This is a genomic window from Polaribacter sp. IC073, from assembly GCF_007997075.1.
GTDB lineage: Bacteria > Bacteroidota > Bacteroidia > Flavobacteriales > Flavobacteriaceae > Polaribacter.
Genome location: NZ_VORS01000001.1, coordinates 288,358 through 346,028, shown reverse-complemented (window position 1 = coordinate 346,028; position 57,671 = coordinate 288,358). Strand labels below are relative to the sequence as shown.

The 57,671-nt window shown below is 31.5% G+C and carries 51 protein-coding genes (2 of these 51 only partly in view); 27 read left to right on the top strand and 24 right to left on the bottom strand.

Annotated elements, in window-relative coordinates:
* The 3 genes in view from ES045_RS01460 to glmS are tightly spaced (at most 23 nt apart) and all read left to right on the top strand, a layout consistent with a single transcriptional unit that may run on beyond the window.
* Positions 1-760, top strand: the 3' portion of a protein-coding gene (locus ES045_RS01460) for a glycogen/starch synthase (RefSeq protein ID WP_147111262.1). Its footprint begins 50 nt before the window's first position; 760 of the gene's 810 nt are visible here — the last part of the coding sequence; its start codon lies beyond the left edge, outside the window; its stop codon occupies positions 758-760.
* Between the two features lie 11 nt (positions 761-771).
* Positions 772-2,376 (top strand): DUF4270 family protein, encoded by a 1,605-nt coding sequence (locus ES045_RS01455; RefSeq protein WP_189662995.1) that lies wholly within the window; start codon positions 772-774, stop codon positions 2,374-2,376.
* Positions 2,377-2,399: 23 nt separating this feature from the next.
* Positions 2,400-4,256 (top strand): glutamine--fructose-6-phosphate transaminase (isomerizing), encoded by a 1,857-nt coding sequence (gene glmS, locus ES045_RS01450; RefSeq protein WP_147111257.1) that lies wholly within the window; start codon positions 2,400-2,402, stop codon positions 4,254-4,256.
* A 56-nt stretch (positions 4,257-4,312) separates the two neighbouring features.
* Here glmS and ES045_RS01445 read toward each other — a convergent pair whose 3' ends face one another.
* Together ES045_RS01445 and ES045_RS01440 are read right to left on the bottom strand one after the other, a co-directional pair.
* Positions 4,313-4,918: an FAD-dependent oxidoreductase gene (locus ES045_RS01445; RefSeq protein WP_147111254.1), complete on the bottom strand. Its 606-nt coding sequence runs from the start codon at positions 4,916-4,918 to the stop codon at positions 4,313-4,315.
* Between the two features lies 1 nt (position 4,919).
* Complete coding sequence (locus tag ES045_RS01440; RefSeq protein ID WP_147111251.1) at positions 4,920-5,504, bottom strand: MarC family protein; 585 nt, start codon at positions 5,502-5,504, stop codon at positions 4,920-4,922.
* Positions 5,505-5,588: 84 nt separating this feature from the next.
* Between ES045_RS01440 and ES045_RS01435 the strand changes: the two genes are divergently transcribed.
* Positions 5,589-6,158 carry a DUF3109 family protein gene (locus ES045_RS01435; protein ID WP_147111247.1) on the top strand — a complete coding sequence of 190 codons (570 nt, stop codon included), beginning with the start codon at positions 5,589-5,591 and terminating at the stop codon, positions 6,156-6,158.
* Here ES045_RS01435 and ES045_RS01430 read toward each other — a convergent pair.
* Entirely contained in the window at positions 6,150-8,066 is a 1,917-nt protein-coding gene (locus tag ES045_RS01430) for a tetratricopeptide repeat protein (RefSeq protein WP_147111244.1), read from the bottom strand. The two genes, ES045_RS01435 and ES045_RS01430, sit on opposite strands and share 9 nt — an antisense overlap.
* A gap of 3 nt (positions 8,067-8,069) precedes the next feature.
* Positions 8,070-8,804: a LytR/AlgR family response regulator transcription factor gene (locus ES045_RS01425; RefSeq protein ID WP_147111241.1), complete on the bottom strand. Its 735-nt coding sequence runs from the start codon at positions 8,802-8,804 to the stop codon at positions 8,070-8,072.
* Between the two features lie 285 nt (positions 8,805-9,089).
* Between ES045_RS01425 and ES045_RS01420 the strand changes: the two genes are divergently transcribed.
* From ES045_RS01420 to tsaB, 14 genes are all read left to right on the top strand, one after another.
* Complete coding sequence (locus tag ES045_RS01420) at positions 9,090-9,827, top strand: energy transducer TonB (protein ID WP_147111238.1); 738 nt, start codon at positions 9,090-9,092, stop codon at positions 9,825-9,827.
* 68 nt (positions 9,828-9,895) lie between these two features.
* Positions 9,896-10,642 carry a deoxyribose-phosphate aldolase gene (gene deoC, locus ES045_RS01415; protein WP_147111235.1) on the top strand — a complete coding sequence of 249 codons (747 nt, stop codon included), beginning with the start codon at positions 9,896-9,898 and terminating at the stop codon, positions 10,640-10,642.
* Between the two features lies 1 nt (position 10,643).
* Positions 10,644-11,216, top strand: coding sequence for an acyltransferase (locus ES045_RS01410; protein ID WP_147111232.1), 573 nt, complete (start codon positions 10,644-10,646; stop codon positions 11,214-11,216).
* A 1-nt stretch (position 11,217) separates the two neighbouring features.
* Positions 11,218-13,284 (top strand): gliding motility protein RemB, encoded by a 2,067-nt coding sequence (locus ES045_RS01405; protein WP_147111227.1) that lies wholly within the window; start codon positions 11,218-11,220, stop codon positions 13,282-13,284.
* Positions 13,285-13,489: 205 nt separating this feature from the next.
* Positions 13,490-14,392 (top strand): heme o synthase, encoded by a 903-nt coding sequence (gene cyoE / locus ES045_RS01400; RefSeq protein ID WP_147111223.1) that lies wholly within the window; start codon positions 13,490-13,492, stop codon positions 14,390-14,392.
* A gap of 9 nt (positions 14,393-14,401) precedes the next feature.
* Positions 14,402-14,986, top strand: coding sequence for a heme-copper oxidase subunit III (locus ES045_RS01395; RefSeq protein ID WP_147111220.1), 585 nt, complete (start codon positions 14,402-14,404; stop codon positions 14,984-14,986).
* Positions 14,987-15,043: 57 nt separating this feature from the next.
* Positions 15,044-16,024, top strand: coding sequence for a cytochrome c oxidase subunit 3 (locus ES045_RS01390; RefSeq protein ID WP_147111217.1), 981 nt, complete (start codon positions 15,044-15,046; stop codon positions 16,022-16,024).
* 18 nt (positions 16,025-16,042) lie between these two features.
* Entirely contained in the window at positions 16,043-16,381 is a 339-nt protein-coding gene (locus ES045_RS01385; RefSeq protein WP_147111214.1) for a cytochrome C oxidase subunit IV family protein, read from the top strand.
* 82 nt (positions 16,382-16,463) lie between these two features.
* Positions 16,464-17,114: a hypothetical protein gene (locus ES045_RS01380; protein ID WP_147111211.1), complete on the top strand. Its 651-nt coding sequence runs from the start codon at positions 16,464-16,466 to the stop codon at positions 17,112-17,114.
* A 6-nt stretch (positions 17,115-17,120) separates the two neighbouring features.
* Positions 17,121-17,765, top strand: coding sequence for an SCO family protein (locus ES045_RS01375; protein ID WP_147111208.1), 645 nt, complete (start codon positions 17,121-17,123; stop codon positions 17,763-17,765).
* Positions 17,758-18,297 carry a DUF420 domain-containing protein gene (locus tag ES045_RS01370; protein ID WP_147111205.1) on the top strand — a complete coding sequence of 180 codons (540 nt, stop codon included), beginning with the start codon at positions 17,758-17,760 and terminating at the stop codon, positions 18,295-18,297. Before ES045_RS01375 ends, ES045_RS01370 begins: the two co-directional genes overlap by 8 nt.
* A complete protein-coding gene (locus tag ES045_RS01365) occupies positions 18,290-18,514 on the top strand; it encodes a hypothetical protein (RefSeq protein WP_147111202.1) in 225 nt (74 codons plus the stop codon). The genes ES045_RS01370 and ES045_RS01365 overlap by 8 nt, the downstream gene beginning before the upstream one ends.
* A gap of 221 nt (positions 18,515-18,735) precedes the next feature.
* The gene (locus ES045_RS01360) at positions 18,736-20,064 is read left to right on the top strand and encodes a TolC family protein (RefSeq protein ID WP_147111199.1); all 1,329 of its coding nucleotides are present in this window, start codon (positions 18,736-18,738) and stop codon (positions 20,062-20,064) included.
* Between the two features lie 95 nt (positions 20,065-20,159).
* Positions 20,160-20,846, top strand: a complete 687-nt coding sequence (tsaB, locus tag ES045_RS01355; protein ID WP_147111197.1) for a tRNA (adenosine(37)-N6)-threonylcarbamoyltransferase complex dimerization subunit type 1 TsaB — start codon at positions 20,160-20,162, stop codon at positions 20,844-20,846.
* 3 nt (positions 20,847-20,849) lie between these two features.
* On the opposite strand, the gene ES045_RS01350 is transcribed toward tsaB, so the two are convergent.
* From ES045_RS01350 to ES045_RS01315, 8 genes are all read right to left on the bottom strand, one after another.
* Entirely contained in the window at positions 20,850-21,656 is an 807-nt protein-coding gene (locus ES045_RS01350; protein ID WP_147111194.1) for a mechanosensitive ion channel family protein, read from the bottom strand.
* Positions 21,657-21,916: 260 nt separating this feature from the next.
* Entirely contained in the window at positions 21,917-22,117 is a 201-nt protein-coding gene (locus ES045_RS01345) for a dodecin family protein (RefSeq protein WP_147111189.1), read from the bottom strand.
* A 210-nt stretch (positions 22,118-22,327) separates the two neighbouring features.
* The gene (locus tag ES045_RS01340) at positions 22,328-23,047 is read right to left on the bottom strand and encodes an energy transducer TonB (RefSeq protein ID WP_147111186.1); all 720 of its coding nucleotides are present in this window, start codon (positions 23,045-23,047) and stop codon (positions 22,328-22,330) included.
* Between the two features lie 64 nt (positions 23,048-23,111).
* A complete protein-coding gene (locus ES045_RS01335; RefSeq protein WP_223267151.1) occupies positions 23,112-23,399 on the bottom strand; it encodes a VanZ family protein in 288 nt (95 codons plus the stop codon).
* A 52-nt stretch (positions 23,400-23,451) separates the two neighbouring features.
* Positions 23,452-23,832 carry a glycine cleavage system protein GcvH gene (gene gcvH / locus ES045_RS01330; RefSeq protein WP_147111181.1) on the bottom strand — a complete coding sequence of 127 codons (381 nt, stop codon included), beginning with the start codon at positions 23,830-23,832 and terminating at the stop codon, positions 23,452-23,454.
* A gap of 30 nt (positions 23,833-23,862) precedes the next feature.
* Positions 23,863-30,966 (bottom strand): cell surface protein SprA, encoded by a 7,104-nt coding sequence (gene sprA / locus ES045_RS01325; RefSeq protein ID WP_189663009.1) that lies wholly within the window; start codon positions 30,964-30,966, stop codon positions 23,863-23,865.
* A 13-nt stretch (positions 30,967-30,979) separates the two neighbouring features.
* On the bottom strand, positions 30,980-31,561 hold the full coding sequence (ruvA, locus tag ES045_RS01320; RefSeq protein ID WP_147111175.1) for a Holliday junction branch migration protein RuvA: 582 nt from the start codon (positions 31,559-31,561) through the stop codon (positions 30,980-30,982).
* 33 nt (positions 31,562-31,594) lie between these two features.
* Entirely contained in the window at positions 31,595-33,877 is a 2,283-nt protein-coding gene (locus ES045_RS01315) for an NADP-dependent malic enzyme (protein WP_147111172.1), read from the bottom strand.
* Between the two features lie 299 nt (positions 33,878-34,176).
* On the opposite strand from ES045_RS01315, the gene ES045_RS01310 reads away from it, so the two are divergent.
* Both ES045_RS01310 and ES045_RS01305 read left to right on the top strand, forming a co-directional pair.
* Entirely contained in the window at positions 34,177-36,651 is a 2,475-nt protein-coding gene (locus ES045_RS01310; protein WP_147111169.1) for a DUF5686 and carboxypeptidase regulatory-like domain-containing protein, read from the top strand.
* Positions 36,652-36,661: 10 nt separating this feature from the next.
* A complete protein-coding gene (locus tag ES045_RS01305; RefSeq protein ID WP_147111166.1) occupies positions 36,662-36,904 on the top strand; it encodes a MoaD/ThiS family protein in 243 nt (80 codons plus the stop codon).
* Between the two features lie 158 nt (positions 36,905-37,062).
* Here ES045_RS01305 and ES045_RS01300 read toward each other — a convergent pair whose 3' ends face one another.
* Entirely contained in the window at positions 37,063-37,350 is a 288-nt protein-coding gene (locus ES045_RS01300; RefSeq protein ID WP_147111163.1) for a DUF3817 domain-containing protein, read from the bottom strand.
* 142 nt (positions 37,351-37,492) lie between these two features.
* Here ES045_RS01300 and ES045_RS01295 point away from each other — a divergent pair, with 142 nt between their 5' ends.
* Positions 37,493-37,915, top strand: a complete 423-nt coding sequence (locus ES045_RS01295; protein ID WP_147111160.1) for a molybdenum cofactor biosynthesis protein MoaE — start codon at positions 37,493-37,495, stop codon at positions 37,913-37,915.
* Between the two features lie 62 nt (positions 37,916-37,977).
* Here ES045_RS01295 and ES045_RS01290 read toward each other — a convergent pair whose 3' ends face one another.
* Positions 37,978-39,006 carry a COX15/CtaA family protein gene (locus tag ES045_RS01290; RefSeq protein ID WP_147111157.1) on the bottom strand — a complete coding sequence of 343 codons (1,029 nt, stop codon included), beginning with the start codon at positions 39,004-39,006 and terminating at the stop codon, positions 37,978-37,980.
* Positions 39,007-39,420: 414 nt separating this feature from the next.
* On the opposite strand from ES045_RS01290, the gene ES045_RS01285 reads away from it, so the two are divergent.
* The 6 genes from ES045_RS01285 to ES045_RS01260 all read left to right on the top strand — a co-directional run bounded on the left by ES045_RS01285 (position 39,421) and on the right by ES045_RS01260 (position 47,497).
* Positions 39,421-40,695 (top strand): ribonucleotide-diphosphate reductase subunit beta, encoded by a 1,275-nt coding sequence (locus tag ES045_RS01285; RefSeq protein WP_147111154.1) that lies wholly within the window; start codon positions 39,421-39,423, stop codon positions 40,693-40,695.
* 3 nt (positions 40,696-40,698) lie between these two features.
* Positions 40,699-42,477: a ribonucleoside-diphosphate reductase subunit alpha gene (locus ES045_RS01280; RefSeq protein ID WP_147111153.1), complete on the top strand. Its 1,779-nt coding sequence runs from the start codon at positions 40,699-40,701 to the stop codon at positions 42,475-42,477.
* Between the two features lie 228 nt (positions 42,478-42,705).
* Positions 42,706-43,053, top strand: a complete 348-nt coding sequence (locus ES045_RS01275; RefSeq protein ID WP_147111149.1) for a hypothetical protein — start codon at positions 42,706-42,708, stop codon at positions 43,051-43,053.
* Positions 43,054-43,161: 108 nt separating this feature from the next.
* Entirely contained in the window at positions 43,162-43,365 is a 204-nt protein-coding gene (locus tag ES045_RS01270; protein WP_147111146.1) for a hypothetical protein, read from the top strand.
* A 70-nt stretch (positions 43,366-43,435) separates the two neighbouring features.
* A complete protein-coding gene (locus ES045_RS01265) occupies positions 43,436-44,773 on the top strand; it encodes a deoxyguanosinetriphosphate triphosphohydrolase (protein ID WP_147112098.1) in 1,338 nt (445 codons plus the stop codon).
* 51 nt (positions 44,774-44,824) lie between these two features.
* The gene (locus ES045_RS01260) at positions 44,825-47,497 is read left to right on the top strand and encodes a T9SS type A sorting domain-containing protein (protein ID WP_147111143.1); all 2,673 of its coding nucleotides are present in this window, start codon (positions 44,825-44,827) and stop codon (positions 47,495-47,497) included.
* Positions 47,498-47,735: 238 nt separating this feature from the next.
* Here the strand turns inward: ES045_RS01260 and ES045_RS01255 are convergent, their stop codons facing one another.
* The 10 genes from ES045_RS01255 to ES045_RS01210 all read right to left on the bottom strand — a co-directional run.
* On the bottom strand, positions 47,736-48,371 hold the full coding sequence (locus tag ES045_RS01255; RefSeq protein WP_147111140.1) for a carbonic anhydrase family protein: 636 nt from the start codon (positions 48,369-48,371) through the stop codon (positions 47,736-47,738).
* Between the two features lie 6 nt (positions 48,372-48,377).
* The gene (locus ES045_RS01250) at positions 48,378-50,246 is read right to left on the bottom strand and encodes a SulP family inorganic anion transporter (RefSeq protein WP_147111137.1); all 1,869 of its coding nucleotides are present in this window, start codon (positions 50,244-50,246) and stop codon (positions 48,378-48,380) included.
* Positions 50,247-50,323: 77 nt separating this feature from the next.
* A complete protein-coding gene (locus ES045_RS01245; protein ID WP_147111134.1) occupies positions 50,324-50,617 on the bottom strand; it encodes a hypothetical protein in 294 nt (97 codons plus the stop codon).
* 3 nt (positions 50,618-50,620) lie between these two features.
* Positions 50,621-51,373, bottom strand: a complete 753-nt coding sequence (locus tag ES045_RS01240) for an SH3 domain-containing protein (protein WP_223267150.1) — start codon at positions 51,371-51,373, stop codon at positions 50,621-50,623.
* Between the two features lies 1 nt (position 51,374).
* The gene (locus tag ES045_RS01235) at positions 51,375-53,135 is read right to left on the bottom strand and encodes a BatD family protein (RefSeq protein WP_147111131.1); all 1,761 of its coding nucleotides are present in this window, start codon (positions 53,133-53,135) and stop codon (positions 51,375-51,377) included.
* A gap of 23 nt (positions 53,136-53,158) precedes the next feature.
* Entirely contained in the window at positions 53,159-53,974 is an 816-nt protein-coding gene (locus ES045_RS01230) for a tetratricopeptide repeat protein (protein WP_147111129.1), read from the bottom strand.
* A 1-nt stretch (position 53,975) separates the two neighbouring features.
* Positions 53,976-55,022, bottom strand: coding sequence for a vWA domain-containing protein (locus ES045_RS01225; protein WP_147111126.1), 1,047 nt, complete (start codon positions 55,020-55,022; stop codon positions 53,976-53,978).
* 126 nt (positions 55,023-55,148) lie between these two features.
* On the bottom strand, positions 55,149-56,156 hold the full coding sequence (locus ES045_RS01220) for a vWA domain-containing protein (protein ID WP_147111123.1): 1,008 nt from the start codon (positions 56,154-56,156) through the stop codon (positions 55,149-55,151).
* The gene (locus ES045_RS01215) at positions 56,143-57,060 is read right to left on the bottom strand and encodes a hypothetical protein (RefSeq protein ID WP_147111119.1); all 918 of its coding nucleotides are present in this window, start codon (positions 57,058-57,060) and stop codon (positions 56,143-56,145) included. Before ES045_RS01215 ends, ES045_RS01220 begins: the two co-directional genes overlap by 14 nt.
* 12 nt (positions 57,061-57,072) lie before the next feature.
* Positions 57,073-57,671, bottom strand: partial view of a DUF58 domain-containing protein gene (locus ES045_RS01210; protein WP_100946618.1) — the 3' portion only. It continues 271 nt past the right edge of the window; the window shows 599 of its 870 coding nt (coding positions 272-870); the start codon falls outside the window, past its right edge — the gene reads right to left on this strand; the stop codon is at positions 57,073-57,075.

Below are 57,671 nucleotides of genomic sequence, written 5' to 3'. Positions count from 1 at the left end.
ACCCGAAACAGAACTATCGTTAACAGCATTTAATGCTGCGAAAAATGCACATTCTAAAGGAGTACAGACTAGAATTTTTATGCCAAGATATGGCGTTATAAATGAAAGAAGACATCAGTTACATGAAGTTATTCGCCTCTCTGGAATGAATTTAGTTGTTAATGATATGGACATGCCATTGATAATTAAGGTTGCTTCTATACCAAAAGAAAGAATGCAAGTTTATTTTATAGACAACGAAGAATATTTTAAAAGAAAAGCCGTTTTTACAGATGAAGACGACGAGTTGTTTGAAGATAATGACGAACGTGCAATTTTCTTTGCAAAAGGAGTTGTAGAAACGGTAAAGAAATTAAATTGGGCGCCAGATATTATTCATGTTCATGGTTGGATGGCTTCGTTACTACCTCTTTATTTAAAAGAGTTTTATAAAGAAGAACCGTTGTTTACAGAAAGTAAAATTATAACATCTATTTACAATAATCCTTTCGAAGGAACTTTAGACGAAAGTCTTGCTGATAAAGTAACGTTCGATTTGAAAGATAATAAAAAAATAGCAACAATTAAGGTACCTAATCATACGAATATATTAAAGAGTGCCATCGAAAATTCTGATGCAATTATTCACGGTAGTGAAGATATTCCGGAAGAATTATCTTCTTTTATTGAAGAAAAAGAAATTCCTGTCTTAGGATTTCAAGAAGAGAATTTTAAAGAAAGTTATTTAAATTTTTATGCTGATTTAGTTTCAGCTACTTAATTATTTTTAGTGTGAAAAATATTTTTAGAAAAAGCACCTACTTTGGTGTTTTATTTTTGGTTTTTGCAGGTGTTATCTCTTGCGAAAAAGATTTTACAGATATAGGTAGTGGCGTTGTAAGTAATACAAAGTTCTCTACAAATGATACAATTTTAGAAGTTTTGGTTTCTAATGCTGGTATAGAAAGTATTAGAGCAGATGGTTTAGGCTTAACTGGTGCGCCGTATTTCGGTTTTCAAGGGCAATACTTATTAGGTGCATATATTAGCGATGAATATGAAAACATAGAAGCTTCTATAATCTCTCAAATAAATATTAATACTACTTTAGAGCTAGTTTCTTATGAGAATCCCGACGAGTTAACTTTTGAAACAAGTATAGATACTGCATTTTTAAGGTTGCCATACCATGCAACATTAACATCTAATACAAACAGACCTATATATGAATTAGACTCAGTAATTGGAAACCAACAATTGCCTTTTACGTTGAATATCTATGAGTTAGAAACTTATTTGAATACGTTGAATCCGTCGGATCCAACAAAAACAAATAGATTTCAATCAGATCATGAATATGCAATGAAGTCTAATCCTTTAACGGTATCAGAAAATATGGATTTTTTGCCTACAGCAAATGATACGTTGGTCTATATTAAAAGAAGAAATAGCAATGGCGATCTGCATAAAATAGATACTATTAGATATACTTCAAACACAAGTTCAGACCTTCCTTTACCAATGGCAATTATACCATTAAAAAAGAGCTTTGTAAAAGAGGTGTTCTTAGATAATTACGGAACGGCGAATTTTGATTCTCAAAATAATTTTAATAATTATTTTAGAGGTATTGTGATAGAGGCAAAAGAAAAAACACATGCATCTGGTGAAAAAGGAGGAGCTTTAGTAGCTTTCAACCTTAGAAGTTCTAGTATTGTTGCGTTAAATCCTCTAATTGAGGTTTATTATACGAATACTTTTTTCAAAAAAAATAGTACAGAAATTGATACTGTAATCACAAATACACACACTTTTCAACTGGGCGGTATTACTAATAGTAAATACACTTCGAACAATAAAACGTATGCTGTAAATAACGAAGTTAAATTACAAGGTGCAGCTGGTTCAGAAGCAAAAGTTGAAATCTTAACAGGAACGCAGCTAACAGATTTAAAAAATGAAAATTGGTTGATAAATGATGCTGCATTAACTTTCTATATCAATCAAGATTCAGATACCACAAATACTGCCAATCAATTGTATTTATATAAAAGAGGTGAAGCTTTAAACTCGGCGCCTATTTTAAGTCATATAAAAGATGTATTAAGTGAAGGTTTTTTAACTTTTGGAGGTAGTTTGCAAAAAGAAAATAGCAAGAAAGACCACTACACTTTTAAAATAACAGATTATTTATCTGATATTCTAGGTGGAAACACAAGCTACAACCCACCATTAAGGCTAAAAGTTTACAATACTTCAGATACTCAAATTACAGATACTATTTTTAGAAATTATAACTGGAATCCAAAAGCAGTTTCAATTTTAAATGGTGATAAGTCTTTAAATGGTGCAAGAAGAGCACAACTAAAAATATCATATACTAAGAAAAATAATTAACGAACTAAAAATAAATAATTTTTATGTGTGGAATTACTGGTTATATAGGCTTTAGAGATGCATATCCTATTGTAATAAATGGTCTTAAAAGGTTAGAATACAGGGGGTATGATAGTGCTGGGATAATGATGTATGACGGTAATAATATTCATCTTTCTAAAACGAAAGGAAAAGTTTCTGAACTAGAAATTATTACAAATAAAGAGGAAGCAAGAAAAGTTGGTAAGATAGGAATGGGACACACACGTTGGGCAACACATGGTGTACCAAATGATGTAAATTCTCACCCTCATTCTTCACAATCAGGAGATTTAGTAATTGTACATAACGGAATTATAGAAAACTATGATTCCCTTAGAAAAGAGTTAATAACCAGAGGATATACTTTTAAAAGTGATACAGATACAGAGGTTTTAATTAACTTAATTGAAGAAGTAAAAAAACAAGAAGGTTGTAAGTTAGGTAAAGCAGTACAATTAGCATTAAATAACGTTATTGGGGCGTATGCTATTGCTGTTTTCGATAAAACAAAACCAGACGAAATAATCGTTGCACGTTTAGGAAGCCCTATTGCAATTGGAGTTGGTAAAGATAATTCTGAGTTTTTTGTGGCTTCAGATGCTTCACCTTTTATTGAATATACGAAAGACGCTATTTATTTGGAAGATGAAGAAATGGCCATCATCAAATTACATAAAGGAATTAAAATACGTAAAATAAAAGACGATTCTTTAGTCGTTGCAGATATTCAAAAATTAAAAATTAGTTTAGAGCAGATTGAAAAAGGTGGTTATGACCACTTCATGTTGAAAGAAATTCATGAGCAACCAAAAGCAATTATAGATACCTATCGTGGCCGAATGTTGGCAAATGAAGGTATTATAAGAATGGCTGGTATAGATGACCACATGAATAAGTTCTTAAATGCAGAAAGAATAATAATAGTTGCCTGCGGTACTTCTTGGCATGCTGGTTTGGTAGGAGAATATCTTATTGAAGACAAAGCTAGAATCCCTGTAGAAGTAGAATACGCATCAGAATTTAGATACAGAAACCCAATAATTACTTCAAAAGATGTAGTTATTGCCATTTCACAATCTGGTGAAACGGCAGATACTTTAGCTGCAATAAAATTAGCAAAATCTAAAGGCGCATTTGTTTTTGGTATTTGTAATGTTGTTGGTTCTTCTATTGCTAGAGAAACAGATGCAGGTGCATATACGCATGCAGGTCCAGAAATAGGAGTTGCTTCAACAAAAGCATTTACAACACAAATTACAGTTTTAACCCTAATTGCGTTAAAGTTAGCGTCTAAAAAAGGAGAAATATCTAAACCAGAATTGGGTAGATTTTTGCAAGAAATGCAATTAATTCCTTCTAAAATAGAAGCACTTTTAAAGATCGATGATAAAGTGAAAGAAATTGCAGCTGTTTATAAAGATGCAAAAAATTGTTTGTATTTAGGAAGAGGTTTTAACTTTCCTGTGGCTTTAGAAGGAGCTTTAAAATTAAAAGAAATTTCATATATTCATGCAGAAGGATATCCTGCAGCAGAAATGAAACATGGCCCAATTGCTTTAATTGATGAAAACATGCCAATTTTTGTAATTGCAACTAATAAAGGACACTATGAAAAAGTAGTAAGTAACATTCAAGAAATTAAATCTAGAGCAGGAAAAATCATAGCAATAGTTACAGAAGGCGATACACAGGTAAGAGATATTGCAGACCATGTAATTGAAATTCCAGAAACAGAAGAAGCATTAACTCCTTTGTTAACTACAATTCCGTTTCAACTACTTTCTTATCACATTGCATTGATGTTAGGTAAAAACGTAGATCAACCAAGAAATTTAGCAAAATCGGTTACGGTAGAGTAATTCGTGTTTTGTTTTTGAAATAAAAAAAAATCCAGCTATTTAGCTGGATTTTTTAGTTATATTTTGTCATGAATTTTCACGTGATTTCCGTCATTCCAAAGTGTTAGAATATCTGTAGCAACCGAGGCTCCACTTCCTGCTGCAATTGCAAACTGACTTCTACAACCGGCAATTGTACCGCAACAATACAGCCCTTTTTTTATGAGGTGATCTTCATTTTTAAGTTGAATTCTATCCTTTGCCAGATTCGCTTTTGCATGTGGTTCAATAAAAGTATCTAAACCTTCAATAGTAAAAGGTTTTGAATAGTTTAAAGCAATAACTACAATTTTAGAGGTGTAAGTATTTTTATTTGTAACTACTTTATATCTCCCTTCAAAATCATCAACAGAAAGCACTTTTTCATCTTCTATTTGTGAAACATCAGGATATAATGTTAGTAATTGCTCTTTTCCTTCATTTAAAATACTTGCTCCTAATGTTTTCGGAGAAAGACCTAAGACATTATTAAACAGTGCATTTTGTAAATGAGATGTTCTTTGGTGCATTACAATTCCCACTTTTTTATTAATGGCAAAAGGTTTATTTTTTGCTGAACCTAAAACCAAAGCACATTGTAAACCAGAAACGCCACCACCTATAATTAATGCATCAAAATTCATATTATAAAAATAGTTCTTTAATATTTGTTGCAAATAATTTCACAGAAATAGCCAATAAAATAACCCCAAATACTTTTCTAATAATTTGTATTCCATTGGGTCCTAAAACACGTTCTATTTTAGAAGATGTCTTTAAAACTATATATAAAAAAATAACATTTAAAAGAACTGCAGCTATAATGTTTTCTATAAAAAACTCTGCTCTTAGAGAAAGCAATGTTGTTAAACTTCCTGGGCCTGCAATTAAAGGAAAAGCTAAAGGAAACACAGAAGCTGTCATTGCATTTACATTGCCATCATCTTTATAAAGGGTAATTCCTAAAATCATTTCTAAGGCGATGAAAAATAGAATTAGAGAACCTGCAACGGCAAAGGAATTTACATCAATACCAATTAAGCTCAATAAACTTTGTCCTAAGAAAAGAAAAATAATCATAATTATACCCGCAATTATAGATGCTTTTCCAGATTGAATATGACCAGCTTTCTTGCGTAAATCGATAATAATAGGAATATTTCCAATAATGTCTATTACTGCAAATAAAACCATAAAGGCCGTTACTATTTCTTTAATATTAAAATTCATAATTCTTTATTTATTTTGCAAAATTAGGCAACTTACTTTACCAAAGTGTAAAATTAAAGAAAATAATTACCTTATTTTTGCAAAATGTTTCAACTAGGAAAAACAATAGTTTCAGAAGATATTATAGAAAAAGATTTTGTGTGTAACCTTTCTGCCTGCGGCGGTGCTTGCTGTGTAGATGGTGAAGCTGGTGCGCCTTTAGATAAGGAAGAGACCAAAATTTTAGAAGATATGTATCCAAAAATAAAACCTTTTTTAAGAAAAGAAGGAATCGAGGTAATCGAAAAACAAGGAGCTTGGGTTACAAGTGAGTGGGGAGAGTTAGAAACTCCGCTTATAAATGATGCAGATTGTGCGTATGTAATTTTCGATGAGAAAAAAACAGCACTTTGTGGTATTGAAGAAGCTTATAACTCTGGTGCAATAGATTGGAAAAAGCCAGTTTCTTGTCATTTATACCCGGTAAGAGTTAAAGATTACAGCGAGTTTTCTGCAGTAAATTACCACAAATGGGAAATTTGTGATGATGCGTGTTCTTTAGGAAAAGAACTACAAGTGCCAGTCTATAAGTTTGTAAAACAAGGTTTGGTAAGAAAATTCGGGCAAAATTGGTATGATGAATTAGAAAAAGTTGCGGTAAAGCATTTAGAATAAAGGAAGTGTAATTACAACCTTTGTGCCTAAAGAATTCTCGTTTTCATCTTCTAAATCTTTATAAATGATAGAAAAATCATTTTTTAAATTTTTAGCAAAATTGGTCAACCTGTCTTTGGTTAAGTTTATACCTATAGATTTTCTATTAATAGTTTTTTCTGCCTTTATTTTGGCGGCGGCTTTTCGTCCAATTCCGTTATCTGAAATATCAATTTGAATATAATTAGAAGATGTTTTATTGATAACAATTGTTATTTTTTTATCATCTTTCTTAGATGACAAACCATGCCATAAAGAGTTTTCTAAGAAAGGTTGCAACACTAATGGTGGAATTTTTATTGATGCTAGATTTAAGGAAGCGTCTGTTTTAATGGTAAAGTCTATTTCATTGGAAAAACGAATATTTTCTATACTCATATAAAGCTTCATTGTTTCTATTTCTTCTGACAAGGTAGTTTCTTGTATTGCAGAAGCTTCTAGTATTTTTCGCATCAGTTTAGAAAACTTATTTAAGTAAGCCGTTGCTTTTTTTTGATTATTCTCTATGATGTATAATTTAATAGAATTTAAAGCATTAAACATAAAATGAGGATTCATTTGACTTCTTAAAGCATCTTGTTTTAATGAAAGAATTTTCTTCTCATTTCTTAATCCTTTTTGTTTATCTATAGAAAATACTACAACAGCAACTAAGGCAAAAATACTTAAAGCCATAATCCATATATTTCTATTTCTTGTAATTTGTAATTGAGCAATTTCATTTTTTTTAGCTAAATATCTTATTTGATTTTCACTACGCTCTTTATCGTACTTTGTTATCAATTCACTAACGTAAAGTAGGTTGCGCTCGTTAAGTATTTTAGCATCTTCTAATTTTGCTTTTTTATAATACGTATAGGCTTTTTTGTAATCTTTTAGCTTGTCATATAATAGGGCTAGGTTCTCATGAGCTTTTACAATAATAATTTGCACGTTAAATGTTGTAGCAATATCTAAAGCCGTTGTTAAATTATTTTTTGCTTCTTCAAATCTATTGAGGTGTAATTGAGCCAAACCTAGCGTATTATAGGTGTTAGCAAGATAATATTTATCTTTATTATGAATAGCAATTTGTAAAACGGTGTCTACCGTACTAAAAGCTTGGTTGTATTTTTTCTGCTTTATTAAAACATCTGCAATACTATACCCACAAATTACGCTACCAATTTTTGATTTTATTTGGTTATTATAATTTAAAGAGATGCGATAATTTTTAAGAGCTTCATCTAAATTACCAAGTTCTTCATGTGCATTACCAATATTTTGATGATTTATAGCAAGACCAAGTTTATTGTCTAGATCTCTCTGCATAACTATCGATTTGCTAAACTCATTTAATGCCAGTTTATACTGTTTTAAAGAGATGTAAATATTACCAATGCTATTTTGAGAAATACTAATACTTTTTTTAATACTAATATTAGGGTTCTTAATTCTAATTGCTTTTTCTAACGCTTCTTGATGATAGTTTAAAGCGTTTCTAATATCGTCTTGTCTTCGGTAAACAGAACCCATAGAATTTAATGTCTTTACTTCAGAAATAGTATCTTTTATTTGGATACTTATACGAAGTGCTTTCTTATATTCAATAATAGCATTGTTAAAAATAGAGTGGTCTCTATAGTATCTACCTAGAGCACCATAGCCATAAAGTTGTCCTTCTAGGTAAGAGCTTTCTGTACTCTTTTTAATAAGCAACTTTAATTTAGTCTCATCTTTTCTATGTTCTAAAAAAATAGAATCTATAACTTTTTGAGAAGAAAATTTATACTCAATAAGAGATGTTATTTGTTGATTTACTTCCTTTAATTGTGAAAAAGAAAGAGCACTTAGAAATAAAAAAATAAGTGCACATAATTTTGACTTCATAAATTAAAATTTATCTAAAAATTCTGTTCTCTTTTGACGGGAAACAGGTATTTTATGATTGTTTTCTAACACCACATACCCATCAGTTTTAAAGAATTCTTTTACTTTTTCTAGGTTGATAATGTAAGAGTTGTGTATTCTAAAAAAAACTTCTTCTGGTAGCAAAGTATGTACCTCCTTTAGTTTTTTGGTGACAACAATTTTTTTGTTATTAGTGGTGTGTATAGTAGAATAATTACCATCAGATTCAATAAAAATAATTTCTTTAGGGTCTAAAAAAATTAGTTTACCATCGGTATTAATAGTAATTTTTTTATTGCTTAATTTTTCATTAAAATTAAGCAATACTTTTTCAACTTTATTAGAGTTTAAAGACCTAAAATTATGTTTTTTAATCTTGGCTATCGTCTCCCCTAAATCGTCTGTATCTATGGGTTTTAATAAATAATCTATAGCATCATTTTTTAATGCTTTTATAGCATATTCACTATATGCGGTTGTAATTATAACAGCAAAATCACGAGACGTAAGTTTCTTTAAAAACTGAAAACCATCCATCGTTGGCATTTCGATATCTAAAAAAAGACAATCAATACTATTATCTGCTAAATAAATTAATGCCTTTTCAGGATTGGTAAACGTAGCAATAACATCTATTTGGTCTTTAAAGTTAGATAATTCCCAAGATAAACCTTGTATTGCTTTAGGTTCATCATCAACAATAACAGCCTTTATCATAAAAAAGAGTTTTATCAAAAATACTATAATATTTGTGTAATGTTTCTTTTTATGTAGTTTATACAGTATTTAGAGCCGTTTATACAATACTAAATTTTTAAGTAGCCTGTATTCATTATTTTTGCAAAGCATTTGGGGGAATGCAATTAGAATTAAGAATAGAGTTTTATGCTGATAAACTTTAGAGTTTATTAGTATTAAAAAAAGGCATCACAATTTTGTGGTGCTTTTTTTTTGGCACGTTAGTTGTTTTAACAAAGTATTAACATATAAAACTTTCTGGTTATGAACAATCTAAAAAAAATACCTGCCAAACAATTAGAAAAGTTCTCTAACATTTTTACTCAGTTAGGACTTGTATTGGTGCTCTTTGTTGTTTACATTTCTTTAGAGCATAAAACCGAGGAAAAAACTATAGCAGCTTTAAATGCGAGAGATCTAAATATTATATATATCGAACCCGAGCAGCAAATAATTATTCGGAAAGAAGCAAAGGCACAACCAAAAGTAACTACAAAACCTATGCAAGTTTTTATTCTTGAAGAGATTGTTAAAGGTGATAATGATATTATTGAGACAATTATAGATATGCCTAAAGAAGCTATTCTAGAAGTAAATATTGATGAAGTAACTGAAATTATAGAACCAGAAGAAGCCGTCCCAGAAACAGTGCCTTTTATTAACATTGAAGATGCGCCTGTTTTTAAAGGATGTGAAGGTTTATCTAAAGAAGAGAACAAGCGTTGTTTTGATAAAAAAATGAAGGAATTTGTGCAGCGAAATTTCAATACTAGTTTGGCAAATGAACTAGGTCTCTATTCTGGCATCCATAAAATTCAGACACAGTTTTTAATTGATGATAAAGGTAATGTGGTTGATATTAAAATTAGAGCACCGCACAAGCAGCTAGAAAATGAAGCAGCTAGACTTATTAAAAAACTACCTAAGTTTACACCAGGTAAACAAAGAAATAGACCCGTAAAAGTAAGGTATGTTTTGCCAATAGCTTTTAGAGTAGAGTAAATATTGGAACCCAACCAAATGGTTGGGTTTTTTTATACTCATACGTTAGAATTTGTTACTTTTGCTCTATGAAAATCAATCAATTTTTAGACGCTACTTATTTAAAAACAGCAGAACAAGCAGGTATTTCTGAACAAGAAAATTTGTTAAAAGTTGTGCAATTGGTAGAAGAAGCTATTGTTTATAGTTATAAGTTGATCATGATTCGGTCTAAATATATAGCAACCGTAAAAAGGTTATTGGTGGCTGCAAAGTCTAAGGTTTTAATAGGTACTGTAATCGATTTTCCTAACGGAAACGCATCCATAGAAAAAAAACTAGAAGAAGCACAAAAAGCAATTAATTTAGATGCAGATGAATTAGATTTTGTTATAAACTATAGTGCTTTTAAAGAAGGTAAAATCGATTTAATAAAAAATGAAGTGACCAATTGTGTTTCACTTTGTCTAACAAATAATAAAATCGCAAAATTCATAATAGAAGTTGCTGCATTATCAAATGAAGAAATAATTGTAATTTCACAACTTATAAAACAGGTTGTTTTAGACAATTTCGGAGAAGAAAATGCAAAATATGTATTTGTAAAATCATCTACAGGTTTTTATAAAACAGAAGATAATGTGCCAAATGGTGCTACTTTAGAAAAAATAAAATTAATTTCTAAAAATGCAAAACCATTAAAGATCAAAGCAGCAGGTGGCGTAAGAGATTATGAAATGGCAATGAAAATGATTGCTTTAGGAATCGATAGAATTGGCACGTCATCTTCAAGAGAAATAATTACTAAAGAACAAAACTTAAACCTAGGTTACTAATTTGAAAGATTTTTTTGCACACGAAACAGCTGTTATAGATGCAGATTGTAGTATTGGTAAGGATACTAAAATATGGCACTTTAGTCATATTATGTCGCATTGTATTATTGGCGAAGGTTGTAATATTGGTCAGAATGTAGTGGTTTCTCCCAAAGTTATTTTAGGGAAGAATGTAAAAGTGCAAAATAATGTTTCTATTTATACCGGTGTTGTTTGTGAGGATGATGTTTTTTTAGGACCATCAATGGTTTTTACAAATGTTATCAACCCAAGAAGTGCTATTATAAGACAAAATGAATACGTACAAACTATTGTAAAAAAAGGAGCAAGCATCGGAGCAAATGCAACCATTGTGTGCGGTAATAATATTGGTGAATATGCTTTTGTTGGCGCAGGAGCAGTAGTTACAAAAGAAATTTTACCTTTTGCTTTGGTTGTTGGTAATCCTTCGAAACAAATTGGTTGGGTTAGTGAATACGGGCATCGTTTAGAGTTTAATAAAAACGGTTTAGCAATTTGTAAAGAGAGCAAACAAGAATATCAATTAGAAAATAATACTGTTATAAAATTATAGAATGATTAAAAAATACCTGTTTCTAGTTTTATTATTTCCATCAATATTTTATGCACAATCAGAAAGATACCCTGTTTATGATGGTTGTAAAGGTTCAGAAATTGCTTCGATTGAAGATTGTTTTTTTTCAATAACAAAAAAACACTTTTTTGCAGAATTTAAAACTCCTGCTATTGTAGAAAATGAACATTATAAAGGGACTGCAAACGTATTATTTGTAGTTACAAAAGAAGGTGATTTTAAAATAATCTATGTAAACACGCCTTATGAAGAAATAAAAGAGGAAGTAGAAAGAGCGTTTAAAGTTTTTCCGAAGATTGTACCAGCAAAATATAATAATAGAGCTGTAGAAATGCAGTTTGAACTTCCTATAAAGTTTCCTGTTGTAAAATATATTGAAGAGAATCAAAATACAGCAACACCTTTAGCTCCAAAAGAAGATTTATTTGTAATTGTAGAGAAAAGTAGAATTGCAGATTCTGTTTTTCTAGAGCATAACAGTCAGTTAAACATTCCATTTACGCATCAGAAATATGTAGATTATGAATTTGCATTACACAAAGCAGAGGGCACGCATACAGCTTCTAAACCTTATGTTTACAGTGAAATTAATAAATACCTAAACTTAACAGAGCAAAAGAAGAAATTTTTAAAACCAGAAGTTAAATCTTGGTTAGGGAACAAAATCTGGAACGAACATTTGTTGCAAGTAAAACAGAAAGACTTTTGGTTTACGTTAGATTTTTTGGTGGATGTGCAAGCAGGAAAAGACAATTCAGATGCTGCTTATACCTATAATAACTCTCGAATTTTGACAGTAAATGGAGGTTTGGGAGATAAATTCTCTTATTCTGCAACAGTCTATGAGAGTCAAGCAAGATTTGCAGATTATGTAAATAGTTATATTTCAAATACATCATTGTTAACAAGACCAAAAAATTCTGAAGGATTGGTTCCTGGAAGAGGGAAAGCCAAAGGATTTAAAGAAGATGGTTGGGATTATCCGGTAGCAGAAGGATATTTGGCATTTCAACCAAATAAATTTATGCAATTTCAGTTCGGAAATGGAAGAAATTTTATTGGAGACGGGTATCGATCTTTCATTCTTTCAGACGTTTCTGCACCAACAACATACCTAAAAATGAAGGTAGATTTTTGGAAACTGCAATACACTAATATTTGGATGTGGAATACAGAACCATCGATATCTTCGGTTTCTAACCCAAATGAACACGCAAGAAAATACATTGCTGCACATTATTTGAGTTTAAATTTGACTAAAAAATTAAATATAGGTTTCTTTGAAACGGCTATTTCTACTGGAGAAAATGGTTTTGATGCTGGATTTTTAAATCCGGTTATTTTTTACAGATCTGTAGAATTTAATAGAGGAGAAGATTCTGGAAACGCTATTATCGGCTTAACAGGAAAGTATAAGTTAAACAATAATATTTCTTTATACTCTCAATTAATTGTTGATGAATTTTCTATTGGAAATCTAAATGAACTTGGCAAATGGCAAAATAAATTTGCATATCAATTAGGAGCTAAATATTTTAATGCCTTTAATGTAAATGATTTATTTCTTCAATTAGAATACAATTATGCCAGACCTTATACATTTGCGCACAAGTCGCCAATTTTAAATTACGGAAACTATAGTCAACCAATGGGACATTTATGGGGTGCAAATTTTTACGAAGCAATTGCAATTGCGCGTTATAAAAAAGACAGATGGTCTTTTAGTGGAAAACTTACCTTAGGTAAAAAAGGTTTCGATTATGAAGACGAGACCGTAAGTTATGGGGGTAACATTTATCAATCTTATGAAGACAGATTTGGCGATACAGGCAATGAATTAGCACAAGGAAATACTGCAAATTTGTTTATTGCAGATTTTCAAGGGAGCTATTTACTAAATCCGGCAAATAATTTAAATCTTTTTGCAGGATTTACCTATCGAAAATTTTCTCCCAAAATAGCTACTGCAGCTTTACCGGAAGGAAATACGGTTTGGTTTTCTGCAGGAATTAGGGCAGATTTATTTAATTGGTACCTAGATTTCTAATTTTTTTTACTTCTTTGTTATTTATATCTAAATAATGTCTATATTTGTAGTGTGATGCTTCTAAAGCATCACACTTTTTCTTTTTCATAGCAATTTTCCCACTCAATTTATTGAGTGGGTTTTTTTATTTATTTAACATCAAAAGCTGTAAAAACTATGGTAAATTCATATTTATCAAATATCTTTGCAAGCTAATTGTGGTGATATGAATACAGCAGTTATTTCAGACAATAAAATATCTATGAAAACTATTATTTCAGACTTTAAACAACTAACCAAAGTTGGTTTGTCTTTAAGTGTTGTCTTTTCTTCTATAGCTGGTTATCTTTTGGCAGTGGAAACTGTTGATTACTTTATACTCTTTCTCTTAGGCCTTGGAGGTTTTTTTATGGTTGGTGCTTCTAATGCATTTAATCAAATTATAGAAAAGGACACCGATGCTATTATGAAGCGTACGCAGAATAGACCTTTACCAACGGGTAGAATGTCTGTAAATGTAGCTCTAACAATTGCAATTGTATTTACCATTCTAGGAATTTCGATACTCTATAGTATCAATCCTAAATCTGCATTGTTTGGTGCAATTTCAATATTTTTATACACATGTGTTTACACGCCATTAAAAGCCGTAACGCCTTTAACTGTTTTTGTAGGTGCAATTCCTGGTGCCATACCTTTTATGTTAGGTTGGGTTGCTGCAACAAATAATTTTGGTATCGAAGCAGGTTTCTTATTCATGATTCAGTTTTTCTGGCAATTCCCGCACTTTTGGGCAATTGGTTGGTTGCAATTTGAAGAATATAAAAAGGCAGGTTTTAACATGTTACCAATGGGCGCTAAAGATAGAGGAGCTATAAAACAGATTATTTTTTATACGCTAATTATGATTTTAGTATCAATAGCACCTGTTTTAAGAGTTTCAGGATCCTTTTATATTTATCCTATAACTGCGGTAATTATAGCTTTATTAGGAATTGTAATGTTGTATTACGGAGTGAAGCTTTATAAAAGCGAAGAAAATATAGACGCAAGAAAATTAATGTTGTCTAGTGTTTTGTACATAACAGTTGTGCAAATTATATATGTAGTAGATAAATTTTTACATTAAAAAAGGAAGATGGAAGAACAAACGTTACAACAAGAATTAACCGTTGCTAAAAGAAAATCTGCAAAACCTATGTTATGGGTTTCTATGATTAGTATGGTCATGTTTTTTGCAGGTTTAACAAGTGCGTATGTAATTAGTATGAAAAGAGATGACTGGGTAACTTTCGATTTACCAGACGCCTTTTACATAGGTACATTCTTAATTATAGCAAGTAGTATTACACTAATGTTGTCTCAACGCTTTTTAAAACAAGATAAAAGACAATTATCACTAATATTAGTAGTAGCAACCTTATTACTAGGAATTGGTTTTATTTGGCAACAATACGAAGGCTTTAATGAACTTAAAAGCCTTGGTTTATATTTTACAGGAAAAGGTAGTACAGTATCAACATCTTTTATAATTGGTATTACTTTAATGCATGTTTTACACCTATTGGCTGGGATCATTGTGCTTTTAGTTGTTATTTATAATCATTTTAAATATAAGTATAAACCAAATGATTTGCTGGGGTTTGAACTCGGTGCAATCTTTTGGCATTTTGTAGATATACTATGGATCTATCTATTTTTCTTTTTCTATTTTATTAGGTGATGAAAAATGATTATTTTTGCAGTACTATTTTTAACATATAATTAATAGATAACATTTATGGAAGCAAATATTGCTGTACCAACTGAGAAAAAAGAAACCTGGGATGGTGGAAACGCTAGACCTTTTGGGGCTAGCTATGGTAAAATGATGATGTGGTTTTTCATCGTATCAGATGCATTAACTTTTACGGGATTTTTAGCAGCCTATGGTTTAACGCGTTTCAAGTTTATTGATTCTTGGCCAATTGCCGATGAAGTTTTTACGCACGTTCCTTTTGTACACGGAGAATTTCCTATGATTTACGTTGCTATAATGACGTTTATCTTAATATTTTCATCTGTAACAATGGTTTTAGCGGTAGACGCTGGGCATCAAATGAAAAAGAATAAAGTAGCTTGGTATATGTTTGCTACTATTATTGGAGGTATTATTTTTGTGGGCTCACAAGCTTGGGAATGGAATACTTTTATTAAAGGTTCTTACGGAGCTGTAAAAACTACAGAAGGTAAAGTGTTGCAGTTTGTAAAAGATGGTAAACAGATTGCCTTGGCAGACTTTGTTACCGGGCCTAAAACAGACGCAATAGAAGAGCATTCTAGAAAAAACGGATTGTGGTTTCAAAGTGGAGAACCAGTTGCTACTTATTCTGTAGCACAAGTTATAAATGCTTACAACGCTAATCCTCAAATTCAGGTGAGAACAGAATTAATGGATTTAGAAAGAAAGCAAAAAACAATTCTCTCTAGAGAAGAAGGTTCAATTCAATTAGCCAAAACTAAAATGGTTGTTGAAGGAGCAAATCTAAAAGCAAACGAGTATGGAAATACAGTTTTTGCAGATTTCTTTTTCTTCATTACAGGTTTTCATGGTTTTCACGTATTGTCTGGAATTATAATTAATATTATCATTTTCTTTAATGTAATCTTAGGAACTTATGAAAAAAGAGGACATTATGAAATGGTAGAAAAGGTTGGTTTATATTGGCACTTTGTAGATTTAGTTTGGGTATTTGTATTTACCTTTTTCTACTTAGTATAATAAATAAAATAGATAGAGATGGCACACGCACACGAATCAAACACAAAAAGAATCTGGATAGTTTTTGGTATTCTTTCTGTTATAACACTAGTAGAAGTTTATTTAGGTATTATTAAACCAGAAGCTTTACACCTACACGGACCAGGAACAAGTTGGTTAAATTGGATTTTTATCATCCTAACCTTAGCGAAAGCTTACGGTATTGCATGGGTTTTTATGCACTTAGAAGGTGAAAAAAAATGGTTTAGACGTTCTATTGTTTGGACGGCAGTCTTTTTAATATCTTATTTAATAACTTTGTTATTAATTGAAGGAGGCTATTTATACGATACACTATCACCACTAGTAAAATGGTAATACAAAATATTAAAAAGGTGGTTTTAACCACCTTTTTTTATACACCAAAAATTAATTGAATAACACGTTTTAAGAGTCACATATGAAGTTTTTTACGAAGAAAAGAGTGGTACTGTTTTTGTTATTTATTTTTCCGCTAATCTGTTTTCTATTACTTTCTACTGGAAAGAATAATTTCACAAAACTACCTGTCATTACAACAAACGTTACTGATGTTTCTGAAATAGACGAAACCAATCAGTTTAAACTTGTAGACCATGTTTCTGTAATTTGTTTTTTAGGCAATGATGTAGATAAAAATAAAGCAGGCTTATTTAACTTAAATGAAAAGATTTATAAAGAATTTACGAAGAATAAAAAGTTTCAGATCATAGCTGTTTTCCCACAAGGAAAAGAAAGTGATGCCCAAAAGCTAAAAAAGGAATTGGGTGCATTTACAGATATGAAGAATTGGCATTTCTTATCCGCTTCTAAAAAAAATATAGAAAGTTTTTATGCAAGTTTTTCTGTTGATGAACCACTTACAGATTTGTCTTCTACAAAAGCATTTTTAGTTGATAAAGGCTTAAGTCTAAGAGGTAGAATTGGCGAAGAAGAAAATATCTTTGGTTACGATATGAATTCTGTTGCAGAGTTAAAAAACAAGCTGAAAGATGATATTAAAGTAGTCTATTATGAATATTATGCTGCTTTTAAAGAAAGAAACGAAAACAACGCAAAGAGAAAAATATAAAATAGCATGAACAAGAAGTATTCTTACATAGGTATTGCATTTATTATTTTATTATTTGGTATTTATACAGTACCAAAGGTTGTAGATCGTTTTAAAGATAACGATTTGGTGAAGTTTGATAAAGTACCAGATTTCGAATTTATCGATCAAGAGGGAGAAACAATTACAAACAAAACGTATGAAGATAAAGTGTATGTTGTAGAATTTTTCTTTTCTACTTGCCCTACTATTTGTCCTATTATGAATGAAAAAATGTTAAGCATTCAAGATGAATTTTTTGGAAATCCTAATTTCGGAATTGCTTCAATCTCCATTACTCCAGAAATAGATACTCCTAAAACCTTAAAGGAATATGCTAAAACTAATGGCATTATACATAAAAATTGGCACTTACTAACAGGTAAAAGTGATGCTATTGTTTATGAACTCTCTAACAAAGGGTTTAAATTATATGTTGGTAAAGGGGAAGATGAACACGGTGGTTTTGAGCACTCTGGTTTGTTTGCTTTAATAGATAAAGACGGTTATATTAGGTCTAGAAGAGATGAATATGGCAATCCAATTATGTATTACAGAGCTATAAAAGAACAAATTTTTGACGATCAAATAAAGGAATTAAAAGAAGATATTAAAATATTGTTGAATGAATAATTTAGCTCAAGAAAAAAAATATAAAAAAATAATTACAGCCTTATCAATCATTATTCCTTTGGCTGTAGCTGCTTTATTTGGTGTAAACCTTAGAAGTTTGGGCTTTGATGTTGCACCGTTAAAATTTCTGCCACCAATTTATGCCTCTATAAATGGTCTAACTGCAGTTTTATTGATTGCGGCAGTCATCGCTATAAAAAAAGGAAATAAAAAGTTACACGAGCAATTTAATACAGCAGCAATTGCATGCTCTCTATTGTTTCTGTTGATGTATATTGCTTACCACATGACCTCAGATTCTACTTCGTTTGGCGGAGAAGGAATTATAAAATATGTGTATTATTTTATTTTAATTACACACATTATTCTGTCTGTTGTTGTTATTCCTTTTGTTTTGATAACCTATATGAAAGCAAAACTAGGAAAGTTCCCAGAGCACAAAAAAATTGCAAAGAAAACATTTCCTTTGTGGCTTTATGTTGCTATTACTGGTGTTATAGTCTATCTAATGATATCTCCTTATTATGTTTAAATATAAAACGATTGCCTCTTTTTTATTAGTATTGGTTCTTACCTCTAAAACTACTTATGCACAATGCGCCATGTGTAAAGCCGTACTAGAAAACGGAAATGGTTCCATGGCAGAAGGTATTAATAACGGAATTACCTATTTAATGGTTTTTCCATACGTTTTAGTTGCTATTTTAATCTTTTCTATCTATCGTTATAATAAGAAGGCAGATATTTAACAGGTAAATAAGTGTAATTAGCTGTAACATATTTTACTTTTAGTCGTCTTACTAGCACTAACAAAAGATAAAGTTGTTCAATTTATAATTGCATGCCTTCAGTTTTGGCGCAAAACTAAAATCGAATGTATTTTAAGTAATTGATTTTTAACTATTTATACTTTACTCTTTTTTGGTACAACTATTGAAAAATCAGTTATAACAATAAAAAATTAAAGATTTTGAAAACCAAACTTATCCTATTTATAGCATTATGTACTTCAATTGCTACTTTTTCACAAAAAAAATGGACGTTAAAAGAAGCTGTAGCTCAGGCATTAGCGAAAAATATTTCTATTCAACAAAATAAATTAAGTGTAGAAATCGCTAAAAAAAATGTTAAAATTGCTAAAGGGAATTTCTTACCAAACTTAAATGGTAATACTGGTGGTAATTTAAATTTTGGTTCTGGTTTCGATCCTGTTTCGAATAATAGAATTTCTACAAGTATTTTTGGGGGTTCTGTTGGTTTAAGTTCTGGCTATACAGTATTTAATGGCTATAGAAATACAAATACATACAAACAAGCGCAACTAGGTGTAGAAACAAGTTTGTATGATTTAAAACAAATAGAAAATGATATTTCTTTAAGAGTTGTAAATAATTATTTAAATGTATTATTTGCTAAAGAAAATTTAGAAGTAGCAAAAGTACAAGCAGCAATTAGTAAAAAACAAATTGAAGCTGCAAATGCTAGGTTCGAGGCTGGTGTTATTGCCAAAGGAGAATTATTAAACTTTAAATCTACGGCGGCAAACGATTTGCAAAATGTTGTTTTTCAAGAAAACGCATTGGATTTAGCGCTGCTAAATATTGCTCAATTATTACAAGAACCCGCAGAAAATTTTGATGTTGCTCCGATAGAGGTAGAAATTCCTTCTGCGAATATGTTGTATAGTAACTCTTCTGCTGTCTTTGAAAAGTCTTTAAATTATATGCCAGAAATTGCAAGAGCTAAATTAGATATCGAAAATGCTGATTTTAATATAGCAATTTCAAAAAGTAGTTTTATGCCTACAATTAATGCAACAGCGGGTCTATCTACAAACTATGGTTTTAATTTAAACTTACCAGACGGAGTTTCAAACACCGCTTTATTTACACAATTAGATAACAACCTTGGTTACGGTATAGGTTTCAATGTAAGCATTCCTATCTTTAACAGATTTCAAACAAAGAATAGAGTAGCGCAGTCTTTAATCAATAAAGAAATATCTGAAACCAGATTAGAAAGTCAGAAATTAATATTAAAACAAACCATAGAACAAGCTTTTCTAGACGTAAAATCTGGATTGAAAGCGTTTGAAGCTGCAAAAATCTCTTTAGAAGCACAAAAAGAAGCATTTAAAAATGCACAAGAAAGATACAATTATGGGGCAATGACGTTGTTCGATTTCGATTTGGTAAGAACACGTTTGGTAAATGCAGAGGGGGCTATGATTCGTTCTAAATACGATTATGTTTTTAAAACGAAAGTGTTACAATTCTATTCCGGAGAATTGGTTTTTTAATTAAAAAGTAAAAATTACAACACAACCTCACACGTTTTTATAACCTGTGGGGTTTTTGTTTTTTTGAAATACTATCTTTGTAAAAAACATAGAAATTGGCAATTATCCTAAACATAGAAACTTCAACAAAAAACTGTTCTGTAAATCTTGCAAATAATGGTGAAATCATCGCAATTAAAGAATTAAATAATGGTAATTATTCGCATGCAGAAGTTTTACATTCTTTTATAGATATTATTTTAACAGAAGGAAACATATCTAAAGAAGAAATAGATGCTATAGCAGTAAGTAAAGGCCCTGGTTCTTATACGGGTTTAAGGATTGGTGTTTCTGCCGCAAAAGGACTTTCATTTGCCCTAGATAAGCCGTTAATTTCTATTGATACTTTAACCTCCTTATCGCATGCCATTTCTGTAGCAAAAGGTAGTATTGTTCCTATGTTAGATGCTAGAAGAATGGAGGTTTATGCAGCTGTTTTTGATGAAAATCATCAACAAATAAGAGACATAAAAGCAGAAATTATTGATGAAACTTCTTTTTCTGAAGCCTTATGCAATGGAAAAGTTTATTTTTTAGGTGATGGATCTCAGAAATGTAAAGAAGTAATTACGCATGCAAATGCAGTTTTTATTGATGATAAATTTCCTTCTTCAAAAGAAATGGCAGCATTATCTAATATTAAGTACAAAAAAAACGACATCGAAGATGTCGCTTATTTCGAGCCTTTTTATTTAAAAGACTTCGTGGTTATTCCAGAAAAGAAAAAGAAACCTACGTTTTAACTCTTATTCGTTTTTATTGATATTTACTCTGTGCGGATACGGAATATCAATTCCAGCCGCATCAAGTGCTTCTTTGGTTTGTTCTAAAACATCAAACTTAACCGTCCAATAATCTTCTTTTTTTACCCAACCACGTGTAAAGAAATTAAGAGAACTATCTGCTAATTCAGATAAGTTTACGGCGGTAGCAGGTTCTTTTAAAACCAATGGATGTGCATTAATCACACCAAAAATAATTTCCTTGGTTTTCTTAATGTCAGCATCATAACCAACACCAAAGGTAAAGTCCACACGACGGGTATCTTCTGTGCTATAATTAACAATATTTCCGTTGGAAAGAGCTCCATTAGGAATAATAATTTCTTTATTATCTGTTGTATTTAGTTTGGTCGTAAAAATTTCAATTTCTTTTACGGTACCACTTACACCTTGTGCTTCTATAAAATCGCCTATTTTAATAGGTTTAAAAAGCATTAAAAGTATACCACCAGCAAAATTACCTAAAGAACCCTGAAGTGCTAAACCAATGGCTAAACCAGCTGCAGCTAAAATTGCAGCAAAAGAAGCGGTTTCAACTCCTAATTTTGCAATTACAGTTATGAATAATAATATTTTTAAAACCCAACTTATTAAATTTCCTAGAAACTTTTGAAGTGTAACATCTACACCTCTTTTCTTTAGAATTTTTCTAGTTGTGCTTACAACTACTCTAACAATTATTAAACCAATAATTAACATGGCTAAAGCCATTAAAACTCTTGGAGTGTATTCTATTAATATTTTTTGTAATGTGATAATATATTCTTCCATATAATTAATTTTTAAAGAACCGCAAAGTTAATAAGATTGATATAATTGGAGGTATAGATTAATGATAAAAAAATAGCGCTTTTTTGTTAAAATCAGTCGTAAATTACTGTAAAATTAGATGTGTACTAAAAAATAAATTTTGTGTGTTTCTTCTCATAAAAAATATTAATACGCATTCTTATGCACCATGAGATACTTTTTACAAAAAAAATAAAAATTTAGAGAGTTTAACAGGTAGTATTATAAATATTTAGGATAAATTAAGATACTTCAAAAGTTATTTTAAGATTTACTCTAAATTCTGTTATTTCGTCTTCATTTACAACCGCACTTTGTGATTGTACAAATACAGATTTTATATTCCTAACAGTTTTAGAAGTTTGTCTCACTGCTTTTTTTGTTGCTTCTTCCCAACTTTTTTCTGAGCTTGCTAAAACCTCAATTACTTTCATTATTGCCATGTTGTTAACTATTTTAATTTTTTGATATGTAAATAAAATAAAGATACTAATTCATTGGTGTTTTTATGTTTGAAAGTAGTTAAAATGTCTTTCTTATATGGTATTTAAACTTTTAGAATAAATAGTAATTATAGACTCAGCCTTAGTTTTATGAAAAAAAAAACGCTTAGAAGTTATTCTAAGCGTTTTGTATCTTTTAGTTACATATTATTATTCTACTAATAAAGTAAAAGGAATATTAAAACTTACACCTACTGGTTTCCCTCTTTGTTTTCCTGGTTTCATCTTAGGTAATAATTTCATTACCTTAATAACTTCTTGCTCAATTTTGGGGTGTGGCCCTCTAGCTTGAACATTTACAATGTTACCTTGTCTATCAATTTTAAAACCAATAAAAACTCTTTTTCTACCTGGAGAAAGACCTAATTCATTAGGTAATTCTGCATCAAATTTTCTAGAGAAGTGTTTTTGTACCATTTTACTGAAACAATCTTTTAATTCTTTCTTATTTCCTTTACAACCAGGAAATACCGGAGAATCTTCAATAATCATAAAGTTTACATCCTCTATAACTTCTTCAGCTTCTGCAATTTCTACAATTTCTTCAACTTCAATAGCTTCCGTTTCATCTGTTTCTGTAGACTCTATTACAGTCTCTACAACTTCTTTTTCATCTTCCACAACTTCAATCTTTTCTGGAGTTGGTGGTGGTGGTGTTTTTGGTTTTACAGGCTCTACTCTTTCAGTAATAGGAATATCTTCATCCATCATTGCATTCATATTTGCAACACCTAGAGAGCTTGTTGTTTTATCATAAGTTTTCTTTTCAATTGCAGCATACGTTACAAATAAGGCTAATACAAGACCAATTTGCATAAATATTTTACTGTAATTTTCTAAGTTCGATTTCGGATTCTTCTTTATTTCCATGGAATAAGAGTTTTTATAGTTCGCTAATTTAACTAAATTATTGTGTTAATTACAAGTCTTTTTATTATTTAAGCAGATTTTTTTTAAAAACCTGATTATAAACCAACAAACCGATCAAAACACCAAGAGAGTTCGCAATAACATCAAAGTAATCTCCTGTTCTATAATTTGTTAATGTATGTTGTAAAATTTCAATAATTATGCCAAACACAACACAAGCAAATACAATTAAGTATTTTTTGTTTTCTTTGTAGACTGCAAATAACCAAGAAAGGGATAATGTGAAATATGCTAAACAATGCTGCCATTTGTCTAAATGACTTATTGAAATATCATATTTAGGCACTCTCATAAGGCTTAAATACAGAATACTAATAGTTATAACTATGGCAATTATTAAAAGTTTACCCTTGAACAAGGTTTTTATATGCTTCAGCATCTAATAAATCATCTATTTGTGAGCTGTCAGAAATTTGGATTTTAATCATCCATCCTTTATTATAAGGATCTGAGTTTACCAATTCTGGGTCATCTTCTAAAGTGTCATTAAATTCGATAACTTCACCGGTTAAAGGCATAAATAAATCTGAAACCGTTTTTACTGCTTCAACAGAGCCAAAAACGTCTCCTTCTTCTACAGTATCATCTAAAGTATCTACATCTACATAAACGATGTCTCCTAATTCTCCTTGTGCAAAATCTGTAATACCTACAGTTGCAGTGTTGCCTTCTATCTTAAGCCACTCGTGGTCTTTTGTGTATTTTAAGTCTGATGGAATGTTCATTTTTTAATATATGTTATGATTGTTAATTATTTAATTTCCTCCTAAATTGTAAATAATATTAAATCCACCATTTATTGCTTGTCGCGGGAACGTGGTAGAAATAGCATATTTAGATGTTTGATGATTGTAATAAAACGATGCCGTCAAATTATTGCTCAATCTATAATCGGCTGTAAATTTAATAGAAAATAATCTTTGACCACCACTAATTTGATTATTATCTTCATCAACACTTCTAATTTGTGTTAAATTATCTCTTAAAGATACATCTGCTCTTAAATTTACATCTCCTTTTAAGGTTGTTTTCTTTCCTGTAAAGCGTGTATTCATTTTAACGTCTTTAAATATGTACCCTAAACCAAAAATATATTCAGTTCCTTTAATGTCTGTTAAGGTACTGTTGTTAAAATTCATGGTAAGTGTTCTATCACTTTTAATTTCACCTCTTAAAGAAAAAGAATTTCTCATTTTCATATCTACCTTTATTAACGGAGAAAATTCATCCACTAAAGTAGCAGCAGAAACTAACAATTCTGGTTCATAGTTTCCTGCAGAGTTTGTTGCTGAAAATGCATTTGCTCTATCATATTGCAAATTGTTTGTAAAACTAGATACTGTATAAGAAGATTTATACCCATGAGAAACTACAAAGTTGCTAAAGTTCTCTTTAAAGAAATCTAGTTTCATTAAACCGGTATAACGCAACGTCCAATTGGGTATCGGAATATTTTTAAATAAACTTGTATTTACTTTGTCTGGGTTTGCACCAGAATATGCTGCCATAAATGCAGGTAATAAAACTTGCTGACTATTTTCACCATAACCAGCTACTGGCGCACCGTTTTCTGTAGCTAATCTATTTGCAATTACACTTCTATACCCTCTCATCGTTTCAAACAAAGCATTGCCATTTGAAAAAGCGGTAGCAATCATAGAAAAACTTGTACTAAAGTTTCCTGTTTCAAAAGCAGGTGCACTAAAATCTAAAGCTCCTGTAGCAGAACCATTATCTACAACATCTAATTGTTGCGATAGATCTCTAGTCTTAATTTTATTTCCTCTTACATCAATATTTAAATCTTTAAATGGCTTTACCGTAAAAGTATAATCTAACTTGTTATAACGTGTTCTGCTATACGTTTTGTTGTAATATTCGCTATTATCTGGGTCTCTTGGGCCAACCAACCAACCGTTTTGCAATGCTTTATTTCTAATATCTACTTGACTACCAAAAGCAAATGAAGTTGGCGCGCCACCTAAAAAGCCAACATCTTCTGTGTAACCAGGTAAAAATTGTCCATTATTTTCAGAATAACTTATTTTTCCTTGTTTTACAGAGGTTACCACATCATAAATACCTTTTAAAAGCTGCTTCCCTAAAGGAAGATTTTTCTTTCTACTGACTCCTCTAGGAGCACGAGGCAAAGCATTTATAGGAGCTCCTTTTTTACTTTTTCTTAGCGCTTTACTCATTAAAAGTTTCTCGAACCCTAAACCTTTGTAGAATTTTTCGAATGTAAATGTGGTATTTATATTATGAGTATTTGCATTTTGAATAACATTACCAACTAAATCTACATACGCAACATCTGCACCACCAACATCTATGGTACTTTGTGCGGCAGCTTGCCAATCGAAATCTGCGGTGTATGCATAATCTGCTTTTATCCAACTTAAAAAAGGAATTTTATCTATTGGTAATTGATACGTACCGTTTAGCTTTTGATGGTAATGATTTGCTCTTCCTGTGTTAAAGAAATCATCATAAATCTGAATATCATCATTCGCACCAAACGTATCATAAATGTAACTATTGGTTGCATTAAAATTAAACTGAAGTGATTTTGTTAAATCGAAACCAACAGTATAGTCCCAATCGAATAAAAACCTACGTTGCTTTAATTCTGGTTGATCAGACAAACCTTCCACCAAGTTTCTAGATTGTTGTTCTGTAAAGTTTCTATTAATTCTAGAGTTTACTGCTACCGTAGAAGGAATTGGATTAAAGTTAAAGTCTTTAATCAGTTTTAAATACTTGCTATTTAAAAAAGCGATGTTTTTAAAAGGTTCTATCGGTTTCGCTTGAAAGTTATAATTGTAAGTGGCACCTGCAGTAACACTTTCATTTATATATTTTTTGATGTTATAATCTCTATGAAATTCTTTGTTATGTGCATAAGAAACAGAGACATTTTCAACATTATAAAACTGAGGTTTTTTTGTTGAATTAGGATTTCTATTTTTCTTTACATTTATAAAACTGATGCTTGTTCTTTTGGTATAATCTCTAGAAAATTCACTATTAGGATTTTGTTCTAAAGCGTCTTCTAAAGTAATATCTTGGTACTGAGGATCAAATTTTGGGTCGATAAACCTCTCACCAATACTATAACTCATTGGCAATTGAATTCCCCATTTTTCTGGAGTCAAGACTTTCCCTAAGTTGATAGATGTGGCAACATCATATTGTTTGGTTTCGTCTAAACTACGTTGGTTTACCCTGTCTTGTACATTACCAAAACCAATTGTAGACATGCTTCCTGCTAAAGAAACATTGGCAACATCAGCAAAATTTGCATCTGCATTAACAACTGCAGCCCAACCACCTTTATTATCAAACCCAGCAGAACGCAATTCATTAAACCAAACTTCTGCACTTTTTGCAGTTAAAGAGGTGTTTTTAAGACCTAACATAATCGTTCTTAATTGTGCTAAAGTAGGATTTCCTTTTACGCTAATTTTATAAGGTAAGTTGGCGTCTTGTTCTTGAGATTCATAAATTTCACCAACAGGAAAGTTGGCACTATTTCTTTCTAATTTAATTTTACCAAAGGTTTCTAAGAAAGCATCTAAATTATTTGCTTCTGGCCAAATATCTAATGCAGAAGTTCCGTTTTTTGTAACAGCAAGTGGAATTTCAAGCTGATAAAAATTTTCGTTTAAATCTGTTCCTAATCGAATAACTGCAGACATGTCGCCATCATTTACAAAAGATTCTGTTTGCGTTTCCTCTAAATGCATAAACATTTTTAGTTGCTTAAAACGTCTTAAATCTATGCTAATATTTTTGTAGATAGCTCTTGTTTCATCTGGTTTTAATCGAGTAACTTTTAACGTTACAGATTGTTCATTTTGCAATTGTACAGTAGTACTTCCTTGCAAACGTTCTCGCTCAATTCCTGGAGGCTGAATATAAGTTCCTTCATTTTGCTCTATACTTACAACACCAACCTCAAAATCATTTAATTCATCTTGTGTTAATTCTCTGTCTGGGGTTGTTGCAGGATCTAACGTTCTAACATAACGTCTCCAATCTCCACGAACCAAATCTAATTCACCAAAACGAACCACAATTGGCATTTTAAAATTGGTTAAGAACATTCTTATAAAACGGATACTGTTAAAGTCGGAAATTCCATTTACAGGCGTTCCACTTCTTACAGGAACTCTAAATTGATACCATTTTGTTTGCTGCGTATTTCCGTTTTCTAAAGTTATAGACGTTGTTTTTTCATCAACAACATAACCAACACCTTTTCTTAGATTCGCTTTGTTCATCGAGATTTTATACTCATAATAACTTTCTACAGTATTCATGGTTTGGTCTCTATTGATGTCTTCTGTATCTGGGTATGTGGTAGATGAAGTAGGATACGCTTCTGTAGATTGATTTAACGTTGGCGAGTTTCCTTGCGTATTATTAAAGTTTTTATATCTTGTTATTAAGGATGCATTGATGGCGTCTAAATTAGAGCCTCTAAAAAACTGAAAATTGTCTCCAGCAGGATCATTAAGAGCTGCAAATTGTCCAATTCCAGGAAGGTTTTTTTCTTCAGCATCATTTAAACCATCAAAACCAATATCTTGATTTGTTCTAGCACCATCTTGTTCATTAAACGCATATATTATTGATGGATTTCTAGGAACATCTCCCCAAACAGTACTATTTACATTGCTTCCATCAACTTTTAACCCATCTTCTGGCAAACCGTTTTCGTACATTTTACGGTTGTCTTTTAAAATATCTTCAGAAATATTCCCTAGATTGATGTATAAATCTCCTACTTGATTTGCAGGGTTATTCGGATTAACACCTGTTGGTAAACCTTCTTCTTCTGTTATCGAATAATTTTGATAAGGATCCATAATCCAAAACTGCATGTACTCAACATTTGCTTGGTCAAAATTATTCGTAGTTAATGCACGCATAATTCCACCCCACCTTGTTTCTGGATTCGACAATGTTACTTTATCACCTTGAATTGTTGCAGACGGGTCATAGTTATAAGAACCTCTTTCTTGTGGGAAATAAGCTAAATCTAAGGTTCTAACTAAAGAGTTTTGTGTAATGTCTAATTGCACATTCGGAAACAATTCTCTATAATTAATTTGTCTTGTTTCTGCTCTAGAAAGTTCATCTGCATCTATACTTGCAGGCGTGTCACCAACACCATAAAATATCTGATCTACACTATACCAAGCTAACTTCCCTCTTTTGTAATTGTAAGATAAATCATCTCTTTCTCCGTTTAAATTAGGAAAATATTTTGGGGTACTTGCTTCATACCAATCTAAAGAAGATAATAAACTAATGGGTATTTGAGACGCTTCAAAATCATCTATGTAAGAAGTTGCAGCACCCGCAACATCTATACCACTTGGCGTTCCGGGAATTAAATACGCCATGTCTCCTCTTACAGATAAATTAGAAGGTGCATCGGTATCAACAAAAGGCAATTTATTTGCCAATTTGGTAAAATAAGGAACTTCTGTAGAATAGTTAAAATTAAAACCTAACATGGTATTATCTATCGGTTCTGCACCAAAATTTACTTTAGGTGTTAAAGGTCTTTCTTCAATATTTAAATAGGTAGCACCAATGATAAAATCATCTGAAAATTTGTGTTCAACATCAACACCAAAAAAGGTTTTTCTTTGTTGATTAAAGACAGCGTTATTTTCCGTAGAAACGCTAATAGGTACACCAGAGGCTTGCAAGCCAGGATCTATAATTTGTACTCTTCCTAATTGATAATCTACAACATAATCTACCCCTTCTACCAACTGTCTTCCGCCAGCAGAAACTTTTACAGAACCTCTAGGTACGTTAAAAGCTCCAATAGGAATTCCGCCAGAATTTTCTGATTTAAAATATCCTTTTAAGAAATACTTGTCTTTATTCTGAAAATTATTCTTAATGTTGGTTTTTGTATTTAAATACAGTTCTTTAAACAAAAAATTAGCATCGGCAGGGTTTGTTAATTCATCTTCTAAATCGTTTCCAAAAGGTTCTGGTTCGGGGAAAAATATGAATCCGTTTTCTGAGTTTACCGTAATTCCTTCTACATAATCGAAAAAACCATCGGGTTCTCTAGACTGACTTTGGTCTAACTGATCTAAATTTAAAACTTGTAACAAAGGGATGTTAGAAATACCGGCAGTTTCTGCATTTTGTAAAACGTTCGAAGGGATTCCGGTTTTGTCATCTCTATATTGAATTTCGAACCTAAAACCATCTTGTGTTAATGGGAAAGCACCTAAAGCATACACGTTTTTCATCATTAAACGCCAGGTAGGAAAAGATTCTTCACCACCATTTCCGTCGGGTCTTTTGGTTTGTAAAATTTCTGAACGTAATAATTTTACAGCTAGGTTATTAGGTGCTTGAATTCCGTCATTAGAGAACTCTCCAACTTTAAATGAGTTTTTAGTACTTCCGTTTACGTTACCAGCAACGGTATACTCATAAGCTACAGCTAAAACTTCACCATCATTTAATCTTCTATTTAAGGAGATAAAACCTAATTGCGGATTTAAGCGATATTCATTTTGATCTAATTTTCTTGCATTTTCTAAAACAGAATAATTGGTTCCGTTTTGCATGTTGTAAGGTTGTAAAGAACTGTCTACTGTAGAAACATCTCTAATACCACCAGCAGGAATAATTTCTGTTCCAATTCTATTAGCGCCATTAAAAGGTAAATTGTTTCCAGCAACTTGTGCTTGTGTAATGGCAGGGTTTAAAACCACGCCATTTTCGTCAACCAAAACATTTACTTTAGATTCACCAATATCTGCAAAGGCAACAATACTTCTATAATCTTCTGTACTTGCATTTCTATTCGTAATCCAAACTTCTACTCTTGTAATATTTATCGGACTATTTATTAACGGATAATTCTTTAACGAATTTGCATAATTATCTATGAAGTATTGCGATAAGAAAAAGTGTCTATCATTATCGTAATCTGTTGTTCTCAACTCAAAAGGCTGTATAGAAGCACCACCTTCTGCAACGACGGTTTTGCTCTCAGAGTTTTGTTGAGAGAAAACAGCGGTAATGTTTGTGTTTCCGAATTTTAAATCTGTTTTTACTCCAAACAAACTTTGTGCGCCATTAATTAAAGAGTTTTTAATTGGCATTGAAATATTACCCGCTTCTAAACCTTGTATAATATCGTCTTCGGTGGGTGTAAAATCAATTTTCACTAAATTTTGAAAATCAAAAGAAGCTTGTGTGTCATAATTTGCAGTAAATTCTAAACGTTCCCCAACCTTTGCACGAATACTCGCGTTTATTTGTTGATCAAAATCAAAAGTAAGACTACTCCTGTTTTCTTCAGAAATCTGCGGATTGTCTGTATTCTGATAAATGAAACCAAGTTTAAGGTTTAAGTTTCCGGTAGGTGTTACTTTTACTTCGGTTCCGCCAAAAATGGTTTCAAAAAACTTATTGTTTACGTAATAAGTTGGTAATAAGTCTTTTTGAGCATCTTTAGAACCTTTTTTCTTACTGTTTGTTGCGCTTACTTTGTCTTTAAAGTATTGCAACATATCTCTTTTTAAACGGTATTGTTGATATTCTCTTGGTGATAAATAAATAGGAGTTCGTGTGTAGTAATTCCCAATTTTTTCAACAATAACATATTTGTTTAAGACCTTATCAAAAATAATTTCTTTTTGTGCTAAATCATCTAAATACAAACCTCCTTTTTGAGTGCTTTTAAAGTCGTACCGAAGGTTTACATCTTCTTTTTTGTTGTTTGTCGAATCTTTTTCTGTATTATTTTGGGCGTAGGTAGTTAAGCTTACTCCGAAAGTAATTACTAAAAATAGAAAAGTGCTTTTAAAGATTGTACTCAATTGATTATAAACTTTTTAAGGCTAATTTTATAATTTTCTCTACAGAAGCATCTGCATGTTCTTTTACAATAATAGACACCAATTTCTCTGATTGTTTTCTTTGAAAACCTAAAACTTCTAAAGCAGATAACGCTTCATCTTTGTTTGTATTGCTTGCGCTCATAGAAACTTCATCTATATCAAAGGTCTTTAAGATCTTGTCTTTTAAGTCTACAATTACTCTTTGTGCTGTTTTTACACCAATTCCTTTTACAGATTGTATTACCGCAACATTTTCTGATGCAATTGCTTGCTGAATTTCTTCGGAAGTCATAGAAGACAACATGGTTCTTGCAATACTTGGCCCAACACCAGAAACAGAAATTAAGAACTTAAAAATAGCTCTTTCTGTTTTATTGATAAAACCAAAAAGTGTATGCGCATCTTCCCGTATAGAAAGATGCGTATACAAAATTACATTCTCATCTGCAGGTAATGCAGAAAACGTATTTAAAGAAATATGAAGCAAATACCCAACGCCATTGCAATCTACAACAACTTCTGTTGGATTTTTCTCTACTAATCTTCCTCTAATTTGTGTGATCATAAAACTTTATTCTGGCTTCTAATGTAATACTTTTTATTTGTTGTTTCTTTTTTCTTTTTGCTGAGCGTCTACAACTGCCAAAGCAGCCATGTTTACCATTTCGTCTACACTTGCACCTAATTGTATTATATGTACAGGTTTGTTAAAACCTAAGATTACAGGTCCAATAGATTCTACCCCCTCTACTTGTTTTAATAACTTGTAGGTAATGTTTGCAGATTCTAAATTAGGAAAGATTAAAACATTCACTTTTTTTCCATTCAATTTAGAAAAAGGAAACTCTTTTGCTAATAATTCTGGATTTAAAGCAAAATCTGCTTGTATTTCTCCATCGATTACCGTGTCTGGAAAGTGACGGTGAATGTAAGAAACAGCTTCTCTAATTTTTTTAGAAGTATCTGAGTTAGAAGAACCAAAGTTAGAGAAAGATAACATTGCAATATTTGGTTTCATACCAAACATACTTACAAACTTACCTGTCATTTGTGCAATTTTTGCCAATTCTTTAGCCGTAGGATTCTCATTAATAGTAGTATCTGCTAAAAATAAAGGACCTTGTTTTGTTAACATTAAATTACAAGCCGCAATTCTAGAAACATCTTTGTCTCTTTCAATTAACTCTATCATTGGTTTCACAACAGATGGGTAAGGTCTAGAATACCCTGTAATTAAGGCATCTGCTTCCCCTTCATTTACCATCATTGCAGCAAAATAATTACGCTCTCGCATTAATTTTTTTGCTTCAGAAAAAGTTCTTCCTTTTCTCTGGCGCGTTTTCCAATATGCTTCACCAAAACGATTTCTCCTTTCGTCTTCTTCGTCTGTTTTAGGATCTATAATGGTTACTTCATCTGTAAAACCAATTTCTTCTTTTAGCTCAAGAATAACTTCTTTTCTACCTAATAAAATTACGATACCTAATTTATCTTCATGCACTCTTTGTGCAGCCTTTAAAACATCTAAATGATCTGCTTCTGCAAAAACAACACGTTTTGGGTTGCTTTTTGCTCTGTTGTGTAAAAGTCTAATTTCTTTACTACCAGTACCAGAACGCTCCATTAGTTCTTCTCTGTATTTATCCCAATCTTCAATTGGCTCTAGCGCAACACCAGAATCCATTGCCGCTTTTGCAATTGCTGGCGGAATTTCATAAATTAATCTTGGGTCAAATGGTTTCGGAATAATATATTCTCTTCCGTATGCCAAATTAACTTCGTCATAAACAATGTTTACTTGTTCTGGTACCGATTTTTTTGCCAAATCTGCCAAGGCATGTACGGCAGCCATTTTCATTTCTTCGTTAATTTTAGTAGCTCTAACATCTAAAGCACCTCTAAAAATAAACGGAAAACCAAGTACGTTATTTACTTGATTCGGATGGTCTGATCTTCCGGTAGCCATAATCAAATCTTTTCTTGTTGCTACGGCAATATCATATTCTATTTCTGGATCTGGATTTGCCATAGCAAAAACAATTGGGTCTTTTGCCATTGTTAATAACATTGCTGGTGTAACCACGTTTCCTTTAGATAAACCTATAAAAATATCTGCATTTTGCATTGCTTCATCTAAGGTTTGTAAATCTCTGTCTGTTGCAAATTCGGCTTTTTGAGAGGTAAGATCGCTTCTATCGCTTCTAATAACTCCTTTACTGTCGCACATAACAACATTTTCTCTTGTTACACCTAACCTTAAGTATAAACGTGTACAAGAAATTGCTGCAGCACCCGCACCATTCACAACAATTTTTACTTTGCTAATGTCTTTTTCTGTAATATCGATGGCGTTTTTTAAAGCTGCAGCAGAAATAATTGCAGTTCCGTGTTGGTCATCGTGCATTACAGGAATGTCTAATTCTTCCTTTAAACGTCTTTCAATTTCAAAAGCTTCTGGCGCTTTTATATCTTCTAAGTTTATTCCACCAAAAGTTGGCGCAATTGCTTTTACGGTTTGTATAAAAAGTTCTACATCTGTAGCGTCTACTTCAATATCAAAAACATCAATATCTGCAAAGATTTTAAATAATAAACCTTTTCCTTCCATTACTGGTTTTGAAGCCTCAGGACCAATATCTCCCAAACCTAAAACAGCAGTTCCGTTAGAAATTACAGCTACTAAATTTCCTTTGGCAGTATATTTATAAACGTTGTTTCTGTCTTTTGCAATTTCTAAACAAGGTTCTGCTACTCCCGGAGAATATGCCAACGCTAAATCGTGTTGTGTTGCATATTTCTTAGTAGGAACAACCGCAATTTTTCCTGGTTTTGGTTTTGCATGATATAGTAAAGCTTCGTGTCTTTTTCTAGATTCGCTCATATAATATTTGTTTGCTTGTTTAAGTTACAAATATAGGGTTTTCAATGAAAGAGAAAACGAAGAGAAGTAAACTTTTATAAATTGAGTTTTTCCTATAGTACTAAGGATTAACGCGTACTTTTACATTGATTTTTCTTAATTTTATTTTTGATGATTTATCCGGATTTTTATTGCCAGACAACTATTATCGTTTTTATGTAGTCTTAATAATCAAGAACAAATTATAGTTGGTTTAACAAAAATTAAAGATTTTCTTGTAACAGAAACTTTAAGTTTGCGACTATCAACAAAACAGCTTTATGAAAAAAATTACATTTATTTTTTTATTATGTAGTGCATTTGCTATGAATGCGCAGATAAAAGGAAATGTTACAGATAAAAATGGAGAGCCACTTTCTTTTGTAAGTGTCTATTTAAATAAAACTGTTACTGGAACTACCACAAATGATAATGGAGATTACATCTTAAATCTGAAGAAACCAGGAAAATATACCTTGGTTTTTCAATTTATAGGCTTTACTACGCTAAAAAAGGAGGTAAATGTTGCTTCTTTTCCTTTGAAGCTGAATGTTGTTTTAGAGGAAGAAAATGTACAATTGCAAGAAATTGTTATTTCAACAAAAGACAATCCTGCAAACAGAATTATTAGAAATGTAATTAAAGATAAGGATAAGAATACAGATAAGTACGCAAATTACACAGCGAAGTTTTATTCTAGAGGATTGACCAGAATTAAAGATGCTCCAGAAAAATTCTTCGGACAAAGTACTGGCGATTTTGGTGGAGGTTTAGACACTACAAGAAGCGGAATTATTTATTTATCAGAAACTTTTTCTAATATTTCATTTCAGAAAAAACCAAAAAAATTCAAAGAAAAGATAGTGGCCTCTAAAGTTTCTGGTGAAGATAATGGCGTCAGTTTTAACAGAGCAGAAGACTCTAATATAGATTTGTATGAAAATAGTATTGCCGTGTTTAATGGTTTGATTTCTCCAATATCATCGAATGCTTTTAGTTATTACAACTATAAGTTGGTAGGAACGTTTTATGATAAAAATGAAAAACTAATCAATAAAATACAATTATTACCTAAGCGTAAAAATGATCGTGTTTTTGAAGGTTTTATTTACATTGTAGAAAATGATTGGGCTTTGTATGGTACAGATGTAACTGCAACAGGGGCTCAAGTAAATATACCCGTTGTAAATTCTCTAAAGCTAAAACAAGGGTATAATTATTCCGAAGAAATAAAAGGATGGATTTTAATAAGTCAAACCATAGATTTTGATATTTCTATTTTTGGTTTTAAACCTAGCGGAAAATTTTCCTACACCTATTCAGACTATAATTTTAACCCCACTTTTACAGAAAGTACGTTTACAAATGAGGTCTTGTCTTTTGAAAAGAATGCGACTAAAAAAGACACTTTATTTTGGAATAAATTAAGACCTGTTCCATTAACAAAAGAAGAGGTTACAGATTATAAAATTAAAGATAGTATTAAGGTGCTTAGAAAATCTAAGAAATATTTAGATTCTTTAGACGCGAAGGGAAATAAATTTGGTTTGTTAGATCCAATAATGGGTTATACATTTAGAAATTCTTATGAAGATTGGTCTTTTTCTTACAACGGACCTTTATTAAAAACGGGCTTTAATACTGTGCAAGGTTTTAATACAGGTGCCGGTTTTAGTTATTTTAAGTCTTTAAATGAAACAGGTAAATGGTGGAGTGCAGGTGTAAATGCTACTTATGGTTTTTCTGATAAACGCATTAGACCAACAGTTTATTTCTCTAAAAAATGGAACAATATTTCTAGACCTAGATTGTATGCAACTGTGGGTATTACAACACCACAATTTAATGAAAGAAAACCTATTTTAAAGCTGAATAACACCTTTAGTTCTTTGCTAAATAATTATAATTATCTAAAAATTTATGAGAAACAAGCGGCAGAAATATCGTATTCTCAAGAGTTTAAAAATGGTATTTATGTTTCTGGTTCGTTAGCATATGCGAAAAGAAAACCGTTATTTAATACTACAGATTTTTCTTGGGTTTCTCATGACAAGAATGGCGGTTATACATCTAACAATCCTTTAGATGCCACAGATTTTAGAGTTGGTGCATTTGCAGAGCACAATATTGCAACATTAAATTTGGGAACAAGATTTGTTTTTGGTCAGAAATATTTATCATATCCAGACAGTAAACAAAATATTGGAAATGATAAATACCCAAGTATAGACCTTAGGTATCGTAAAACTTTTGCGGCAACTAATTCCGACTTAAATTCTGATGTGTTTATTACCAATATTAAACAAGACATAAATGCCGGTAATTATGGTAATTTTAGGTATCATATTAGAGGTGGGGTTTTCTTAAAAAAGAAAAATATTGCGTTTATGGACTTTCTTCAGCCAAACGGAAATCAATTAAGATATCCTTTAAAAACAGGTGGAATTAGTAATTTTGGTTTGTTAGATTATTATAAATTTTACAGCAATGATAAATATGTAGAAGCGCATATAGAACATAATTTTAGAGGTGCAATTTTAGGTAAAATTCCGTTATTAAATAAATTAAACTTCCATTTAGTGGCAGGTTCAAAAGCATTGGTTATGGCAGATACAAAACCATATACAGAGTATTCTGTGGGGTTAGATAACTTGGGTTTTGGTAAATGGCGTGTTTTGCGCTTAGATTATGTAATGTCTAATTATAATGGCGTTTCAGAAAACGGATTCTTGTTTAGATTTAGTATATTTAATTAATTAGTTACAGATGAAAATAGAAATTCTTTTTTTTGGTATTACTTCGGATTTAATTGGTGAGACGCAACAAAATGTTGAGTTTGAAAATTCAATTTCTGTCGCCGATTTTAAATCGGTTTTAAAAGAAAAATATCCACAGTTGAAAAACATCAATTCATATGCAATTGCGGTAAATGAAGCTTATGCTGAGGATCAATTGATTTTAAAAGAAAAGGACGTGGTTGCTGTAATTCCGCCAGTTAGTGGAGGGTAATTTTTTTAAAATTTATACAAAAGAAACACGTTGTATAAAACGTGTTTCTTTGTTTTCTGTGTGTCTTTTAATTCCGTTTTTTAAGAATAATAAAAGCGAAAATTTTTATAGTAAAGACTCATTTATTTTTCTCTCTAAATACTTGCTTACGAACAGTTTTAGGCAGATACTTTTTTACCGAAATATTTCTTATCAACATAAAAAGTACCAAAAGGAATAACAGATGCAACTAAAACAATTGCTAGCGTTTTATTGTTCCAATTCATTTCTTTTTTGATAAGAATTGCCAAAACAACATACAACATAAATAAAATTCCGTGAGGCATTCCTAACATTTTTACATAAGAAGCATCCCCTTGAAGATATTTAATTGGTGTTGCTATAAAAAGTAATAATAAATAAGAGATCCCTTCTAAAAAGCTAATAATTCTAAAGATGTTTTTCATTTTTTTTATCTAATTAGTCATTGCGGTTTTACGAAGCAACCTGTTGATTGAAAGAGCGGTTCCTTGGTTAAAATTTCCTAGTAATGACGTTTCATTTTATAAATACAAAAATACAAAATTGTTTCCCTATTTTTGTTGAACAATGCAGAGAACTTCCATAAAAATATCATCAGAGAAATTAGATTTAAATGAGTGCTACAATTTTGTAGAAGATGCTGCTTGTGGCGGAATTTCGGTATTTGTAGGAACTGTTAGAAATGACACGCAAGGAAAAGAAGTAACGCAGTTAGATTTTTCTACTTACAAACCCATGGCGATTAAAGAGATGCAGAAAATTGCAGATTTGGCTTTGGTAAAATTTGATGTTAAAAAAATAGCCATTCACCATGCAGAAGGAATGTTGCAAATAGGTGAAATTCCTGTAATAATTACCGTTTCTTCTAAACACAGAAAAGCCGCTTTTGAAGCGTGTGAATTTGCCATAGATACGTTAAAAGAAACTGTACCAATCTGGAAAAAAGAACACTTTTCAGATGGTAAAGTTTGGGTAAACGCACATCCATAACCTTCGTTGATCGTTTTTAGTATACGATTGTATTTAGCGCAACCGTAAGAAACTAAAAACGGTTACTGTGAATTACGAACTACTTTTCTACTCTGTAACCATAAATAAAATTGTACTCCAAATAATACTGCACCAGCTAATAAATGCGTGGCTTGTGTACCTAAAGGAAATTCTGCATAATACATTAACATGCCCGTAATTGTTTCTAGGAAGATTAAAAAGAGAATCCAGTTTACTAAATTGTAACCTAAGTTTTTAATTTGATTGATGTAGAACATCCCTAAGTTTACCAAGACAATTGCAATGGTAAAAGATCTATGAAAGTAGAATTTAAAACTAGGATTCATTAAGCTGTAATCTTTGTTTTCAAAGCCGAATAATTTTACTTGCTCGTCTATAAATTGCCTTACCTGGGTTCCTAATGCAATTTGTATCAATGAAAAAAGGACTGAAATAATTAATAATTTATTAAAAACGGCATTGTATTTAAATGTTGGTTTCTTATCAGAAACAATAAACTTCAACCATAGTAAAAGAGCAATAATGATTAGGCCAACAACCATGTGAATGGTAATAATTGCAGGTGTTAAATTAGAATCTACTACGGTTTTTCCTAACCAAGCCTCAAAGAGCATTAAAAAGAATGCTGTATAGGCAAGTATAGGAATCCTTTTATCTGTTTTTCTAAGTTTAAAAGCGCCGTAAACTAAAAATAGAAATACAAAACCAGCCAAAACAGAAGCTAACCTATTAATGTATTCCGTCCAAGTATGATACTTATTAAATTTGTTATAATCGTGTTTTGTGTAGCTTGCCCAATTTTTTGTATTAAAGGTTGTTTCCGTTTTTAAATCGTGTTCGGCAACAAATAACACTTCATCTTTAATAATAATAAAACCTTCTTTGTAAACAGTGTTTGGTTTCCAGGTAATTTGTTCTTCAGAAGTTGGCGGAATGTAATAACCAAAACACTTTGGCCAATCGGGACAACCCATTCCAGAGCCTGTCATTCTAACGACAGAACCGGCTAAAAATATTAAATAAACAGAGATAATAGCAATTTGAACTATTTTTGGAAACCTATTTTTCATCAAAAAACCTTTTTACAAAGATACTTCAAAAAAGAGCGCGTCTAAAAGCTTTTAAGCAGTCTTCTGTTATCTGTAAAAATTCTAAATAAAGCAAGTTTTTAGAGATATAAAAATTGTTTTTCAAGTTTATTTCATAACCTAATTTTTATTTTTTTTGAAAGAAATTTTTATAAAAATAAGGTTTTAAGAATGTCAACAGTAGCAGCAACTTAGGTGTTTTTAGGCTTTTAAAATATTGATTATCATTTATTTGAAAAATCGTTCATTTTTTGAGATATTGATGAAATTAGCGCTATTGTTAAAAACTTCAAGGGATTTGTGAATAAGTATAACTTTCTTTTCGGAACAAAAAAGGCAATCTTTGTAGAAGTCGTTTTCAGCGATTAATTAACCCTCAAATAACACCAATTTACTGTGGAAATTACGCATATCATCAAAAGAGACTCTGAAACTACCACTTTCGAGCTAGAAAAAATTACAAAAGCCATTGAAAAGGCAATGCTTTCTGTAAACAATGGTACTATAAAAGACGCAATAGCAATCTCTAATATTGTAAACGGTACTCTATTAGAAAGAAAGTTAAAAGAACCAGATTATACACCCACAGTAGAACAGGTTCAAGATATTGTAGAATATAAATTAATGGACAGTCCTTTTCACGATGTTGCGAAGGCTTACATTTTATATAGAGATGAACAAACTAGAAGTCGAAAAAGCAATATTTTTGAAAAGAGATTAAACTTAAAACCCTATGATTATCCTGCTTTAGGTGAATATGTAGATGCGATTAGACATTCTTATTGGATTCATACAGAATTTAATTACACGAGTGATATACAGGATTTTAAGACGTCTCTTACACCTATAGAGAAAAATGCTATAAAGAATACCATGTTGGCAATTTCTCAAATAGAGGTTGCAGTGAAAACCTTTTGGGGAGATATTTATAAAAAGATGCCAAAGCCAGAAATTGGTTCGGTGGGTGCTACGTTTGCAGAAAGTGAAGTGCGACATCATGATGCATATTCGCATTTATTAGAAATTTTAGGATTAAATAATGAGTTTAAAAACTTAAGAAAAAATCCTGTAATTATGAAACGTGTTAATTATTTAGAAGCAGCCTTAAAAAACGTAAACAGCGAAAACAATAAAGATTTTTCTGAGTCTATTATCTTATTTTCTTTGTTTATAGAGCACGTATCTTTATTTTCTCAGTTTTTGATTATCATGGCTTTCAATAAGCATAAAAATGTTTTAAAAGGAATCTCTAATGTGGTAGAAGCTACTTCTAAAGAAGAGCAAATTCATGGAGACTTTGGTATTGATCTTATTAAAATTATAAAAGAAGAAAATCCAGAATGGTTTGATGAGGCGCATAGTGTATTGGTGCAAGAAACCTGTAAAGAAGCTTTTCTTTCTGAAAGTAAACTAATCGATTGGATTTTCGAAGAAGGAGAATTAGATTTCTTACCTAAAAATGTAATTAAAGAATTTATAAAAAATAGATTTAATAACTCGTTAGCAAGTATTGGTATTACAAAAATATTTGATGTTGATGAGGCGCTATTATCTCAAACAGATTGGTTTGATGATGAAATTATTGGAACCAAACATGGTGATTTCTTCGTGAAAAGATCTATCAATTATAGCAAAAGAACTAAAAGTATAACCAGCGACGACTTATTTTAAATTATGAACCTGAACGACCAAAATATTGCCGAACTTACCGAACACGAACAATTAATTCAAGCTAGAAATAGTGCGAGAGAGAAGATGCTTAAAGATAAAAATGAACCAGAAATTGAATGGCTAACAGATAACAGTCGTAAGTTTTTAGAGTCGGGTTATTTAACAGGAGATACAACACCAGAAGAAAGAATACGTGAAATTGGAGACAATGCAGAACGTATTTTAAAAATGGATGGTTTTTCTGATAAGTTTTATAAATATATGGCAGCGGGTTATTACTCATTATCATCTCCAGTTTGGTCTAACTTTGGTAAAAAAAGAGGCTTGCCTATTAGTTGTTTTGGTTCGCACGTGGCAGATGATATGGGAGATATTTTATTCTCACAATCAGAAGTTGGTATGATGTCTAAGTTAGGTGGAGGTACTTCTGGTTACTTTGGTAAATTACGCCAAAGAGGTGCAGATGTTAAAAATAACGGATCATCATCTGGTTCTGTTCACATTATGCAATTGTTTGAAAAAATGGTGGATGTTGTGAGCCAGGGTTCTGTAAGACGTGGAAGATTCTCTCCATACTTACCAGTAGACCATGAAGATATTAAAGAGTTTTTAGAAATAGGAACAGAAGGAAACCCAATACAAGAATTAACGCATGGTGTTACTGTAAGTGATGAATGGATGCAAGCCATGATTGATGGTGATGTAGAAAAAAGAGGTATTTGGGCAAAAATATTACAAAGAAGAGGAGAAATAGGATACCCGTATATTCTTTTTAGAGACAATGCAAACAACGGTACGGTAGATGTCTACAAAGACAAAAACCACGAAATTTATGCAAGTAACTTGTGTACAGAAATCATGTTACCGTCTAATGAAGATTGGTCTTTTGTTTGTTGTTTGTCATCAATTAACTTGGTGCATTATGACAAATGGAAAGATACAGATGCGGTAGAAACATTGGCATATTTTTTAGATGCAGTAATGCAAGAATTTATCAATAAATTGGAAGTGTATAGAGATTCTCCAGATAGAGATGATCAGTTTACATTCCGTTTTATGGAAAAAGCATATAACTTTGCAAAAGACAACAGAGCTTTAGGTTTAGGAGCTTTAGGTTGGCATTCTTTATTACAATCTAAAATGTTGGCATTTGATAGTCCAGAAGCATATGCGTTAAATAGTGAAATCTTTAAAGTAATTAAAGAAAAATCATACAAAGCATCTGAAGAAATGGCTAAAATGTATGGTGAACCAGCAGTTTTAAAAGGATACGGAAGACGTAATACAACGTTAAATGCAATTGCACCAACCACATCATCTGCCTTTATATTAGGACAAGTATCACAAGGGATTGAGCCAATTTGGTCTAACATTTATGTAAAGGATATTGCGAAGATAAAAACGACCATTAAGAATCCTGTTTTAGAAAAATTATTAGAAGAAAAAGGACATAATACATTAGATGTTTGGAAAAGCATTAGAGACAATGATGGTTCTGTACAACATTTAGATGTTTTAACAGAAGCAGAGAAAGAGGTATTTAAAACCTATTCAGAAATAGATCAAAAAGTAATTGTGTATCAAGCGGCAAATAGACAAAACCATATAGATCAAGGACAATCTATAAATATAATGGTGCACCCAGATATGCCAATTAAAGAAGTAAACGATGTATATATTACGGCATGGAAACTAGGTGTAAAATCGATGTATTACCAACACAGTATGAATGCTGCACAGAAATTTAAACAAAAGAAAGATTGTTTAAATTGTGAAGGATAATTAGTAAATCAAAAATTGATAAAGAGAAGCCGAAAGGCTTCTCTTTTTTTTTTGAAGCTATTTTCCAGCTTTCACTACTCGCTTTTTTTATTCAGAAAAAGAATAAAAAAGAGCTCAAACAAACCGTTCAATCTGGGCTAAACTTTTTTGTTTGCTTTTAACAAGAGAGAAAGGGAAGTGTCTTTTTTGTATCTTCATTTTTTAAAATAAATTAAAAGAAACCTATTAATGACTTTAAAAACAATACTCTTTATAGTTTTAGGAATCGTCTCTTTTAGAGTTTCTTTATTGGTTAAGAAGAATAGAGAAGAATCTAACAAAACAAGAGAGCGAATGTTGGCAAAAGTTGACCAAGCTAAAAACATAGAAAAATTTAAAAACTCATTAGATTCTCAGCATCCTATCTCAACCTCTATTGTTCATTTATTAGAAAATTTTGAGGTACATGATGAGGTTGGAAATAAATTAAACGAAGAGGAGATAAAATCTATAGAAAATAAATTACAATTACCTGTATCATATAAAATATTTTCAAAGTATTTTGGAGACGGTGGTTCTTGGGTTTTTAGTCAATAAATAGATAGTATTCAAAACCATTCTTATCTAAAAGATTATAATGAAAGTTTAAAAGAAAACATTCAATTAGACGAACAAACCATACATGTAGATAGTTTTCTTTGTTTAATGACAGAAGATTCTAATGGAGGCGCTTGGTGTTGGTTAATTTCAGAAGAAAAAAAGGACAATGAATGGGCTTTAGCATATTATATTGATCAAAAACTACATTATAAAGTAGAAAACTTTACAGAATGGTTAAATATTCTAGCAAAAGATGGTTATGAAGTTATTAGAGAATTAGATACAGAAGAAGAACTTGGTTTAGAATAAACGTATTCAAACATAAAAAATAGAAAAGCTTCTCTTTTTTGTTTATTTTCGACAATATTTTATAATTATGATGAACTGGGAACAACTCCTTTCTTTAAAACGCTTTGGCGACACACAAAAACGCGAAAGAATAGCACAAGATGAAACTCGTTTGGGTTTCGATGTAGATTTCGATAGAATTATATTTTCTTCTGCATTTAGAAGCTTACAAGACAAAACACAAGTAATTCCGTTATCTGAAACCGATTTTGTACACACGCGTTTAACGCACAGTTTAGAAGTTTCTGTTGTGGGTAGAACTTTGGGTAGAAGAGTTGGTAAAGTGTTGTTAGAACGCCATCCAAACTTACAAGAATTAGGATACACTTTTAACGATTTTGGTGCCATTGTAGGTACTGCTTCTTTAATGCACGATATTGGGAATCCGCCTTTTGGGCATTCTGGTGAGAAAGCAATTGGCGAGTATTTTAAAACAGGAAATGGTGCAAAATACAAAGAACAACTTACCTCAAAAGAATATCAAGATTTAGTAGATTTTGAAGGAAATGCAAACGGATTCAAGATTTTAACCGAATCTAGAGCGGGTATTTCTGGCGGATTGCGTTTGTCTTACGCAACCTTAGGTGCGTTTTTAAAATATCCAAAAGAAAGTCTTCCTAAGAAACCAACAAACCATGTTGTAGATAAAAAATACGGCTTTTTTCAATCAGAAAAACAAGCGTTTTTAGAGGTTGTAGAAGATTTAGGAATGTTGCAAAAATCTACAGAAGCTATTTCTTTTTACAGGCATCCGTTAGCCTATTTGGTAGAAGCTGCAGATGATATTTGTTACACAATTATCGATTTTGAAGACGGAATTAATTTAGGCTTAATTGATGAAGAATTTGCTTTAGAATACATGATTAAGCTAGTGAAAGATACCATTGATAGTAAAAAATACCATTCACTAAAACACACCAAAGATAGAGTAAGTTATTTAAGAGCTTTGGCTATTGGAGTTTTAATAAATGAAGCTGTTGACATCTTTTTAGCTAATGAAGATGCCATTTTAAACGGAACTTTCGAGAAATCTTTATTAGAGAAGTGTAAGTATGAGGCACAAATTAACGACATATTAAAAATAAGTGTCGCTAAAATCTATAAAAGTACAGAAGTTGTAGAGAAAGAAGTCGCTGGGTATCGAATTATTGCAGACTTGTTAGATGTATTTGTCACTGCGCTCAACAATCTGTTCGATGGCAATCCGTCTAATTTTGACAATTTGGTATTAAATTTATTACCAGAAGAATACAAAACGGAAGCAGTTAATTTATATGACAGAATTATGCAGGTTTGTAGTTATGTTTCTAGAATATCAGATAGTTATGCAATACGAATGCACAAAAAAATAACAGGAAATATCACATAAAATTATTAAAAATCACTAAATTTGGTTACTTTTTTAAAGAAAATATAAAATATGAATAAAAAACTATCTCTTTCTATCTTGGCTGTAGTTGCCATAGTTGCCATTTTTTTGATAAATAATAACAAAGAAACAGCGTTTGAAAAAAAACAAAAAGAATATGCTGCATACTTAGCAAACCATCCATACTCTAAAAGAAAATCTTTAACGAGAAAAGAGTTAAGAGCAATTCCTAAAAAAGACCGTCCGGATTTAGCATTTGAACAAGATTTTTTAAGAACAATGGATCCTACTACCAAAAAACTACATCAAGACAGGCTGATAAAAGCCTTAAGATATGGTAAGAAGGTAAAACGTGAAGCAACGCTTAGTAAAACTGCCGCAACTAATTTTAATTGGGAATCTAGAGGCCCTAAAAAGGTAGCGGGTAGAGTTCGCGCTTTAATGTTCGACCCAAATGATGCAGCGGATAAAAGAGTTTTTGCTGGAGGTGTAAGTGGTGGTATTTGGAAGAATGAAGACATTACAGATGAAAATTCTGCATGGAGTATGGTAAGTCCGGATATGTTAAACTTTGCAATTTCCGCGCTAGATTATGATCCAATTCAGACCAATACATTTTATGTAGGTACTGGTGAAGGTTGGGGAAATGTAGATGCAGTTAACGGTGCTGGAATATGGAAAACAACCGATGGCGGTGTTACTTGGAACAATCTTATTTCTACAATTAATTTTGAATATGTATATGATTTAATCGTTAGAAATGAAGGAGGAACCGAAGGAGTAATTTATGCTGCTATGCGAGATGTTGAAGACATATTATCCGACGGTACAGATTTATTTAGATCTGTAGATGGCGGTATAACTTGGACGGTAGCATCTACAGAAGCAATTAGAGATTTAGAATTAGGATCGGACAATACAATATGGGCAGGAGATGCAAGTGGCTCTATATTCTCATCTTCAAATGGTGTTGTTTTTGCTTCTAAATATACTGCTACATTAAGTTCTTTAGGTAGAGTAGAACTAGCAACTGCTAAATCTAATGCAGATGTTGTTTATGCCTTAATTACCAGTGGGAATAAACTTGGTGAAATTGTTAAAACAACAAATTCTGGAACCACCTGGGAGAATGTAACAGAACCTTCTGACTCTGGTGATTCTACGGTGCCAAATGATGATTTTACGCGTAACCAAGCTTGGTATGATTTGATTATAAATATAAACCCTGCTAATGAAAATGAAATTTATGTAGGTGGTATAAATACGTTTAGAAGTTTAGATGCTGGTTTTTCATGGAATAAAACATCGAGTTGGGAACTTTCTGTAGATGCTTCTGTTAGTTACGTTCATGCAGATATTCATAATATAATATTCAGACCAAATCATAATGAACTTTTGGTAGCATCAGATGGAGGTATTTTTTATGCTCCAGACAATACTAAAATCCAAAATAATAATGGTTTTGTTCCAAGAAATTTAAATTTTAACATCACACAATTTTACTCTGCAGCAATAGATCCTATAAATGTTGATGGCTTTATGGGCGGTGCACAAGATAATGGTACCAATTATATCTATGAACCAGGAGTAAGTAATTCTTTTGAAATATTAGGGGGAGATGGAGGTTTTAGCTTTATAGATCAAACAGCAAATGATGGTGTAGATGGTATTTATTATATTGCTTCTACACAAAACAATGTTTCTTATTTATATGACTATTCAAAGCCAGAAGTAGACTATATAACCTTAATAAATAATAACGAATCTGGCAGTTTTATAAACTCTTCAGATTATGACGATGATAATAATATTTTTTATTCTTATGATGGTCCTAATAATATAACAAGAGCAAAATTAAAACCAGATTACGAAGACCAAGGAAATAGAAGTAATTTTTCAGGAGAAAAAGATGTGGTAAGTAGTTTTCAGTTCTCTGGTGCCGTAGTATCGCATATTAGAGTGTCACCACATAATAAAGAGAATAGACAGGTGTTTTTTGGAACTAATATCGGTAGAGTTTTAAGAATGAATGCAAATACCGATTCTTTTACAAGGTTAAATACTACTGGTGTTGCAGGAAGTATTTCTTGTATTGAGATTGGTGCAACAGATGATGAAGTTTTGCTAACATATTCTAATTATGGTGTAAAAAGTGTTTGGTATACAATTGATGGTGGAACAACTTGGACAGATGTAGAAGGAAACTTACCAGACATTCCTGTTAGATGGTCTTTATTTAATCCTTTAGATAGAAAAGAAGTAATTGTAGCAACCGAAGCGGGTATTTGGAAAACAAGCGATGTTACTGCAGCAAATGTTCTTTGGGAACCTGCAAATTCTGGAATGGGAAATGTTAGAGTAGATATGCTACAATACAGAGCTTCAGATAATTTAGTTTTAGCAGCTACACATGGTAGAGGTTTATTTACAGGTAAATTTACAACGGTTACAGCTTCTGTAGAGGATGTTTTAAGAAATAATAAAGCGTTTACAGTGTTTCCAACAGTTTCTAAAGGTAACTTTACTGTTTTTGCTAAAAGTTCTTTAGGGAAAGCGAAAATGAATATTTTTGATATTTCTGGAAGACAAGTTTACAAAGCAAATTTAGACTTTAGTACGAATGAAAAACAAGTGGTTTCATTAAATGTAAATTCAGGAATTTACATTGTGAATTTGGTAGACGAAAACGGGAAGAAGGATTCTAAAAAGATTATAATAGAATAATTATAAAAGGATAATTTAGTGCTTCTAAAGTTTTGGAAGACGTTAGATCATTACAATAAAAAAGACGCTAATTGTAGCGTCTTTTTTGATGCTTTAAAATTCCTTGAGTAAAATAACGGAAAAGTTACCAATACTAAAAATAGATATTGAAAATTAATATTAAAAAAAATAAGGCAGTAACCTAAAATTACTGCCTTTATAATTATTTCCGAAACTTTATTCAGTAGGTAATAATAACTTACAACATCATTACTTTTCCTCTGCTAATATGGTAAACACCACCCACAATTTTAATTTCTCCGTCTTTTTCCATTTGGTTTAATATAGGACTTTTCTCTCTAATTCTCTGAATGGTTAATTTTACGTTGTTTTCAATTGTTTTATCTACAAACTCTGTGTTAGAAGAATTGTGCTTTCCTTTAACTTCTCCTTCAGATTTTTTAACTGCTGGCTGAATATTATTTAACATCGATGTAATGTTTCCTAATTCTACATGATCGCATGCTGCTTTAATGGCACCACAACTTTCATGACCTAAAACAAAAACCAATTTACTTCCTGCAACCTTGCAAGAGTATTCCATACTTCCTAAGATGTCTGTATTTTCAAAGTTTCCTGCAACTCTAGCGACAAAAATATCACCAATAGTTTGGTCAAAAATTAATTCTACAGGAACTCTAGAATCGATGCATGAAAGTACAATTGCTTTTGGATGTTGACTCTCTGTTGTTTGGGTAATTAAAGCTTTATGATCTATTGTATGAACTTCGTCTCTAACAAAACGAGAATTACCTTCAATAAAATCTTGTAACACAACCATAGGTGTTAGTTTATCTTGAGCATCTTTTGTAATGGCTTTATTTCTGTGTGGCATAGTTTTTTAGTTTTTGAATTCGTCTTTTACATTTTGTTTTATCCATTTTACACAACTATCAAAATTTTTAAAAATGTGCTCTTTAGGGATAAAGTCTGGAATGATATCAATTCTTTCCATCATATATCTTGGTTGTTTTAATAAGTTTACAAACAATACCTCAATGTTTTTCTTCTTTAAATCTAACAGCATGTCTTCCATGGCATAGAGCCCAGATTGATCCATATATTGCATTCTACCCAAACGAAGAATAACCGTTTTTGCAGTTTGAGGTATTTGCAGAGAAAGCGCTTGAAAATCACTTGTAGTACCAAAAAATAAAGGACCTTTTACATGCTTAATAAACACTTCTTCTTTTAAGTTTGTTGGAAAACTAATTTCATCATCCCAAGCTTCTTCTTTTAATGATTTCACATCAGATCTTTCTGCTGTTAAATCGCCAATTTTTTTCATAAACATTAGAGAAGCAATGATCAAACCAATACCAACTGCGTATACTAAATTCCAGAAAGTAGAAAGTAGTAAAACTACCATCATAATTAATACTTCAGAACTTACTTTAATCGGACCAATTTTAATGTCTTTTGGCAAGTAAGGTATTGCTTTCAATCCTTTATAATCCATTACACCAATACCAACAGTAATTAAAATACCTGCTAAAACTCCTGCAGGAATTTTTGAAGCAATTGGGCCTAAACCTAACATAATTACAAGTAACATAACTCCTGCAATCATACCAGAAAGTTTTGTTTTTCCACCAGCATTTATATTTACAACAGTTCTAATAGTTGCACCTGCTCCTGGAAGACCACCAAATAATGCTGCGACACTATTTCCTATTCCTTGACCAACCAACTCTTTATTTGGTTTGTGTTTCGTTTTCGTCATATTATCTGCAACAACACTTGTTAAAAGCGAATCTATTGCTCCCAATAGCGCTAGTGTTAGGGCTGTAAAAATATACGGCGTTAGATTAGCAAGACTAAAACCTGTAAAAATTTCCCATTTCGGAATTGGAATACCACTCGGAATTTCTTGTATTGTTCTATAGTCTAAACCAAAAGCAACAGCAATTCCAGACATTACAATTAAGGCAACAAGAGTACTTGGTACTTTGGTGGTAATCCGTTTAAAACCGTAGATGATAATAATTGTACCTAAGGCGAGTAAAAGTTCTAACCAATTAATATTTTGTAAAGCCCTTGGAAAAGCTTTTATAGCACCTAAAGCACCAGAAGTTTCTTTTGCTGCTAATGTTTGTGATTCTTTTTCTATATCTGCAGCCGTAATTAATTGACCTCTTCTATTGGTTTCTTCAAAATTTTCTAAAACTAAAATACCTTTACCTGCTTCTTCTTTTAAGATATTCTCTAGAATAACTTCTTGTGCTTGTGCTTTAAATGTGTTTACAAATTGAACATCTTCTTTTGGGTAATAACCAACTGAAGGCAATACTTGAGTAAGTAAAATTATCAATCCGATTGCAGTCATAAAACCAGAAACTACGGGGTAAGGAATGTACCGAATGTATTTTCCGAGACCAATAACCCCTAATATAATTTGAAATAATCCTGCCAAAAGAAAAACAGTTAAAATAGCTGGTAGTGCTTTTGTAATATCGCCATCATTTGCAGCAACAATACCTGCAATAACTACCATACTAACGGCAGTCATGGGTGCCGTTGGACCAGAAATCTGAGTGTTTGTTCCACCAAAAAGTGCCGCAAAGAAACTAATAAAAATGGCACCGTATAAACCAGCACTTGGTCCCAAACCAGAAGAAACACCAAAGGCTAACGCCAAGGGTAATGCAACAATACCCGCAGTAATACCACCAAAAGCGTCACCCTTTATGTTTGAAAATAATTTTTTCATAAATAAATAATTTTACCCATCATTGTCTAAAAGATAGGTTTAAAGTTAAAGTTAAAATTTGAAATTCTTGATAATATTTACACTAATTCTGGAGGAGGAGAACTGTTTTCCTGAGAAATATCTGTGTATTTTTTTAAATAAAAATCGAGTAAGTCCTTCTTGTCTAGAGTGTTAAAAAGGGATAAACATGTTTTAGTTTCAGAGAATTTCATATCAAAATTTTTAGAAACTTCTTTTTGATTATTTTCTTCTTCACTTATATTATAAAGAATAGAGATGTCGAAATTATCTTGTACAACAGAAAGTATTGTGGGAGTCACAATAAAAAGTGTAAAAATAAAAGTTAAGACAATAGCTACTCTAATCTTCATTAATTATAATTCTTTAATTTCTTCGGCGATTATCCATCCTAATTTTCCGTCCGCTAATTTAATCTTTTTCCAATTATCTACGACATCTAACACAATTACTTTTGCGCCTTCATGCAACGTAAAAATTTCTTCAGAATTTAGAGTGGGGGCGTCTCTAACCTCCGTTTTTTCAGCAAAAACAATAGCTTCTTTGTTTTCTTTTGTTTGATGATACTGATTATAAGTGATAAAAATAGTGAAAATAAAAAGAATAAAACTGATGCTACTCGTAGTAAAGTAGGTTCTTTTTCTTATTGGAGTATGCGCAAAGTAGAAAAATAGAAATAAAATAGCTGCAATAAAAGAAAATACAACAGTAACAATTGCCCATTCATTATAAGACAATTTTTGAAGATAATTTTTATCAAAACGCTGAAAAATAGTTTTAGGAACTTCTTCTATATTGTCTAAAGCCAAACGTTTTGCAAACACTAAATTGTTTTTTACATCGGCATGTAAAGGGTTTAATTTTAAGGCTTTTTCGTAATAGAAAAGAGTAGGACCTACTTTATTTAGCTTATAATATGCGTTTCCTAAGTTTAAGTATAACTCAGAAGAAACGGCATCTAGAGCTTCAATTTCTTTATATTTTTCAATCGATTTTTCGAACGCACCATTTTTGTATAACTCATTTGCAGCAGTAAATAAACGATCTACGTTCTGAGCCGTAACCGAGTTGGCAATCATCAACAATAAAAATAAAATCTTTTTCACCATCCTATAATTGTTTATCTAGTTGAACAATAACTTCTTTTGCGCGTTCAAATTCTTCTTTCATTTGAGTTGCTGTATATGGTGTGTATCGTGCAAAGTCAGAACTTTTTAAAACTTCAATAAATTGATTGATTGTTGCTGTTTCAACTTTTTTATGCACTAACATTTCAGTAATTTTTTCTTTACTGATGTCTGCCGTCTCGATGCCTAATTTTGCTTTTAAATAATTATGCAAAGCACGTTCTAAAGCTTCGTAGAAAGCTTCTTTTTTACCGAGTTGTTTTTGGGCTTTAGAAAGATATTTCTTAGCCAATCGTTCTGCTTTTCTAGCTTTATTACCAACAATATCATGGCTTCTTTCTTCATTTCTTTTTGCGATAAAGATTCCAACCGGAATTGCAATTAACGGCAATAAAAGTAAAATATAGAAAAGATTCGATTTAAAAAAATCAGATTTTTTTGTAGTTATAAAATTTGTCTTAGTAGCAATATATCTAAAGTTTTTGCCTGCAGCAACAACCTCTTGTTTTCTAACCGTTGTTGTGTCTAGAACAACCAATTCTTTACCCTCTTGCACGTCTACATAGAAATCTTCTGTAGCAATTGTTTTGTATTTTTTCTCTTTCGGATTAAAGTAAGAAAATGAAACACTTGGTATTTTATATTTTCCTTTATATTGAGGCACAACTGTGTAGGTGTCTATCACAGCACCAGAAATTCCGCTTGCGTTTACACGAACATTTTCTTTTCTTTTTGGTTGGTACATTTCTAATTCTACCGGTGTTTCTACCGTTGGCAATTCAAATAATTTTAAGTTTCCGTTTCCAGAAACTGCCACTTTTACTTGGCTGGTTTCATTTGCTTTTAAAATATCTTTGCTTAGCGAAACGTCAAAATTAAAATCACCAACAGCACCATAAAAGTTTGCTGGTTTCCCTTCTAAAGGAAGACTTAAAGGACTTATTATTTTCTTAGCGGATGCAAATTCTCTTCGAACATTTCTTGTAATTGCGTTACCGAAAAAATCTGATCTTCCAGAAGGAACTCCAATTACAATATCCATTTTCATTGGTGCTATAGAGAGTTTTCCTGTTTTTGTTGGAATTAAAAGGGCTTTTTGAAGTACAATATATCTGTAGTTTTCACCATTGTATTTCCCCATTTTAACTGGAAAACCATTTATTTTAATATCCTGACTCCAGAAACCGTTGTATTTTGGCGCTTCGGTTACAGAAGTATCATAAACACTAACATTTTCACTAACATACAATCGGTATTCAACATAAACACCTTCACCAACATAGGGTTTAGATTTAGAAATTTCTGCAACTAAATGAATGTTCTGTTGTGCAATATAATTGGGGTCATTCGGGTTTTTAGGAATTTCCACAGCATCTAAAACAATAATCTTTACAGGTTCAGATTTTATTATTTTGCCACCAATTTTTATGGATGCACTTCCTATAGAAAGTTCTCCTTTTCTGTTTGGTTGAAGAATATAGGTGTAAGATTGTGAAAAACTTACTTTTCCATTAATCCAAGATTGACTAACAGATTGACTCGGGCCACCCACAACTTTAAAGTTACTAAAGTTTGGCGGTGCAAAATTATCTCCACCTTGTTTGTCTATAGAAAACTCTACTCGCAAACGTTGGTTTACGCCTAATTTGTTTTTACTAATTGTTGTCTTTAAGGTTGCTTCTTGCGCAACTAAAGATAAACTTAGTAAACAAATAAATAGAGATATGTAAAATTTCAACTTCATCAACTTTTTCTAAAACGGTAAATCTACCAATCTTTTTCCTGTTTTACTTTTTTACCTTTTGCTTTTTTCGCATTCATTTTTTTCTGGGTTTTTTTCTCCTCATTATTCAAGCTTTCTAATAATTGCTTTACTTGCTGCGGTGTCATTTTACCCTGTTGCGGTTTTGGTTTCTCTTGCTCCTTTTTATCCTCTTTCTTAGGATCTTGTTTCTTGTCTTTGTCCTTGTCGCCTTTGCCGTCTTTATCTTCGTCTTTTTTGTCCTTGTCCTTTTGGTCTTTTTTGTCTTCGTCTTTATTCTTATCGTCCTTGTCTTTCTTGTCCTTATCTTTTTTGTCTTTGTCTTTATCCTTGTTTTTGTCGTCTTTCTTATCCTGCTTCTCTTTTTCTAATAATTTTTGAGCAACAGCTAAATTATAACGAGTTTCATTATCATTAGGATTATTTCTTAATGCATTTTTAAAACCATCTACAGCACCTTGATAGTTTTTAGACTCCATCATAGCATTCCCTAGGTTGTGATAAGCTTCCGCCTTTGAAAATTGGTCTGTTGCTGTTTTAGCAGTTAATTCATATTGCGGAATAGCTTCTTTAAAATTGCTGTTTTGATAGAAAGCATTTCCTAAGTTATATGTTGCTTTGTCATAATTAGAATTGCTTCCCAAAGCTTTTTGATAAGAGACAGAAGCATCTGTAAATTGTTTTTTTTGATACAGTTCATTTCCTTGACGCAACATTTTTCTAGCAGTTCTTTGCGCTGTTATGGTGTCTTTTTGTGCTGCTATTTCTTTTGTTGAAAACAGCAGGAAGAAAATGATAAGTATATATTTTAATTTTTTCATTTTAATTTTTTGTTTTCTCTTCGTTAAATAAATCAACTTTTCTTAACCATCTTGTTTTCTTATCAAACAAGAAAATATCTATGACTAAGAATAGCAAACCTAATGCCAAAAACCATTGAAACTGATCTTTATAATCTGAAAACTGTTTGGTTTCAAATTCGTTTTTTTCTGCATTTGCAATAATTTCTGCTATTTCGTTTACAGGGTTGTCTGTAAAATTTCCATCAATATATTTTCCGTCTGCAGCATCTGCAATTCCTTGTAATACTTCTGCCACTCGTTTGGTAATAACGGTTTCTCCTTTATTGTCCTTTTTATAACCTGTCATAGAACCGTTTAAACGCATAGGAATTGGGCCACCTTTTTCGGTACCAACACCAACGGTGTAAATTTTTACACCATCGTTTGCAAGATTCTGTGCAACTTGCTTTGTTTCTTCTTGATGATCTTCACCATCAGAAATAATAATCAAGAAACTGTTGGTTTGTTCATCATTATTATAATAAGTTTTGGCTAATTCTAAAGCTCCGCTAATGGCTGTTCCTTGACTAGAAACCATATCTGGATTTGCGTTTTGCAAGAACATATTTGCAGCAGCATGATCTGTAGTTATTGGTAAAAGTGGATACGCATTTCCTGCATAAATAATAATACCAACTCTGTCGGAACCAAGTTTATCTATAATTTTAGAGATAATTTGCTTCGATTTTTCTAACCTATTGGGCGCAATATCTTCTGCCAACATACTTTTAGAAACATCTAAAGCAAAAACGATATCTACCCCTTCCCTTTTTACTGTTTTTAATTTGGTTCCCATTTTTGGGTTTGTCAAAGAAATCACTAAAAAGCCAATACCTAAAAGTAAAATAATTAGTTTTAAAGTATTTTTAAAAGTCGATGAATTTGGTGCTAACTTCTTTAGTAAAGAGGCATCAGAAAACGTACGTTGCGTTCTTTTTTTCCACCATAAAACCAACAAGAAAATAACAATCATTACTGGAATAATTATTAGCAGGGAAAAATAAATTGGTTCTTCTATTTTGTACATGTTTTATTCGTGTAATTGTTTATTTGTGTGGTTGTTGTTGTATTCATAATGTCACATCGAGTAAATTCTATTTTACATCAAATTTATATCGAGATGTTATCAAATTCCTTAACATTTACACTTAATTTAAATAAATGACTTAAATAAAGTATTCCTCAAGATAAATTCTAACAACAAGAATCCTAGTCCTAAAAAGACAAAAGCTCTAAATTTTTCTTGATAATTATAATACTTAAACTCTTCTATTTTTGTTTTTTCTAGCTTGTCAATTTCATCGTAAATCTCTTTTAAAGACTCATTATCGGTTGCTCTAAAATATTTTCCTTCCGTTTCAAAAGCAATTTCTTGCAATAGTTTTTCGTCTATTTCTACCTGTTGCTTTCTAAAGTTTAATTTACCGGTTCTAGGATCTCTACTCCAAGGAAAATCTGCCATTCCGTTGGTACCAATTCCTATGGTATACACTTTAATATTTAGTTCTTTTGCTAAGTCTGTTGCAGTTCTTGGGTCGATATTTCCAGAATTATTCACACCATCTGTCAATAAAATAATAACCTTACTTTTTGCTTTGCTATCTTTTAGTCGATTTACACCAGAACCCAAGCCCATTCCTATTGCGGTTCCCCCTTCTAATTGTCCCCACTTCAATTCAGAAATGGTTCTTTTTATGATGCCTTTATCACTTGTAATTGGTGTTTGCGTAAAACTCTCACCAGCATAAACAACAATACCAATTCTGTCATTTGGTCTTCTATCTACAAAATTTATGGCTACTTTTTTAAGTGCTTCTAGTCTATTTGGCTTTAAATCTCTAGCCAACATACTTGCAGAAACATCAATTGCCATAACAATATCAATCCCTTTATTTGTTTTTGTTTTTTTACTTACAGAGACATTTCTTGGTCTTGCCAAAGCAACGATAATTGCTGCCAACGCCAACAATCTTAAGAGATATAAGATTGGTTTTAATTTAGATAAAATAGAAGCTTCTACCTTAAAACCTTTTATACTTGGCATGGTTAAAACAGCGGCATCTTTTTTGCGCATAAAAAAATACCAGATTGCCAATAACGGTATTAAAATTAGCAACCAGAGAAACTCAGGGTTATAAAATTCAAAATTACTCCAGTTCATCTTCTTTTTCTATTATTGGTTTTGGCTTTAAATTGCCTATGATAAATTCTGCATCTTTTCTATCGTCTTCAATTTCTAACGCCAATGGTTTCGATTTTGCAAACTTCACCAAATCGGCTTCACGTAATAAATCTTTCAATTTATCGATGGTTTCTTTTGAAGTTTCTATGGTATCTGTTTTTTTGAAATCTTTTATCATTTCTAAAACCTCATCCGTTGTGTTTTCTAATGCAGGTACTTTTAACTCACGCTCTATATAACCACGAACAATTTCTGTTAATTCAGAATAATATTCTTTTACTTTATTGTTTTGCCACAATAACTTGTCGTCTAATTCAGTCAGTCTTAGAATTGCTTCCTCATAAGGAGGCAAAGTTCTGTAGGTTGGCGCTTCCTCTTCTTCTTTTCTTTTTCTGATAACAAACCAATAAATCCAGAAACCAATAATGGCTAAAATTGCTAGAGCAATATAAATGTAGATTTTAAAATCATCAAAAGTAAAAGGTTCTTTTTTGATTGATTTTATCGGGAATTTCTTCACCTTCGTCGTATCGATAGCAACGGTAGCTACATTTACTAAAAGAGAATCTGTTAAAAAAGCCTGATTCTTTACAAATATTTGTTGTTGCGGAATGTAAAATGCGCCACTATCAAAACCGGTTAGAATGTATCGTCTAATTAAACTGTTTTTAAGGGTATCAATCCTTGTAGAATCTATTATTTCTAGGCCCTTTAATCTTATTGCAGGAATGATAACGTTCGCTGTTTCATCCACAGAAATTTTTAACTGAAACTGTTCACCAATTCTAATGTTTGTGGTGTCTATTTCTGCTTTTACCATTGGTTTTTGCGCAAAACTTAGGGTCGCAATAAATAGGAGTATGTAGAATATTTGTTTTTTCATTTTTAAAAGTAACTATCTTCCTTTGTGTTTAAAATAACCCAATAATTTCTTTACGTAATTTTCGTCAACTCTGGTGTTTACGGTTCCTGCACCACTTCTTTTAAACATGTTTGTATAATAATCTGTTAAGCGTAAAGCATTTGCTTTGTAACTTGTTCTTACAGATTTAGATGCTGTATTTATCAACTGAACAGCGCCAGTTTCTGAATCTAACATAGGGACCATTCCTAAATTAGGAATTTCTTCATCATGTTTGTCAAAAATTCTAATGCCTGTTAAATCGTGTTTTTTAGCAGCAATTTTTAAAGTCTTTTCATAATCATCATCCATAAAATCAGACAACATAAAAACAATGGCTCTTTTTTTCATCACACTAGATAAAAACTTTAAAGCAGCAGCAATATTGGTCTTTTTGCTTTTTGGTTTGAATTCAATTAACTCTCTAATGATTCTTAACACATGACTTTTTCCTTTTTTGGGAGGAATAAACAGCTCAATATCATCAGAAAATAAAATTAACCCCACTTTATCGTTGTTTTGAGTGGCAGAAAAGGCTAAGGTTGCGGCAATTTCTGTAACCGTATCTTTTTTAAACTGTGTTGCTGTTCCGA

Bases quoted from the DNA above. Each gene is read 5' to 3' on its own strand.
- ES045_RS01420 (WP_147111238.1), top strand. From the start codon at position 9,090: ATGAACAATCTAAAAAAAATACCTGCCAAACAATTAGAAAAGTTCTCT.
- ES045_RS01385 (WP_147111214.1), top strand. From the start codon at position 16,043: ATGGCACACGCACACGAATCAAACACAAAAAGAATCTGGATAGTTTTT.
- ES045_RS01345 (WP_147111189.1), bottom strand. From the start codon at position 22,117: ATGGCAATAATGAAAGTAATTGAGGTTTTAGCAAGCTCAGAAAAAAGT.
- ES045_RS01255 (WP_147111140.1), bottom strand. From the start codon at position 48,371: ATGCCACACAGAAATAAAGCCATTACAAAAGATGCTCAAGATAAACTA.
- gcvH (WP_147111181.1), bottom strand. From the start codon at position 23,832: ATGAACATTCCATCAGACTTAAAATACACAAAAGACCACGAGTGGCTT.
- ES045_RS01395 (WP_147111220.1), top strand. From the start codon at position 14,402: ATGGAAGAACAAACGTTACAACAAGAATTAACCGTTGCTAAAAGAAAA.
- ES045_RS01445 (WP_147111254.1), bottom strand. From the start codon at position 4,918: ATGAATTTTGATGCATTAATTATAGGTGGTGGCGTTTCTGGTTTACAA.
- ES045_RS01365 (WP_147111202.1), top strand. From the start codon at position 18,290: ATGTTTAAATATAAAACGATTGCCTCTTTTTTATTAGTATTGGTTCTT.
- cyoE (WP_147111223.1), top strand. From the start codon at position 13,490: ATGAATACAGCAGTTATTTCAGACAATAAAATATCTATGAAAACTATT.
- ES045_RS01230 (WP_147111129.1), bottom strand. From the start codon at position 53,974: ATGAAAAAATTAAAATATATACTTATCATTTTCTTCCTGCTGTTTTCA.
- ES045_RS01240 (WP_223267150.1), bottom strand. From the start codon at position 51,373: ATGGTGAAAAAGATTTTATTTTTATTGTTGATGATTGCCAACTCGGTT.
- ES045_RS01430 (WP_147111244.1), bottom strand. From the start codon at position 8,066: ATGAAGTCAAAATTATGTGCACTTATTTTTTTATTTCTAAGTGCTCTT.
- ES045_RS01260 (WP_147111143.1), top strand. From the start codon at position 44,825: ATGAATAAAAAACTATCTCTTTCTATCTTGGCTGTAGTTGCCATAGTT.
- ES045_RS01300 (WP_147111163.1), bottom strand. From the start codon at position 37,350: ATGAAAAACATCTTTAGAATTATTAGCTTTTTAGAAGGGATCTCTTAT.
- ES045_RS01315 (WP_147111172.1), bottom strand. From the start codon at position 33,877: ATGAGCGAATCTAGAAAAAGACACGAAGCTTTACTATATCATGCAAAA.
- ES045_RS01235 (WP_147111131.1), bottom strand. From the start codon at position 53,135: ATGAAGTTGAAATTTTACATATCTCTATTTATTTGTTTACTAAGTTTA.
- ES045_RS01350 (WP_147111194.1), bottom strand. From the start codon at position 21,656: ATGGAAGAATATATTATCACATTACAAAAAATATTAATAGAATACACT.
- deoC (WP_147111235.1), top strand. From the start codon at position 9,896: ATGAAAATCAATCAATTTTTAGACGCTACTTATTTAAAAACAGCAGAA.
- ES045_RS01370 (WP_147111205.1), top strand. From the start codon at position 17,758: ATGAATAATTTAGCTCAAGAAAAAAAATATAAAAAAATAATTACAGCC.
- ES045_RS01375 (WP_147111208.1), top strand. From the start codon at position 17,121: ATGAACAAGAAGTATTCTTACATAGGTATTGCATTTATTATTTTATTA.
- ES045_RS01270 (WP_147111146.1), top strand. From the start codon at position 43,162: ATGACAGAAGATTCTAATGGAGGCGCTTGGTGTTGGTTAATTTCAGAA.
- ES045_RS01220 (WP_147111123.1), bottom strand. From the start codon at position 56,156: ATGAACTGGAGTAATTTTGAATTTTATAACCCTGAGTTTCTCTGGTTG.
- ES045_RS01425 (WP_147111241.1), bottom strand. From the start codon at position 8,804: ATGATAAAGGCTGTTATTGTTGATGATGAACCTAAAGCAATACAAGGT.
- ES045_RS01295 (WP_147111160.1), top strand. From the start codon at position 37,493: ATGCAGAGAACTTCCATAAAAATATCATCAGAGAAATTAGATTTAAAT.
- ES045_RS01310 (WP_147111169.1), top strand. From the start codon at position 34,177: ATGAAAAAAATTACATTTATTTTTTTATTATGTAGTGCATTTGCTATG.
- ES045_RS01215 (WP_147111119.1), bottom strand. From the start codon at position 57,060: ATGAAAAAACAAATATTCTACATACTCCTATTTATTGCGACCCTAAGT.
- glmS (WP_147111257.1), top strand. From the start codon at position 2,400: ATGTGTGGAATTACTGGTTATATAGGCTTTAGAGATGCATATCCTATT.
- ES045_RS01340 (WP_147111186.1), bottom strand. From the start codon at position 23,047: ATGGAAATAAAGAAGAATCCGAAATCGAACTTAGAAAATTACAGTAAA.
- ES045_RS01380 (WP_147111211.1), top strand. From the start codon at position 16,464: ATGAAGTTTTTTACGAAGAAAAGAGTGGTACTGTTTTTGTTATTTATT.
- ruvA (WP_147111175.1), bottom strand. From the start codon at position 31,561: ATGATCACACAAATTAGAGGAAGATTAGTAGAGAAAAATCCAACAGAA.
- ES045_RS01335 (WP_223267151.1), bottom strand. From the start codon at position 23,399: ATGAGAGTGCCTAAATATGATATTTCAATAAGTCATTTAGACAAATGG.
- ES045_RS01390 (WP_147111217.1), top strand. From the start codon at position 15,044: ATGGAAGCAAATATTGCTGTACCAACTGAGAAAAAAGAAACCTGGGAT.
- ES045_RS01265 (WP_147112098.1), top strand. From the start codon at position 43,436: ATGAACTGGGAACAACTCCTTTCTTTAAAACGCTTTGGCGACACACAA.
- ES045_RS01275 (WP_147111149.1), top strand. From the start codon at position 42,706: ATGACTTTAAAAACAATACTCTTTATAGTTTTAGGAATCGTCTCTTTT.
- ES045_RS01435 (WP_147111247.1), top strand. From the start codon at position 5,589: ATGTTTCAACTAGGAAAAACAATAGTTTCAGAAGATATTATAGAAAAA.
- ES045_RS01305 (WP_147111166.1), top strand. From the start codon at position 36,662: ATGAAAATAGAAATTCTTTTTTTTGGTATTACTTCGGATTTAATTGGT.
- ES045_RS01290 (WP_147111157.1), bottom strand. From the start codon at position 39,006: ATGAAAAATAGGTTTCCAAAAATAGTTCAAATTGCTATTATCTCTGTT.
- ES045_RS01245 (WP_147111134.1), bottom strand. From the start codon at position 50,617: ATGAAGATTAGAGTAGCTATTGTCTTAACTTTTATTTTTACACTTTTT.
- ES045_RS01440 (WP_147111251.1), bottom strand. From the start codon at position 5,504: ATGAATTTTAATATTAAAGAAATAGTAACGGCCTTTATGGTTTTATTT.
- ES045_RS01250 (WP_147111137.1), bottom strand. From the start codon at position 50,246: ATGAAAAAATTATTTTCAAACATAAAGGGTGACGCTTTTGGTGGTATT.
- ES045_RS01405 (WP_147111227.1), top strand. From the start codon at position 11,218: ATGATTAAAAAATACCTGTTTCTAGTTTTATTATTTCCATCAATATTT.
- ES045_RS01225 (WP_147111126.1), bottom strand. From the start codon at position 55,022: ATGTACAAAATAGAAGAACCAATTTATTTTTCCCTGCTAATAATTATT.
- ES045_RS01280 (WP_147111153.1), top strand. From the start codon at position 40,699: ATGAACCTGAACGACCAAAATATTGCCGAACTTACCGAACACGAACAA.